Genomic DNA, 56,148 nt, shown 5'->3' with positions numbered 1-56,148 from the left:
GCGACCTCCACCCCGTCCGCTTCGAGCGTGCCGACATGGCCGGACCCGGCGTTGTTGATCACCGCGTGCAGGGCGCCGTGGTCGGCGACGACGGCGGACACGCACTCCTGCGCGGAGGCGGGCTCCGTCACGTCCAGGCGCCGGACCTCGATCCGTTCCGCCACTCCCGCCGCGGCCGCCGCCTCGTTCAGCGCGCCGGCCTTGCCGACGTCACGCATGGTGGCGACGACGCGCCACCCGGCGCGCGCGGCCCCGAGCGCCGTCTCCAGGCCGATGCCGCTGGACGTTCCCGTGATCAGGACGGTCTTGTCGGTCATGAGGACTCGCATTCGTAGAAGGAGACATTGAGGAGGGTCTTCAGGAGGATGCCGCAATCGGAGCTTCCGGGCGCCGGCAGACCGGCGGACCCTGCCGTGGCGATCATGTCCCCTAGAGAAGACTCCCACGCAAACGACTCACGGCAGCCCCCGCGGCCTCCTCACCGAGGCGGCAGCCGACATCGTCGTCCACGTGCCCACCACTACGGGAGTCGGGCACGAGAGGCGACTCACCGTCGGCTCCCCTCCGTCGGCGGCTCGGTCAGCGTGGGCGGCGCCCTGTTCTGCCCTTGCCGCACCGGACCACGCTCAGGGGCTGGCGGATGCCGTACGGGGGGAGTTGGGCGCGAAGGAACCGCGCAGGTCTGCCGTCGTGGCGGCCACCACAGCCACGGCCCCGAGGCAGAGCAAGCCACCGCTGACGAGAGCCGCCGCCCCCGAGGAGGCGTCCGCCACGAGGCCGCCGCGCATGTTGCCCAGGTCGGGCCCGGCTTGCCCGACGATCTGTTCAGCGGCGCTGACCCGGCCGAGCAGCTCGTGCGGCGTCCGCATCTGGACGACGGTGCTCCGGGAGACGACGGAGACGGTGTCGGCGGCGCCGGCGATGACGAGGAAGGCCAGGCCGGCCCATCGGCCGGGTGCCATGCCGAACAGCGTCAGCGCCGTGCCCCAGACAGCGGAACCGCCGAGCATCGCCAGACCGGGGCGGGGGAACCGCGTGAAGGCTCCGGAGAAGAGCGACGCTGTGACGCCGCCGACGGCGAGGGCCGTGAGGAACAGTCCGAGGGTGCGGGGGTCGCCGCTGAACCGTTCGGCGTTGATCAGGGGAAACAGGCTGACGGGCATCGACAACACGGTGGCGGCGAGGTCGGTGAGCAGGGCCCCGCGAATGACGGGAGTGCGGCCCAGAAAGGCCAGGCCGTCCAGCACTCCTCGCAGGCCCGGCCGTACAGGCTCGTCTCCGGGGTTCATCCGCGGCAGGCCGAAGGCGCCGTAGAACGCGGCGACGAACGTCAAAGCGTCGATCAGGTAGCAGGCGCCCACTCCCAGGCCGCCCACGAGCAGTCCGCCGAGCGCGGGACCGAGCAGCATGGCGCCCTGGAAGGCGATGCGTCCCAGCGCCAGTCCCGCGGCCAGTTGACGCTGGGGGAGAAGGGACGGAAGGAAGGTGCGCGAGGCCGGGCCGCCGCCCGCGACGAAGCATGCCTGAAGGGCGACGAGCCCCAGCACGCCGGCGGCGCAGACGTGCCCGAGGAAGCCCTGGAGCGCGAGGAGGAGCGCACATACGGCTTGTCCGCTGGTCATGAGCAGGTAGAACGCCCGGCGGTCCACCCGGTCGACGAGGGATCCGGCGAAGAGTCCGAGCGCGATGAGCGGGACAGCCTGGGCCAGCCCGACGCCGCCTGCCCACGTGGGGCTCCTCGTCGTCTGCCAGACCTGGAACATGACGGCGACGAGCGTCATCTGGCTGCCGAACGCAGACAGCGTCTGCCCGATCCACAACCGCCGGAACGGTGGCGCCGACCGCAACGGAGTCACGTCGATCAGCGTGCGCCTCAGCCCCATGCGGGATCCTCCGCCAGCTTCTCGGCGATCCGGTCATGGAAGCTCTTGCGCTCCAGAGCCCGCTCGATGTCCGTGACGACCCGGGAGAGCGGGTACGGGATCTCGTCTTCGAGTTCGGCGGCGGCGGCCTCGGTGGCCCGCCATTCCGCCGCCAGGCGATCCATGACGCGGCGGGCCTTGTCGGTGAGCGTCACCTTCCTGGTGCGCGCGTCGTCGCCCACGACGGTCTGGACCCAGCCGGCCGTGCGCATCGCGGCGACCTTCTGACTGAGCGCCGAATGCGTGCGCTGGACCGACTCGGCCAGCTCCGCGATGGTCATGGGTCCGCGGGCGTGCAGCCGGAGCAACTCCATGACGAAGCTGGGCTTGAGCCCGTCGATCTGCCGCTCGGAGTAGATCCGGGCGATGTCGGCGTCCATGGACGCCTGAAGCAGACGCAGCGGCCGCCAGAGGCCCTGCTGGGTGGGGTCGAGCGCGTGGGGTTCTGCCATACGGTACATCGTAACAGTGCTTATATAAGCACTGTTACTCTCGGGGGCGCTGCGGCTGGCGGGGAGGGCCCGAAGGCTCACCGTGTCGTCGTCGCCCGTGCTGGCGAGCGGGTCGGCGCACTCCGAGGTGCAGGCAGGCTCGCAAGAGGCGCCGCGCGGTCACACGTGACTGAGGATCACCAGGAGTGCCATGCACTCGGCAAGCCCCTGGGCGACGAGCGCCGCCTGTCGCGCCCGCACAGCAGGCGCGGCCAACGCGACGACGAATGCCAGTGATCCGATGCCGAGACTCCACTCGAAAAGCCACGCCGGGAGACCGTGGACGCACTGCTCCCCGTACATCAGGCACTCCGAGCCTCGCTCAGTGGCCAGGATGAGCACACCAGAGGCCAGTGCCGCGGGCACGAACAGGAGAGCCGCGAGGGTGGACCGCAACCGGGTTCGGTCCCGGTTCCGCGTCGCTGGCGTCGGGACCGTGGCCGGGGAAGTCGATGCGTTCATGCGTCCATCCAACCGGGCCCCCTCCGCGCCGCGTAGCCGCGCGGGTACTCAGCTTCATAGGCGCGCGTACTCAGGGACGACCAGGTGACGGCGTCTGCATTCGTCGTCGGTGAGCGGCCGCGCCCAGTCGTACGCCTCCTCGAACAGCTTCTCCCCCGGGCCGCGCACGTGGAAGCGCGGCAACTCCTTGAGCAGCGGGTGCCCGTCGGGGGCCTCGCACGGCGCGCAGTCCACCGGGTCCTTGCCGAGGGAGCCGGGGTTGTGCTCGGAGTGCCGCTTGCCGTGGGCGTCGGGCTCCGAGACGCGGGTCGCCGGGTGCAGCGCGGTCATCAGCTCCAGGCCGGTCACGGCGGTGGAGCCGCGCGGTGTCATCACCCGGGACGCGTACACCCCGAGGACGCGGGCGAGGGCCGCCGGGGGGAGCTGACCGGTCTCGCCCCAGTGCCGGGCGTCCAGCGCGTGCCACGAGGGGACGCACAGTTGCACACAGGCTCGCTCCGAGCCGGTGGCCGGGCGGTAGATCCGCGCCCACGGCCCGAAGCCGCGCTTGGTCAGCTTCCACTCCGCGCGGACCAGTTGCTTGATGACTTTGTGGCCCTCCGGCAGGCGTCCGGCGAGCTTCTCCTCCTCCGAGAGCGTCGCCGGGAGGCCGTAGCGCTCCAAGGCGGCCTCGGTCAGCACGAGCAGCGGATCGGCGTCCTTGCCCGGCCCGGACAGCTTCGGCTGACCGAGCTTCGCCTCCTTGCCGTACGCAGCCGCTTGCGCTCCTCCGCGGACGGCAGCGCGGCCCGAGACGCGACCAGCGCGTCGACCGCGTCGAACAACTCGGACATGGGCACCTCCTGGCCCGCACCCTATCTCCCGAGCCGTACAGACAGCGTACGTTCACCGTACGGATGACGTACGACGGCTCATCCCGACGGCCCGTCGACTGACTCTTCTCACGGCGTCACGCATCACGCTCACCCATTCGGTTCCTGGGCAGTGCCCTCCTCGCCGCCTAATCTGTGAGCGGATCCGCGAAAGACGGATACGACGGATACACGGATACGCAGCGGTCGCCACCATCGGAGAGCACGCATGAATGACCACAGGAATGCGCACGAGGTCCCTCGGCGTCAATTCGTCGCGCTCTCCGGGGTGGTGGGGGCGTCCGCGCTCCTGGCCGGGACGGCGGCGGCGGGGACGGCGGTCGCGGCGGTCCGCCCGGAGTCCGGGGAGCGCCTGCCCGAGCTGTGTCCCCTCCCTCCCAGACCAGGTCACAGCCCCTGTCCCCCGGCTCATCTCCAGTCCCTCTGCGGCAGCCCCGCCGACAACGATCCGCTGTGGAACGACGTGCGGTACTGCACCACGGGCGTGGTCCCGCCGCCGCCCCAGGGCAAGCCCGAGTGCCTGAAGACGACCGCGAATTACGTCGTGCTGCACGGCAAGCCCGAGAACACGCACAATTACCTCTTGTCCCCCAGTTGCCGGATCACGGGCATCGAATGCCCGTTTCTCGAGACCCCCGGTGTGGAGAACTACTGGGACGACGCGTGGGACAACGCGAGGAGCGGGGGAAGCGTCCCCGTGCACTACGACAACATCGGACTGGGGATCAACTCGCAGGGCGCCCGGCGCCTCGACCAGTTGCACATTCACATGGCCGGTGTCCGGCCGAGCACGCAACGGCGGCTCCAGGAACTCGACTCCATGGGCCGTATGGCCACCCAGCCAGCCGACTGGGCCAAACCGGCCAACCAGGCGGCCATCACGGGCCGCTCGGGTTCGGCGGAGCGCACGCGCACGTACCGGATCCTCAAGCTGCGGGATCTCAGGCAGAACCTCTTCACGCTGCTGTATCAGAACGTGGTGAGACCGGCCGGGCTCGCCATGGCCGACCAGACGCTGATCGTGGTCCCGAAGATGACCAGCGCCGGATTCGCCGGGCGGTTCTACGTCCTCAACAGCGACCCCTCGCTCCACAACGGCACGAGCACATGCGACTTCCTGCTGGTGTACGCCTGACGCCGGTGGAGGGCCGGGAGCGTCCGGACCGCGCCCCGGCGTCTGCCGGAGCGCGGTCCTGCGGCCGGACGACTTCTCAGGAAGGCAACGCCCACTGCTGCGCGGCGGTGCCGTTGCAGTCGAAGAGCTGGAGCCGCGTGCCCCAGTCGGCGGACGAGTTCGGGACGTCCAGGCACTTGCCTGACTGCGGATTCCGCAGCGCCCCGTTGCTCTGCGGCTGCCAGACCTGCGCTCCGGTGCCGTTGCAGGTCCACAACTGGATCGCGGTGCCGTCGGCGGTGCCGCCCGACGCCGCGTCCAGGCACTTCCCCAGCGCCCGCACGGTCTGGCCCGTGGCGTCGACTTTCCACTGCTGCGCCGGAGTGCCGTTGCACTTCCATAGCTGGACGGCGGCGCCGTCGGCGCTGGAGGCGTCGCGCACGTCCATGCACTGCCACCCGGAGCCGAGGACCGGGCCGGAACCGCTGTTCGACAGGGTGATGTCCACGGTGTGGCTGCCCGTCAGTCGCGGCGAGACGCCGTAGTCGACCGAAGCCGTTCCGTCAACGGCGAAGGAGCTGATCGTGTTCCCCGCGCCGTGCAGTCTGACGGTGAGGGTGGCGCCTCGGTAGGCGACGTTCGACAAGGTGGCGTCTCCCCACCCGGAGGGCAGCGTCGGCCTGAACTCCAGGCCGTCGGAGGTGAAGGTCATGCCGAAGACGTCATGGTCGATCATGTGGAGGTAGGCGCTGGCGGACCAGGTCTGGTCCGGTGCCGCACTCCAGTGTCCGCCGGTCTGCCACCCGCCGTCGACCGCGCCCGTGAGCGCGTTGTAGATCTCGGCGAACTGTCCCCAGGACGTGGCCAGGGCGGCGAGATTCTCGATCTCGGACGTGAGGCGGCCGGTGTCGCCGATGCTGCCGGCGGCGTCGGTCCAGAAGCCCTGCACCATGGGCCAGACGATGACGTTGTGCCGGCCCGGCCGCGCATCGCTGTAGCGGCTGAAGTTCGGGTAGACGTCGGTGATTCCATGGGGCTGCACATGCGCGGTGCGCAGGACGGACTGAGCCTGCAAGGGCGACGCGATCCCGAAGAGCACGGCGAAGGAGAGTCCGGCGCCTTCCTCGGACTGGTCGAGCGACCCCGCCGCCTGGCCGTCGCCGTTGTGCAGGAAGTAGCCGTACGTGCCCTTCGCCGCAATCCAGAAACGCTGGTTGATCTGCTGCTTGAGCGCGTCGGCCTTGGAGTTCAGCCCGGCGGCCTCCGCGGCGGGACGGCCCAACGCCTGGGCCATCAGCGCACTGCTGCGATACGCCTCGTAGTAGAGGCTGTTGGTGCTGAGGGTCATCATGGTGTCGGTGGCGCTGTAGCTGCCGACGAAGGAGCCCTTGCTCTCCGTGCTGTCGGCCGGCGGGGCGGGGTATCCGGCGATGCCGTCGTTGAAGAAGGCCGGCCCTTGGAACAGGCCGTAGGCCGAGTTGAAGTTCTTGCTCTGCCTGAGATCCAGGGTGTTCGCGGCGGTCTGGTAGGCGTTGGCGAGAAAGGTCTTGTCGCCCGTGACGAGGTAGTGGTTCCACGCGGAGGTCATCCAGACGACCTGGTCCCACCACTGGTTGTCCTGCACCAGCACGAGTTGTCCGTCGGCCTGTCGCGTCACCACCGACCACAGGGTGTTGGCGGCGACTTGGGGATCCAGCGCACTCGCGGCGTTCCAGGTGTTGACGGAGGCGTCCCGCGTCCACGGCTGGTCGTACCCGCCGCCCGCCTTGACGAAGGTCTGAGGGTCGGTCGTCATCAGGCCCGACTTGTTGTACACCGAAGGGTCGAATCGGACGGAATTGACGTCCAGCAGATTCTTCAGCGCCATCGCGTACGGATCACCGATCCGCGATTGCGTCGAGGCGTTGGAAAAGCTCACGGTCGGTCTTCCCGAGGCCGCGGACGCCGTATTGGCCGGTAAACCGACGAGAAGAGCCGCAGTCACCGCCGCGATGCCCGCCATGGACAGTGAGCGAGACCGCCGCGACAGGAAGTCCCGTCTCCGCAGGGCCCTTTGGACTTTCGCACGACGGAACGGGGGCACGCGCAGAAGACCGTTCACTGCACCCTCCTGATCAGCGATTTCCTTGACATCGTTGTCACATCACCAGCGAGCACACCGAACAGTGCTCTGCGTAAAAGGGTGCGGCCTGAACTCTTGAGGCGTGAGCGCGGTCAGTTCGTGACGCGACGAATCACCCGCGTAAGTTAGCCATTCCGCATAGGGCCGTCAAGCGGCCGGGCGCTGCTTCTCAGCCGCTCGGAGACCGACGGAGTCTGCGCGGCGGCGGCCCCGAACCCGGGGTGAGCGAGCACGTCACCGGTGCCTTGACGCCCTTGGTTTAGACCTTTAGATTGCGCTGAAGGCTCACCTGACGGCTCATCAGTCCCTTCTGGCCGTCCCCGTCACTTTGGGGCATGCGGCAGGACCCGCCCAGCCAGCACCACACCGCGCCCCGCCCGCAGGCGCCCCGCAGCCCCGCACCCCGCCCCGAGCCGCCACCCCCACGACGAGGAGCACCCATGGACAGAACGAGCATCGGACGGCTGCTGCCGTCCAGACGACTGCCGCTCAGAGCGCCGCACAGGCGGATCCGCATCGGGCGAGTGACGGTCGGGGCCCTGGTGGCCGCCCTCCTCGCCGCGTTCTTCACCGTCGCTCCGGCGCACGCGGCCGACGGCCAGATCAGCGGCCTGGCCGGCAAATGCGTCGACGTGGCAGGCGCGAACAGCGCCAGCGGCACCCCCGTACAGCTCTACGACTGCAACGGCACGAACGCCCAGCGCTGGTCCAACCCCGGCGACGGCACGCTGCGCGCCCTCGGAAAGTGCCTCGACGTGGTGGACCGGAGCACCGCCGACGGCGCCGCCGTCCAGCTCTGGGACTGCACGGGCGGCCCCAACCAGCAGTGGGTGGTGACCGGAGCGCACGACATCGTGAACCCCGCCGCTAACAAGTGCCTCGACGTCCGGGACAACAACTCGGCCAACGCCACCCGGCTCCAGATCTGGACGTGCACCGGCGGCGGCAACCAGAAGTGGAACGCGCCCGCGGCAGGAGGCGGGGGCGGCGGCAACCCCTCCGGATTCGTCGTCTCCGAGGCGCAGTTCAACCAGATGTTCCCCAACCGCAACGGTTTCTACACGTACAGCGGGCTGGTGCAGGCGCTGAGTTCGTACCCCGGCTTCGCCAACACCGGCAGTGACACCGTCAAGCGGCAGGAGGCGGCGGCCTTCCTCGCCAACGTCAGCCACGAGACGGGCGGGCTGGTCTACGTCGTCGAGCAGAACACGGCCAACTACTCCCACTACTGTGACTGGGGGCAGCCCTACGGCTGCCCGGCGGGTCAGTCCGCCTACTACGGTCGTGGGCCCCTCCAGTTGAGCTGGAACTTCAACTACAAGGCGGCCGGTGACGCCCTCGGCATCGACCTGCTCGACAACCCCTGGCTGGTGCAGAACGACGCGGCCGTTGCCTGGCGGACCGGCCTGTGGTTCTGGAACACCTCGACCGGGGCCGGCAGCATGACCTCGCACGACGCGATGGTGAACCAGGCCGGCTTCGGGCAGACGATCCGCACCATCAACGGTTCCCTGGAGTGCGACGGCCGCAACCCCGGCCAGGTGCAGAGCCGGGTGGACGCCTACCAGCGCTTCACGTCCATCCTGGGCGTGAGCGCCGGCGGCAACCTGTACTGCTGACCCGACGGAACACGAGCCCCGGGCGAGCCGGGCCGGGCGGACCACCGCCCGGCCCGCACCGTTCTCCTGACGGCGGCGCGGTGGGCGCATCACCGCCACGCCCCCGTCCGCCGGTTCAGATTGCGCCCCGGCTGCGTGTCGGCTCTGCGGGCGCCCGGCGGCCCACCCTGTGCGACGCGCGGCGCAGGACCGCCGCCTCTTCGGCGAGTTCGCGTCGGGAGACTCCGGCGGCCGCGACGCCGACCGACCCGTGGAAGGCGCCGGGGAAGAGGTGCGGCTCCACGCTGACACCGGCCCGGCGGCCTGGAGGGCGAGCGCGTAGGCGATCCCTCGTCCCGCAAGAGTCGAACTGCACGGCGGTGACGTACGCCGGTGGCAGGCCCCGTAGGTCCGTGGCGCGGGCGGGGGCGGGGGCGGCGACCCACGCCAGACCGGCGTAGCAGTCCTCCAGGGGGACGGGGAACGGATGCTCGGATGCGAGCCGGTAGTCGACGGCGTCGTGAGGGACGACCGACCGCTATAGGGCACCGACTGCCTGAGCGCAATCCCGTTTGCGCCAAGGGAACTTGGCTTGTTCTTGACTGAACCAAGAGGCGTGTGAGACGTCTTCCTACGCGAAGTCCGAACCGGACCGCTCGAACACCGCAGATCTTCTTCACCTTCCGCAACGCGCCCGGACAGACGCTTACTGCGTCCGGGAGACGCGCTGACTGACGACACCAACCGGATGAGACCGAGAAGAGGAAGCATGAGACGAAGACATGTGAGCCGCGGAGCGGCAAGCGCGGCCGCCGTCCTGGCCCTGGCAGCCGGAGCACTGGTCGCGGGTACGCCGACCGCCTCCGCATCGACCTGCGGAGGTCCCAGCGACTACCTGTGCGGTGCGGCGAAGAACCGCAGCGGCCGCACGATGAGCCTCACGCTGAACCTGGGTGCCGGCGGCGGCTACTGCGACGTCTGGAACTGGGGCGGCGGCACCTCGGAGAGCTTCAAGCACGCGCGGTGCGATCAGCAGACCTTCGGCAACGGGACGAAGGGCGGCAACGGCACGGGCGTGGACGTCGACGCCTTCACCTTCGCCGGCTACGGCTACCACGAGCGCTTCTCGCGCGTCGGCACCTGGCACTGGCGCCAGAAGGGCGTGTGGACGAAGGTCCGCGACGAGGAGATCGCCGACTGCGGGATCGGCGACGGCAACGAGATCTGGTGCACCGTTCTCTTGCAGTAAGGACAACGGCCAGAGGGGGCGGCGTCCCGCATGCACCGCCTCCTCTGAGCCGCCCTGGGCGTCACGAGGGCCCCAGCCCACGTGGAAGATCTCGGTGCCGTCGGGCTTGGTCACCGTGCTCATGGCTGATGGAGGCCGGTCTCGTCCACGCCAAGCGGGGCGCGGGCGCCGGGTGGACCCTGGCCCGGGGACCCGAGTCCACCACGCTGCGGGACGTCTACGCCGCGGTAGTGGGCGGCGGCAGCCTGTTCGCGCCGCACCGCCCCGCGCCCCACGACGCGTGCCCCGACTGACCGTCTCGCCGACTGGCCTGCCGTCCGTCTCGCCGACCGGCGGCCTGACCGACCGTCGTCACACCTGTCGCTGACCGCCGTCGACGAACAGTTCGACGCCGGTGACGAATGTGCTCTGATCGCTGGCGAGGAACAGCGCGGCGTCCGCGACCTCCTCCGGACGCCCCATGCGGCCCAGCGGGACCCCGCTCGCGAAACCCTCCTGCATCTCGGCGGCCGCCTCCGCGGTGGGCGCGAGGCCCGCGTTGCCGGGTGTGTCGATGGGGCCCGGCGCCAGCGTGTTGACGCGGATCGCGCGACCGCTCAGCTCGTTCGCCCACGTGCGCGAGAACGAGCGAATGGCGGCCTTGGAGGCGGCGTAGACGCCGAACGCCTCCTCACCTCGTGCCGTGGTCCCGGAGAGGATCACCGAGGCGCCGTCGTTCAGCAGCGGGAGCGCCTTCTGGACCGTGAAGACCGTGCCCCTGACGTTGGTGCCGAAGGTAGCGTCGAAGTGCTCCTCGGTCAGTCCTTCCAGGGTGGCGAACTCGCCGCCGCCGGCGTTGGCGAAGAGCACGTCGATGCGACGGCCGCTCGCCGTCACCGCCTCATACAGGCGGTCGATGTCGCCCGGAACCGCGATGTCCCCCTGGACCGCGGTGACGTTGCGGCCGATCTCCGCCACCGCCGCGTCGAGCGCCTCCTGGCGGCGGCCCGTGACGAAGACGTGCGCGCCTTCCTCGACGAACCGCTTGGCCGTGGCCAGGCCGATCCCACTGTTGCCGCCGGTGACGACGGCGGTCTTTCCTTCGAGCTTTCCCACCGGAGATCCTCCATGTTCACCGCAAGCGCGCCCGCGCCGCGGCCTGCCTTCCTTGTGCGCGCGTGCCAGGTCGCCGTGCCCTCGGGGCGGGCGGCGTCGCACCAGCGCGCTTGATGTAACAACTTACATTACATTAAGCCGCGACGCCTCGACGCGGGCGTGAGGCACCCGTGACGTCCGCCACCGCAGGAGGCGCCCCCGGGCACCGGGCGGGTCAGGCCGCGGTCGGCCCACTCGCCGGCCAGGTGGCCGGTCTCACGGAGCGCACGAGAGAATTGGGCCGAACGGATGTACGTTGAGTCGTACCGGCCGTGAAGCCGGCGCCGGCAGGCGTCTACGCCGCTGGACCGGGTCAGGCGCCGCACGGGCGACCGAAGGGGCTTTTCATGACATCGCAGCAGGCGCGCTCCCATGCCGCTAGAACGAAGCGGGCCCATTGGTCCGCGCCAGTGCTGGCGCTCGCGCTGGCGGCCGCGAGTCTGCAAGGTGCGAGCGCCGCGCACGCCGTGCACGCCGTGCACGGCGCTCCCGCGGCGGGCGCGTCGGCGCCGGGAACGCCGCACACAGCGACGACCTGTGCGGAAAGGGTCTACCGGGCGATGTCGGATCCGCAGCGCGTCGGCCAACTGTTCATGGGCGCCGTCAACGCCTCCACGCCGGACCAGAGGCGCATCCAGATCCTGCGCGATTACCACGTCGGGTCGGTCTTCCTGGCGGGGCGCAGCACGGCGGGTGTGAACCGCACCAAGAGCCTGGTCGACGGGCTTCAGGCGAAGGCCGACAGTGTGTCAGGGCGCCGTGTGGGTCTGCTGGTCTCCACCGATCAGGAGGGCGGCCAGGTGCAGGTGCTCTCCGGTCCCGGATTCTCCGCCATGCCGAGCGCCGTGCAGCAGGGGGCCTGGTCGCCCGCCGAGCTGCGCGGCCAGGCCGCCAAGTGGGCCGGGCAGCTCAAGTCGGCGGGACTGAACCTCAATCTCGCGCCTGTCGCCGACGTCGTCCCCGCGAGTCTGGGCCGTGCCAACGGGCCGATCGGTCGCTACGACCGCGAGTACGGGCATACGGCCGCCGCGGTGGCGCCTCACAGCGACGCCTTCGCAGCGGGATTCGCCCAGGCCAGGGTTCTCGCCACGCTCAAGCACTTCCCCGGGCTGGGCGCTGTGCGCGGCAACACCGACACCACGGCCGGCGTCGTGGACTCGGTGACGACGACGAGGAGTTCGAGCCTCGGTCCGTTCAGTTCGGGGATCAAGGCGGGGGCGCCGTTCGTCATGATCTCGCTGGCCACCTACACCAAGATCGACGCCAGGCGCCAGGCCGTCTTCTCCCCCACCGTGATCCAGCAACTGCTGCGCAAGAGCATGGGCTTCAAGGGAGTGGTGATCTCCGACGACCTCGGCAAGGCCGTGGCCGTCAAGGCCGTGCCGCCGGGAGACCGCGCCGTGAACTTCCTCGCCGCCGGCGGCGACCTCGCTCTGACCGTCGAGCCCGACCTCATCCCGGCCATGACCAAAGCCGTGGAGACCCGGATGGCGCAGAGCCCCGCCTTCCGCTCGCAGGTCGAGCAGAGCGTTCGCCGCGTCCTCGCCGCGAAGCGGCAAGCCGGTTTGATCACCTGCGGCTGATCGACTGAAGACGCCCACGTAAGCACTCTCCAGCGAGCCGGCGGTGATCTCCTGGAGTTCCAGGTACCAGTCGGTTCAGCCGACCGAGGACCCGCGACTGCGCTGTCGTATCCTCCCCGAGTGAGATACTTGAATGAGCAACCAAGTGAGACCCGGACGTCGCCACGAGACGGGCAGGCTCGGTTGCCGCTGACGCAACTACGGCCTCTCCAGGAGCAGATGCGCGCATGCCGCGCTGCGGGCGTCTGGCGGGACGAAGGGCCGCTGGCGGACCTGCGGAGGTGGACGGAGGAAACGCCGGATGCCGCCGCGGTCATCGCCTACCGGGCCGACACGGGCATGCGTCGGCTCACCTTCCGGGAACTCAGCGCCTACGTCGAGCGCTTCGCCGGTGCGCTGAGGGAGCTGGGAGTCGGGCCGGGGCAGGTCGTCGTGATGCAACTGCCCAACTGGTGGCAGGTGAGCGCGCTGCTCCTGGCCTGCGCACGCGTCGGAGCAGTCGTCGCACCTGTGATGATGAGCATCGGTCCCCGCGAACTGGAACGCGTCCTGGCCCGACTGGACGCCAGCGTGTGCGTCACGGTCGACCGACTGGCCGACGTGCGGTACGCCGATGAGGTGGCCGCGATGACGCCCCGGCTGCCGAGTCTGCGCCATCTTGTGGTGATGACCGAGAGCGAGGTCCCCGACGATGCGGTGGACTTCGGCCGCCACTTCGAGGAGACGCCTTGGGAACGACGGCCTGAGACCTTCGCGAAGGCGCCGCCCGAGGACCCCGACCGGGTGGCCGTGGTCCTTTTCACCTCCGGTACCTCCGGCGAGCCCAAAGGCGTGCTGCACACCTTCAACACGCTGTACGCCGGAGCCTCGGCGGTCGCCCACGAGGAGGAACTCGGCCCCGACGACCGGTTCTTCACCACCCAGGCGCTGACTCACATCTTCGGGTTGATGTACAACATCATGATCCCCCTGTTGATCGGCGGCGCCTCGGTGCTCTTCGACGCCTGGGATCCCGAGTACACGCTCGGCATCCTCGCCGAGAGCGAGACCACGGTCTTGGCAGGTGCGCCCCCGTTCGTCGCCGCGCTGACCGCCGCGGCACAGGCAGGGACCCGGCCGGCGCCCCCGCTGCGCATGGTGCTCAGCGGCGCCACCACGGTGCCAGGTCAACTGGTGGCCGGTGTCCCGCAGACGTGGGGCGTGCCCCTGCGCACTCTCTGGGGCATGACCGAGGTGCCCGGCCACACGTGGACTCGTCGTGACGACCCGCCGCTGTGGGGTTCCCACAGCGACGGCAGACCGGGAGCCGGACTGGAGATCGCCTTCCGCTCCGACACCGACGCACCGCCCACGGCCGAGCAGCCAGCCCGGCTCCTCGTCCGCGGCGGCGGCGTGTGTCTGGCGACCTTCGGCCGGGACAGCGGCCGCCTGAGAACGACGGCGGAGGCCGACGACGGCTGGTACGACACCGGTGACCTGGCCGTCCCGGACGGCCGCGGGGGCCTGCGCATTCTCGGCCGCGTCGCCGATCGCATCGGCGGTTCGTTCATGATCCCGATCAATGACGTCGAGACGGAGCTGCTCGCCCACCCCGATGTACGCGATGTCGCCCTCGTGGGCTACCTGGACGACCTTGGCGACGAACTCGCCTGCGCGGTCGTCGTGCCCGGCGCAGCCGCACCCACGCTCGCCGGCTTGCGGGAGTCCCTCACGGCCCGGGGCATGACCGAGTGGTACCAACCCCGTCGGCTCGAACTGGTGACGGAACTGCCCCGCAACGCCATCGGCAAGATCCGCAAAGACCTCCTCCGCTCCCAGCTCAGAGACGGCCGTCTGGAGAATCGCCTGACCAGGTGACGGACCGCGTCGGTGGTCCATGACAGCGTTCTCCGCCCCGCCGTCAGGCAGGCCCGACGACGTAGCTCACGGTCGCCGGACGCGGACGGGCAGTCGGAGGACGCTGTTGCCGACGAACCCGGAGTTTGGCGCGAGGTCCTCCTCGGGGACCGCGAGGTCCGTCTCGGGGAAGCGCTCGAACAGCCCGGCGAGTGCGAGAGCGGCCTCCATGCGAGCCAGCGGGGCGCCGATGCAGAAGTGGGCGCCGTGTCCGAACGACAGGTGGCGCCTGTCCTTGCGGAGCACGTCGAAACGGTCCGCGTCCGGTCCGTGGGCGGCGCGGTCGCGCCCGGCGGCGGAGTACCCGGCGAGCACCGGGACGCCGGCGGGGATGACGGCGCCTCCGAGGGCGACGTCGCGGGTGGTGTAACGGAAGGGGAAGTAGCTGACCGGGCTGTCCCAGCGCAGCGTCTCCTCGACGACGTCGGACCAGGTGGCTTTTCGCGCCTGCACGAGGGCGAGTTGGTCGCGATGGGCGCACAGCGCCCGTACGGCGTTGGTGATCAGGTTCAGCGTCGTCTCGTGCCCGGCGACGATGAGCAGCAGCATGGTTCCGATGAGTTCTTCGGGGCTGAGGCGATGGCCGTCCTCGTCCCGCACGGCGAGCAGCGCGGAAGTGAGGTCGTCCCCCGGCTGGGCGGCGCGGGCCGCGACGAGGTCGGCCAGCAGCGCGGCCATCTCGACGTTCGCGGAGTGGACCTGCGCGGGAGTCAGGTCGGTGGCCACCACCTCGTTCGACAGACGGTGGAGCCGCGTGGTGTGGGCGTCGTCGATGCCGAGCAGGCGGCACACCACGCTCATGGGCAGCGGCATCGCGAAGTGCCGGCGCAGGTCCGCGACTCCGTCAGCGGCCAGGGCGGCCTGCTCCAAGTCGCCGAGCAGACGGTCGACGGTCGTGGAGACGAAGGGGTGCAGGGCTGCGATGCGACGGCGGCTGAACGCCTCACCGACGAGCGTGCGCAGACGGCGGTGGTCGGCGCCGTCGGCGGTGGTCATGCCGGGCACGGTGGCGAACGTGGTCAGCGGCCAGCCGTCGGGGACGCGTCCTTCGCGCAGGGCGGTGAAGTGGCGGGGGTCCTTGGCGACGTCGGGGTGGCTGAGGAAGGTCTTCAGGGCGTGGTGGCCGAGGACGGCCGCGCCTTGCACGCCGCCCGGCAACTCGACGGGCGCCACGGCCCCTTGAGAGAGGAGGGCGGCGTTGCGGGCATGGGGACAGCCGCCCGCGGCGTCGAGACGGTGGAGGTGAGAGCTCGCAGTCAAGAAGGTCTCCTCATGGGTCAGGGCGACCGGCCGTCCGGAGAAAAGGGCCTCCCCCGGCGCTGGCTGCGCCGGGGCGGGCCCTCAACGGACTCGATGGGTCCGCGACGTCGTGGTCACGCGCGCGGAGCGAGGCTAGCGGAGCGCGATGGCCGACGGACAGCTTGAGAGGACTGACGGGATCGGCTGTGCCGGGCGGCGAAGCGGCAGTCCGGTCCTCCTCTCGCACCGGCTGCCGCTGTCGGTTCTGGCCGCCCGGCCAGCTCCTCCCCTCTGGACGAGGTCAGGGACAGAGGTCAGGGATAGTCGACGAGATCGGCGACGTTGTGGGCGGAGTCGGAGGGGCCGCCTCGGTCGTTGACGATGTGCCGGATGGTGCCCGTGCCGCCCAGGGAGACCGTCACCATGTCCTTGAAGCGGACGCCGGCGGCCTGGGGCGCCTCGATGGCGTGTTCGGCGGTGACGCCCGGGTCAGCGCTGAAGTAGCAGTAGCTGCCGAAGCCGTACACCTGATGACTCGTCACCGAGTCCGCGACCTTGTACGCCGCGTAGCCCTGGGTGGAACCGTTCATCCACGCCGCCTGGTTGGGCGGATCGTAGGGCATCTCGTTCTGGTAGAAGTACGTGCGGCCCCCGTTGCCGTTCCACACCGTCTGGTGCTTCTGGTAGTGCTCGACGAACAGGCCGTACATCGTGACGTCGTCGCCGTTGACGACGAGACCGGTGTCCGCGGTGTTGCTGGTCCAGCCCACACCGCTGCCGTGGTCGGCGCGCCACAGCCACAGGTGGTCGCCGATGACGTCGTCGCTGTTGATCGTCAGGCTGGTGGTCGCCCGGCCGACGCCCGCGCCGCCGACGCGGAAGAACACGTCGTGGAGGGAGCTGGGGTCGGCGCTGTGGTCGGCCGACGAGCCCGCCGGTCCCATCTGGAGGAGTTGCGCGGAGTTGGTCGTCCCCGCGTCGATCAGCAGTCCGGCGAGCTGGACGCCGCTGACGTCGGCGACGGTCATGGCGGTGATGCCGCCGTCCGGGACGAGCGTGGCCAGCCCGAGGCCCAGCACGACCGTGTCCGCCCGGGTGACCTTCAGCGTCTGGTCCAGGTGGTAGACGCCCGGTGTCACCAGCAGGTTCTTGCCCTGCCCGAGCGCGTCGTTCATCTGCGCCGCCGTCGCGCCCGGCTTGACGACGAAGAAGTCGGAGAGCGGCAGGGAGGCGCCCGCGGGCGTGCCCCCGCTCCAGGTGGTCCCCGTGGAGTCGGTCCGCACCGCCGGGACGAAGACCTTCCAGGCGCCCGCCCCGTCGACGTAGAGGAAGGGCTTCTCCCGGGAGAGGGGCGTCTTGGCGACCGTGGTGTAGGGCGGGTTGGGGAAGCTGTTCGCGGGGGCGTTGCGCGCCCCGACGAAGACCATGTTCCAGTTGGACCCCTTCCAGCTCGACCACTCCGTGTTCCGTGACAGCCACTGCTGCTGGGAGCCCGAGTCGACCTGTCCGTCGATCTTCGAGTCCGCCAGGTAGCCGCCGCTGGACCATCCGCCGTCGTCGAGGGCGAGGTTGCCGCGCAGGTGCATCCGCCGGTAGGGGGCGGCCTGGGACACCGCCCAGCGATCGGTCCCGTTGGTCGGGGTGACCGACAGGTTCTCCGCCGAACGCCAGAAGTTCTGTGTGGCGTTGCCCTGGAACCAGTCGGCTTCCGCGTGCACCGCGCCGCGGATGGTCACGTCGTCCGGGGACAGGCCGAGTCCGGCGACCTGCGTGTAGAAACCGACGTTGGCGTCGGCGTCGTAACTGCCCGGCTTGAAGAGGAAAGCCCTGCGCGCGGCGCCGAACTGGTTGGTCTCCTGCTGTGCGAAGGCCGCGTCGAGGGTGCCCTGCACGGTGGCGGGCGGCGTCGAGGGGTCGAAGACGGTGACGTTGGGCCCGAAGTCGGGGGTCCCGGGCGGGGGCGTCGTGTCGACCGGGTCGACGCGGAAGGACTGGGCCGGCGTGCCGTTGCAAGCGTACTGCTGCAACTGCACGCTGTCCGCCGTCGAGGCCGCCGGCACGTCGAGGCACTTGCCGCTGTTGCGGTTCACGAAGTGGTAGGCCCCGGACGCCTCGGCCACGGCCTGCCACTGCTGGTTGGCGCCGGCGCCGTAGGTCCAGAGCTGGATGGGGGCGCTGTCCGCCGCCGAGACGTCGGTGACGTCCCACACCTTGCCGCCGGCGGCGGGGTCGGCGACCTGGACGTAGCCGTCGGACGTGGACGCGAACCGCCACTGCTGCGCCGCGGTGCCGTTGCAGGCGTACTGCTGGACCGCGGTGCCGTCAGCCGTTCCGGCGGCCCGCGCGTCGACGCACTTGCCGCTGCCCGCGTTGACGACGGTGGCCGCGGTGGTGGGCAGCCCGTCGGCCCGCGCGGCCGCCCGGCCGGGTGCGACGGCGGCCGCGCCGGACGCGCCGGTCGCGAGCAGGGCCACGACGGCGCTCAGCGCTCCCAGCGACCGGATGAGTGAGGACGTGCGATGTGATCTGGGCACAGATGTGCTCCTGCACTGATGGGGGGAAGGAGGTCAGCCGGTGTACTGCGTGAACACGCGCGTGCAGTCCCCGTTCTGCTGCGCGTAGCGCAGGATGGTGCGGAAGTCCGCGACGGTCACCGTCTCGTTCTGGTCGGTGACAGAGGATCTGGACATGACAATCACAGCCTTTCGGAAGAGCTGCGGAGTAGGGGACTTGCCCATGCCAGGTGGAGCGACTCGTGCGACGGTGATGGTCGGTGAACTTAAAGGTCTACACCACTCACGTCAAGGCGGCGGAACGCGTGATGCCGCCTGGACGCGGCAAGAAGTGACGTGACGGCGATCCGCCGGCGGCGCCGCCCGTGAGCCGCCGGGCACGGCCGTGCCCGGCGGCGTCCGGCGCCGGCGCGGCCGGTGCGGAGTGCGCCGCAGCGCGCCGAGAGGCGTCAGTGCTTGGAGGGCTTCAGGAAGACCGGGTTGGTCAGCGCGGCCATCGGGCCGAACAGCAGGGCGTCGCCCATGGTGTTGCCCTGGCCGGAGGCGCCGTCCGCCATCGGGTGGCGCACCTCGGCGCGGACGTACGCCGCGAGCGAGGCGGTGCTGCGCCACACCACGGTGCCGGAGCCGTCCGCGCTCAGCGACTCCTGGTGCATCTGGCCTTCGTCGGTGAGGAACCGGACGGTGCCGTGCGGCACGCCCTGGACGTCGATGCGGACGTCCACCGGTGCGTCGGCGGGAACCTTCAGCGTCTCGCCGATTCCGGCCTGGCGGCCGTGACCGGTGACGGTGAAGTCCAGCTTCACGGCGGCCGACTCCGCGATCCAGTTGCGGCCCGCGCGAACGGCCTCAATCAGGGAATCGGTGGCCAGGTCGTCCGCGTAGACCACGTTGTGCGGCAGGCCGATGACCTGCGGGTCGCTGTGGGCGTCGCTGTTGCCCATGGCCGGCAGCCACGCGCCTCCGGTGCGCACCGCCTCGCCGAGCTTCTGGTCCCAGGTGCTGACGGCGTGCTCGTCGTCGTAGGTCCACGGACCCGTCCACACCTCGGTGGCGTCCGCGTCCTCGAAGCCGAACTTCCACTGGCAGGCGACATAAGCGCAGTACATGTGCGCGGGGACCACGAGGCCGCCGGCCCGGCGCACCTGGCGGGAGAAACGGCTGAACGCGTCGTCGCGTGAGCGGTAGCGCCAGTCGATCCAGTCACCGGCCGGCAGACCGAGCGCCAGCCAGTGGCCGTTGCGGGTGGTGACCTCCTCGCCCAGGATGATCAACAGGTCAGGACCGGCGTACTCGCCCCATACGCCGTGCGAGGACGGTGTGTTGTGGTCGGTGGAGACCATGAAGTCCAGCCCGGCGGCGCGCGCGCCGGCCGCGACCTCCGAGGGCTGGCGCTTGCCGTCGGAGTAGACGGTGTGCAGGTGGCAGTCGCCGCGGTACCAGCCGCGGCCGCGGCCCTTGGCGCGCTGCGGCGGGTAGTTCCTCACCTGGGCGGGGCCGGGCTCGCCATACGTGAGCGTCACCTGCACCTTGTAGTTCATGCCCTGCGGCGCGACCTGGTAGGGGCCGAGCACGACGTTCCAGACGCCCGCGTTCACGGGGCCGGCGAGGTAGCCCGGGGTGGCGTCGTCGTTGCTGATGTCGAACGACGTACGGGAGCCGCCGGACCAGCCACGGAAACCGCGGCCGCCCAGTTCGATGCCGTGTTCGTCGAACACGCCGATGTCGCAGGAGTTGCCCGGGACGCCCGCGGGCACGGACGGTTTGTCGTAGGAGTACGACACGGCGATCTTCCGCACGCCGCGCGGGACGTCGACCGGGAGATAGACGAAGTCCGCGACACCGGTTTCCAGGAACCCGGTGACGGTTCGGGTCGCCTCGCCGCTCGTCGGGGGCTTGACGCCGCCGGAGGCGGCGTCGGCCGCCTGGGCGAACGAGACCGAGGGAAGGGTGAGGGCGGCGGCGCCCGCCGCCCCGGCGGTGAGGAGCCGTCGGCGTCCGAGGCCGACGGTCTGGTCCTGGGCAGGCGCCGTTTCGGGCTCAAGGATGTTCACCGCGTGCTCGCAGTGTCCGTTCTCGCACATTCGGGTGTCCTCGGCGAATCAGTGATGTGCACACGTGCGTGCACCGGACACCCTCAGACCTTCGGCTGTCTCCGTGGACGGCGGATGAGTGGGGAATGAAGGGCTCACGGCTCGCAGACGTCGCTCGTGGCCCCGCCGCCTGACCATCGCGAGCGCCGGGACGCCTGCCCCGAACCCGGTGACGCCGCGGCCCCCGGTGGCATGCGGCTCCAGCACCGCGTCGGCGGCGAGCAAGGCGTCGACGAAGAGCGGGGTTCGGCGAGTTGGAGTCAGGGCCCCGGACTCCAGCTCGCCGACGGCGTCAGCGGTCGCGGTAGACCGGTCCCACCCGCAGATTCTGCACGTCGGATCCGACGCACTCGGACTTGCCGAAGGGGATGTTGAAGGACTCCTTCTGGCCGGGCGGGTACACGCGCAGAGTCGGCACCTTGGTGAGGTCGCACTGCGACGCGGAGTAGCCTCCCATCCCGTTGATCATCTGAACGTCGGCGTACGCGTGGCCGTTCGGGATCAGGTAGGCCACCTCTGCCGGACTTCCCCCCACCCGCTTGGCCGACTTGCCGAGCTGGACGTTGTGGCTCTTGACGAAGGAGACCCCCGGAAACCCCTTGAGGGTGCACGTGTCCTTGCCCGTGTTCATGAACACGAGGCGCTCTCCCGTGTTCCCGCCGCCGGAGTCACCGGCGGTGGCGGTGACCTTCAGGTCGTCCGAGGAACACGCGTGCTCCGTCTCCGCGCCTGCGGACTCGGTCTTGCCGGCGGTGGTGGCCGAGGCGGCGTCGTCAGTCGCCGCAGCGGTCGTGCCGCCCCCGGTCTCCGGTGTGGCGGCGTGCGACGAGGCGCTCGACGCCTCGGCCTTATCCGGCGACGCCGACGCCGCGGAGGAATGATCCGTCGTACCGCAGGCCAAGAGAACGCATCCCGCGGCGACGATCGTCAGAGCGGCCATTCCCGGCCGGATCTTCTTGGCGTGCACAGGCCCTCCTTCACTGGTACGGACTACTGGGCCTTCAGATGCCCGCGTACCTCGATGGCACCTGCAACTACCTCGATCGTTACCTTTCGGTGATCTTGGAGTCCGTGCAGCGGCATTGCACCCGCGACCGCCCGGCGACCTGTCCGCTTCGCCCTGCGACAAGCCGGTGTTCGGGCGACCCGGTCCCGAGGGAAAGACGGCCCGGAAGGAGGGGACGCATCAGGCGGAGGCGCGAGGGGCAGGGCGCCGCGGCCGGCGCCGACCAGGCCCGTGGGCGCGTCCGCGACCCGGCGTGCATCGGCCCCCGGAGGCGGGAGGTGCAGGGTTCCCACTGCTGGCGCCTCGGGGGCCGGTGACCTTTGTCGGCTACCCGCCGGGGCACCCGATACGCCCCGTATCCCCTCCCGGCGCACTCGACGCACGAACAGCAGCACAGCAAGCGGACTGGGCCCGACCGTCATCGGTCGGGCCCAGTCCGCACGCTGCGTCAGGCGGGTGCGCCTGAGGCTGGTCGAGTGTGACGTCTACCAGCGGTACCAGCGGCCCTTTCCGCCGCCGTTGCCCGCGGGCCGGATGACGAATCCGAGCAGCCACACCACCAGCACGATCACCGCGACCCACCAGAGCGCCTTCAGCGCGAAGCCCGCACCGAAGAGAACCAGAGCCAGAAGAAGAACCAGAAGCAGGGGAACCATTGTTATCAACCTCCTGACCACCGCATGCCCTTACGCTCGCCCCGCACGCACACAAGATCCGATTTTTTTCCACCGTCTCCCGGGCGCGCACGCATCGCGTCCCACTCCCCCCGCTTCCCCTCCGCGAACGCCCGTGGAGGGGAAGAAGCGCGGGGTCGACGCGAGTCGGGCGCGGGGAGTTCGCGGACCTGGCGGGCGGTCACAAATGCGCCGCCATCCCGGTCGGCGCCGTCACATGACCCCGGCCCCCGCACCCCTATTCCGGCGGCCGCGGGATGTCGTGCGTGTGGTACATCGCCTGGATGTCAAGCTCCAGTTGCACGGTCGGGCCGACGACCGCGATCCCGCGGGCCAGCATCGAGCGCCAGTTCAGCGTGAAGTCCTCGCGGTGCAGTTCCGCCTTGGCGAGCGCGGCGCAGCGGAGTTCGCGCTCGTAGCCGCCGTTCACCGAACCGAGGTAGGTCGTCTCCAGCGCGACCGAGCGGCTCATGCCGTGCATGGTGAGCGTGCCCTGCAACGTCCACTTGGAGCCGTGGCGGTGGACGAAGCGGGTGCTCTCGAACTCGATGTACGGGTAGTTCTCGACATCGAGGAAGTCGGCGGAGCGGAGATGACTGTCGCGCGTCTTGTTGCCGGTTGCGATGCTCGACGCGTCGATGCGCACGAAGACATGGGACTCGGCCATGTTCTCCGCGATCTGTATGTCGCCTTCGAACCGGGTGAACCGGCCGTGCACGTGAGCCATGCCGACATGCTTGGCGATGAACCTGATGGCAGTGTGCGGCGGGTCGAACAACCAGGTTCCGGGGCGCGGAAGTTCCAGTTGGCGGGCCGGCTCCAGCGCGACGCGCAAGGGCGGCGTGCCGCGTCCGGCAGTGACCTGCACGGTCTGCTGGACGGGCGACAGCCCTTCGGCGGTCACCATGACGCTGTACTCGCCGGCCGGCAGCGCCGCCGTGAACAGCCCGTACGGATCGACTTCTCCGCGAACCGACATACGGGGGTTCGACACGGAGGTCACCTTGACCTCCGCACCGCCCATCGGCTGACCCACGGGATCGATCACCTCGCAGCCGATACGGCCGGCTCCAGCGGGAAGAGGCGACGCGAGCCGCCCGTCGGTCCCGAGGCCGCTTCTCGAACTCCGGTTGCGGAACACTCCGAAGACCATGGTGCTCACCTTGTCCTGACATGCGCTTCTACGAGCTGGGGTGACTGTGCGCCTCATCGCCCGGCGTCCACGGCGGGCGGCGGCCCTCGAGGTGAAGGCGGCGCGGCGGTGATCATATGCATAGAGATGACAACGTTGCCATCGTCGTCGGCTCATGGGCGGACGGCAGATGCCGCTGGGGCCGCGCCCGGAAGCTCCACCGCCTCCCGAGGTCGAAGACCGCACGGGAATGATTTAAGCTTCAATGAGGTTCCTCCACTAGTTCCCCTCGGCCTTCGCGCCGTGGAACGCCGTGGGCGTCAGCCGCCCGCGCCGCGGAACCCCTGCTCGCAGTGAACGGAGCGCGTGATGGTCGGCATACAACGAGTGAGCTGGTACGAGCGGTGGACATACGCCTGCCGTCTCTTCGAATCCCAGCGTTACCGCGCGGCTTCTCTGATCCTCCAGGATCTGGTTGCCGCGGTGCCTCGCAACCTCGACCTCCGGATGCTCCTCGCTCGTTCGTACTACCACACGGCGCAGCTTTCCCTGGCCGAGGCGGAGCTGCGCCACATCCTCGGCGCCGAGCCCGCCCACCCCTCCGCCCACTTCGCTCTCGCACGAATCCTGGAGCGCCAGCACCGCCGCTCCGAAGCCGCGCCCCACATGAGGGTCGCGGACACGATGACCGCACGGGACCTTCTTGCCCTCTCCGCCACGCCGGCGCCGGCCGGGCGACGAGTCGGTCAGCCGAGGAGAGGGCATCGGGAACTGCTCCGGCGTTTCGCGGGCTGACCTGCGCCCCGCCCGGCCGGCGCCGCGCGACTCCACGCGATCGGCGACAGCTTGTGTCATGGCCTTGGCCGATGACGCTCTTCATCGATGGCCGCCGCGATCAGGGAAGTCGATCGCCGCCGCGATCAGGGAAGCGGAACGGTCCTCGGCTCGCTGCGGGAAGTCCGGCTCGCTGTAGAAAGTAAGGACGCGGCGGACAGGCCGTACGGTGAACGCCCTACCTGAAGGACAGCGCCCTATGACCCCTACCTCGCGGAACTCCGGGGCGGCCGGACGCGCGGCGCCCCCGCCTGTCGGGCGCGGCGGCACGGGAGTGCCGGGATGGCTCGTACTGCTCCTCGCCGTCTCGACGGGCCTCACCGTGGCTAACCTGTACTACGCGCAGCCACTGCTGCCGCAGCTCGGCGCCGTGTTCCACATCAGCGAGGCGACCGCCGGGGCGCTGATCACGGTCACCCAGATCGGCTATGTGATCGGCATGCTCTTCCTGGTGCCGCTGGGCGACCGGATCGAGAAGCGCCGCCTCATCGCGATCCTGCTGTCGGTCACCACCGTGGCGCTTGTGGTCGCCGGCCTCGCCACCGACTTCTCGGTCCTCCTCGCGGCCTCCTTGTTCAGCGGGGCCACCTCGGTCGTCGCGCAGATCATGGTGCCGATGGCGGCGAGCCTGGCGCCGGATGAGTCCCGTGGCCGAGTCGTCGGCCGGGTGATGAGCGGTCTGCTGACCGGCATCCTGCTGTCCCGGACGGTCAGCAGCCTGGTCTCCGACGTCGCCGGATGGCGCGCGGTGTATCTCGGGTCGGCTGTGCTCATGGCCGTGCTGGCGGTCGTCCTGTCCCGGGCCCTGCCCGGACACGCCGCGACCACCGACCTGCCCTACCGCCAAGTGCTGCGCTCGACCGCCGGCTTCGTGCGCACCCATCCGACGCTGCTGCGGCGCGGGGTGTACCAGGCGGCGATGTTCGGTGCGTTCAGCGCCTTCTGGACGACGATCTCGTTCGTTCTCACCGGGCCGGGCTACTACTACTCGGCTGTCGGCATAGCCGTCTTCGCGCTGGTCGGCGCGGTCGGCGCCGCCATTGCGCCCCTGGCGGGCACGTGGGCGGATCAGGGCCGGACCCGTGTCGTGTCCGGCGGCGCCTTCGCCGTGGCCGGACTCTCCTTCGCGGTGGCCGGGTTCGGTCAACACAAGGTGATCTTCTTGGCCTTGGGGGCCATCCTGCTGGACATGGCGGTGCAGACCAGCCTGATCACAGGTCAGCACACCATCTACAAGCTGGACCCCCAGGCGAGGGCACGGATCAACAGCGCCTTCATCGCGATCTTCTTCACCGGAGGAGCGATCGGATCCCAGGTCGGGTCGCTGGCCTACCGAGACGCCGGGTGGAGCGCGCTGTGCCTCTTCGGCGGCCTGCTCTCAGTGGCGGCCCTGCTCTACTGGCTGACCGAGCGCAGGGCGCTCACGGCGCGGGAGCCAGACCTCGGCAACGCGTGACCGAGCACGCACGGCGCCTCATACCACGACCACGGGACCCCCGCGCAGCGCTGGGAGCGCGCCCGGATGTTCTTCGACGCCCGGGACTACGCGGGTGCCGCGCGGGTGCTCGCCGGGCTGGTCGAGGAGGTCCCGGAGCAGACGGGACCGCGGCTGCTGCTGGCCCGCGCCTACTGCCGCTCGGCGCAACTTCAGCGAGCTGAGGCGGAGTTGCGCGTCATCGTGGAAGGAGACCCGGTGGAGCGGTACGCCCGGCTGATGCTGAGCCGCACGCCTCAGCGGCAGAGCCGGCACGAGGAGGCGGCGACGCGCCTGCGCATCGCCTCGGCGCTCGCGGGCGGCTTCGGGCAGGAGTGAGGGGCCCGGGGCCGCGTCGTCGTGGCATGCTTGCCCGATGGCTTCCCCCCACGCGAGCGCGCCGCTGGCCGAGCGGGTCGAGGAACTGCTCGCCGCGGGCGGTCCGTTGCCCATCGTCACCGCCGGTCATCCGGTGCTGCGGCACGGCGCCGAACCGTTCGACGGGCAGTTGGAACCGCCGCTGCTGGCCCGGTTCGTCGAAGCGCTGCGCGACACGATGCGCGCGGCGTCGGGCGTGGGGCTGGCCGCGCCCCAGGTGGGCGTGCCGCTGCGGATCGCGGTGATCGAGGATGCGGCGGCGGCGCCCGAGGAGGTCCGGGCGGCGCGGGGACGGACGCCGCAGCCGTTCCGGTTGCTGGTCAATCCGTCCTACGCGCCCACGGGCGACGCGCGGGCCGCGTTCTACGAGGGCTGCCTGAGCGTGCCGGGCTGGCAGGCGGTGGTGGCCCGGCACGCGCAGGTGCGGCTCACGGCGCGCGACGAGGGCGGACGCGCCGTGGACGAGGTGTTCACCGGCTGGCCGGCCCGGATCGTGCAGCACGAAACCGACCACCTCGACGGCACGCTGTACCTCGACCGCGCCGAGCTGCGGTCGTTCTCGTCGAACGAGACGCTGGCGGCGCGCTGGGCGCAGCCGACCCCGAGCGAGGCGGCCCGGGACCTCGGTTTCGAGCTGCCCTGACGCACAGCCGCCTCCGGGCCCCCGTTCCGCTACGGCGGCGCCGGAGCCCCGATCGCCGCCGTGACGCACGGCCGCCTCCGGGGCCCGGTTCCGCTGCGGCGGCGCCGGTCAGTCGCGGTACGCCTCCAGCAGCCGCAGCCACACCTCGCTGATCGTCGGAAACGACGGGACCGCGTGCCAGAGCCGGTCCACCGGCACCTGCCCGGCGACGGCCACGGTCGCCGAGTGCAGCAGTTCGCCGACGCCCGGACCGACGAACGTGACCCCCCGCAGGATCTGCGCGTCCAAGTCGACCACCATCCGGGCGCGGCCGCGGAAGCCGTCCCCGTACAGCGACGCCCCGGCGACCGAGGACAGGTCCACGTCGACGGCGCGGACGCGGTGGCCGGCCTGTTCGGCCTCCGCCAGCGACAGGCCGACGGCGGCGGCCTCCGGGTCGGTGAAGACGACCTGGGGGACGGCGCCGTGGTCGGCGGTGGCCGCGTGCGGGCCCCAGGGCGCGGGGGCGTCCAGGGGATCGCCCGCGGCGCGCGCGGCGATGGCGTCGCCCGCGATCCGGGCCTGGTACTTGCCTTGGTGGGTGAGCAGGGCGCGGTGGTTGACGTCGCCGACGGCATAGAGCCAGTCGGCGCCCTCCACGCGCAGGGTGTCGTCGGCCGGCAGCCACGAGCCGGGCTCCCGGCCGACCGTCTCCAGGCCGACGTCGTCGGTGCGCGGGGCGCGCCCGATGGCGAAGAGGATCTCGTCGGCCTCGATGCGGTCTCCGCGGTCGGTGACCGCCGCCACCGTGCCGTTCTCCCGGGTCACCGACTCCACCGAGGCGCCGAGGCGCAGGTCGACGCCCGCCTCGGTGAGCGCCTGCGCGACCAGTTCCCCGGCGAAGGGTTCCATCCGGGGCAGCAGCCCCTTGCCGCGCACCAGGACGGTCACCTGGGAGCCGAGGGCCTGGTAGACGGTGGCCATCTCGGCGGCGACCACGCCGCCGCCCACCACGATCAGCCGTCGCGGCGCCTCACGGGCGCTGGTGGCCTCGCGGCTGGTCCAGGGCTTCACGTCGGCCAGGCCGGGCAGGTCGGGGAGCTGGGCCCGGGTGCCGGTGCTGAGGACGACGGCGTGCCGGGCGGTCAGCGTCTTGACGGCGCCGTCCGGGCCGGTGACCGTGACCGTGCGGGGGCCGGCGAGGCGGCCCTGCCCGCGATACAGGTCGGCGCCGATGCCTTCCAGCCACTGCACCTGGCCGTCGTCGTGCCAGTGCGAGGCGAACTCGTCCCGGCGGGCGAAGACCGCCTCGGCGTCCAGCGGCCCGCTCACCGCCTCGCTCAGGCCGGGCAGGCGGCGCGCGTCGGCTTGGGCGATGACCGGGCGCAGCAGCGCCTTGCTGGGCATGCAGGCCCAGTACGAGCACTCGCCGCCGGCCAGTTCGCTCTCCACGACCGCCGTGGACAGTCCGGCCGCGCGGGTGCGCGCGGCGACGTTCTCGCCTACGGGTCCGGCCCCGAGCACCACGACGTCGTACGCGATGGTTTCCGTTTCCGTCATGGGGCCAGTCTGGTGGGTGGTGTGCGCGGCGGCCACACGGGTACGCACGCTGGAATACGCCTGGTGCGAGCCGCGTTGGCCCGGACGGCCGGTCGTGCGGCGGGACGTCGTTCTCCGCGTCGGCGGGCGGCAGTGCATCGGCAGGCGACAGCAAGGACCGGCGAGCGCCGGCAGGCACCGGGAAGAGGGAGTGCGGCATGAGCAGCACCGTGGAGCTGACCAAGGAGAACTTCGACAAGACGGTCACCGAGCACGAGTTCGTCCTCATCGACTTCTGGGCGTCCTGGTGCGGACCGTGCCGCTCCTTCGCACCGGTGTACGAGAAGGCGGCCGAGAACAATCCCGACATGGTGTTCGGCAAGGTGGACACCGAGGCGCAGCCGGAGCTGGCGGCCGCCTTCGGCATCCAGTCCATCCCGACCCTCATGATCGTCCGGGACCAGGTGGCGGTGTTCGCGCAGCCCGGCGCGCTGCCCGAGACAGCCCTCGCCGACGTCATCGGACAGGCCCGCGACCTGGACATGGACGAGGTGCGCAAGGCCGTCGCCGAGCAGCAGGACGACGGGCAGCCGGGGCAGCCGGAACACGGCGCCCAGTAAGCGCGGCGATCGGGGCGACCGGCGGCAGGGCGCAAGAGCGGGGGTCGCGGATCGGGGTGACGGTCGCGGATCGGGGCGACCGTCGCTGCGGTCGCCCACGGACGGCCCGGCGCGTCAGGTGGACGCGCGGTGGACGACCGTCGCGCCCAGGACCGTGTGCCGCTCGGGCGCCGCGTCCGGGCGGCTTACGGCCCGGTCGACCAGGTCGGCGAGGTGACGGCCCGAGGGCAGGTCGAGGCGCACCGTGCTCGACCGCGGACGCGGCAGCCGCCCGAGCATGAGGTCGTCGGCGCCGGGTCCGGCACGCGGCAGGCCGCGACGGCGGGGATCAGACGTCACGGCCGCAGACGGCAGGCATCAGACCGCAGACCGCAGACCGCAGACCGCAGACCGCCCAGGCTGGACCGTCAGTCGGCGTCCGCGGTTCCGGTCAGGCGCTGGACGAGGTCGTGCCATCCGGCCTGGAGGCGGGCCATGGGCATGTGGCACTGCCGGGTCAGATGGTGGATGAGGGCGGGTTCGAGATAGCCCATCAGCGTCTGCCCGAGGAGTTCGGCGTCGGCGCCCGGGACCGCCTGACGCAGCAGCATCAGGACGTGGCCGTACCGGACTTGGCGGGGCGGCACGAGGAAGCGGCGGTCCGGGCACGGTTCGGCCGCCATCTGGAGTTCCAGATCGTCGGCGGCCCGGCGCAGCGCCGCGCAGCCGTACGCCCGCAACCGCTCCACCGGCGGCGCGCCGGGGCCCAGCGGTGCGGGACCGGCGAGGAAGGCGGCCTGGAACTTCTTCTCGGAGTGGTCGAGCAGCGCCGTCAGCAGACCGTTACGGTCGCCGAAGCGGCGGAAGACGGTGCCCTTGCCCACCTGGGCGGCGGCCGCCACGGCCTCCATCGTCACGCCGGCCGCGCCGTGCTCCGCCACCAGTCGCGCCGCCGCGTCGAGCAGCCGGGCGCGATTGCGCGCGGCGTCGGCGCGCAGGCCGGGTTCCTCGACGCCCGCGCCGAAGTCGAGCAGGACTGGAGCCGGCTTCTTCACTGGCTCCTGGGGCTGGGGAAACGGCGGCAGGGCGCTGGACATGATCTCAGCGTAAAGCATCGGGAACAAAACTGGACCGCGGTCCGGTTGCTCTGGTAGAAAATTAAACGGACCTCGGTCCGGATCGTTACGGCAGTGTTTCACCCCTCTTGGAGTCCCCCATGTCTGTTCGCATCCTCGCGCTCGTCGGCAGCCTTCGCGCCGGTTCGCACAACCGCCAGCTCGCAGAAGCGGCCGTCAAGCTCGCTCCGGAAGGTGCGGAGGTGCAGATCTTCGAGGGCCTGGGCGAGCTGCCCTTCTACAACGAGGACGTGGACGTCGAGGGCAGCGTGCCGGCCACCGCCGCCGCGCTGCGCGAGGCCGCCCGCGGCGCCGACGCGTTCCTCCTGTTCTCCCCCGAGTACAACGGCACCATCCCGGCCGTCCTGAAGAACGCCATCGACTGGCTGTCCCGCCCCTACGGCGCCGGCGCCTTCGGCGGCAAGCCCGTCGCGGTCGTGGGCACCGCCTTCGGCCAGTACGGCGGCGTGTGGGCGCAGGACGACACCCGCAAGTCCGTGGGCGTCGCCGGCGGCCGCGTGATCGAGGACATCAAGCTGTCCATCCCCGGCTCCCTGACCCGCTTCGCCGAGACCCACCCGATCGACGACGCCGAGGTCGCCGGCCAGCTCACCGAGGTCGTCGCCCTCCTGCACGGCCACGCCGGCGAGAACGCCGCCTGAGCCACCCGAACCCGCTGAACCGGTCGGGTCAGTCTGATCAGCCGGGTCAGCCGGATCGCGAGAGGGGCCGGAGCCGAGAAGGCTCCGGCCCCTCTTCGCACTGCCCCCGCAGAGCCTTCGCGCCGTCCCCGTACGACGCCGCCTCTCTTCGCCCGCCCGGCGCGTCAGGCCAGTTCGGCGAGGCTGCGGACGGCCCGGGAGGCGAAACGGTCGATCCAGCCCGCCGGGTCGCCGACGCGCGGGCCCAGGATCACCGTGGCGACGCCGAGCCCGGCGTAGCCCTCCAGATCCCGCAGCAGGGCGTCGTGGTCCTCGTCGGTCGCCGCCTCGCCGGTGTAGACGAACGTCTTGCGGATGTCGTCGTAGTCCCGCCCCACGGCCTCGCAGTGCCCGCGCAGCACGTCCAGCTTGTGCCGCAGTTCCTGCGGGGAGGACGGGATGAGTATGCCCGAGTTCTCCTGCGTCGCCGGACTGTGGCCGACGTCTCCCGACGCTAGGGCGTGTTTCGAAAGCAGCGTCGTCCGCACGCCGGGCGGACGGGACTTTCGCCACACGCCCTAGGTCTTCGAGCGCCCCCCACCGTCAAGGCGCGCGGCCGTGTCCCGCGCGTCGCCCCGCCGCCACCGGCCGGTCGGCGGAAATCCGCGCGGCGGGGCGGGGTCGGGCGCGCGGGCGGGTACGCGCTCGGAGGCACGTTCGCCGTATCGCCGTTCCGCCCAGCCCGTCCGCCCCAGCCCGACCCAGTCCGCCCCAGTCCGCCGCGCATCGCGGCCCCGCGTGAGGAGACGCCATGACGCCGGTCCCGCCGCCGTTCGACCCTGAACTCGCCGCCGTTCTGGAGGAGGCCGGGGACATGCTGCGGCCCGGTCTGACCCGGGCGGACCTCGCCGCCGCCCGGCGGAGCCCGGCCATGGAGCTGGCGGCCGCGCTGGACCTGACCCTGGACGGCGCCTTCACGACGGAGGACCGGACCGCGCCCGGACCCGAGGGCGCTCCCGGCGTCCCGTTGCTGATCTGCCGCCCCACGGCGCCGGCCGCCGCCGCCCGGCCGGTGCTCTACCACGTGCACGGCGGGGGCACGGTCATGGGCGACAACAGACTCGGCGTGAACATGGCCCTGGAGTGGGCGCGGGACGTGGGGGCGGCCGTGGTGTCCGTGGAGTACCGGCTGGCGCCGGAGCATCCGCACCCCGCGCCGGTGGAGGACGTCTGCGCGGGCCTGCGGTGGACGGCGGAGCACGCGGCGGAGTTCGGCGGCGACCCCGCGCGGATCGTGCTCGTCGGGGCGAGCGCGGGCGGCGGCCTCGCCGCGGCGGCGGCCCTGCTGCTGCGGGACCGCGGCGGTCCGCGTCCGCTGGGCCAGATGCTGATGTCCCCCATGCTCGACGACCGCAACGACACCCCCTCCGCGCTCCAGATGGAGGGCGTCGGCACCTGGGACCGCACGGCGAACGAGACCGCGTGGACCGCGCTGCTCGGCGAGCGGTGCGGCGGCTCGCGGGTGTCGCCGTACGCCGCTCCGGCCCGCGCCGACGATCTCTCCGGACTGCCCCCGGCGCTGCTCGACGTGGGGTCGGCGGAGACCTTCCGCGACGAGGTCGTCGCCTACGCCTCCGGCATCTGGCAGGTCGGCGGGGTCGCCGAACTGCACGTCTGGCCGGGCGGGTTCCACGGCTCCGACGGCTTCGCACCGCAGGCCGCGCTGTCCCAGGCCGCACAGGCGGCCCGCGGGGCATGGCTGCGCAGGCTGCTGGCGGTCCAGGGGAGTTGAGAGAGTCCGCTGCCAACTGACAGTACGTCGGGCTGACATCAGGAACGGTCACCCGAGGACCGTGGCCGCGACGTCGCGTTCTAGGGTGCACCCGTGACTGCCTTCACCGATGACGACGTGCCCGGCCGGCACGGCCCTTCCGCCACCGCCGAAGCCGACCCCCGCGGGGTCGGTCAGGTGCGCACCGCCTACGCGCCCGCGCACGACGGCGACCCCGACCCCGGCGAGATCGTCTGGACCTGGGTGCCCTTCGAGGAGAACGACGGGCGGGGCAAGGACCGCCCGGTGCTTGTGGTGGCCCGGGAGGCCGCGGGCACCCTGCTCGCCGTCCCGCTCTCCAGCAAGGAACACGACGGCGACCGGGAATGGGTGCCGATCGGCAGCGGTCCCTGGGACCGGTCGGGACGCGACTCATGGGTGGCCGTGGACCGGGTGCTGCGGCTGCACGAGGACGGCATGCGGCGCGAGGCGTGCGCTCTGGACCGGATGCGCTTCAACTCGGTCGTGCACCGGCTGCGGGAGCGGTACGGCTGGAGCTGACGCCCCTGAACCGCCGTCGGCGCACGGCGGCGGCGAAGACGTACGGGAGCGAGGACGTACGGGAGGCCGTGTCGCCGGGGCGCCCCGGTCGTCGCGGAAGACCGGCACGTCAGGTGACGTACATCACCCGTTCGGAACAGCACGGATCGGGATGGGCCGCCGGTTCGGGGCCCCCGCGCGCCGGAACCGCCCGTCGCGCGGGCTCGCCCGTCGCGCTCACGCCCGCGTCGCGCGCGATCGGAGACTTCACGTGCCATGGATCATCCCGTTCGGGGAACACCCTTGGGAGCCCCGCCGGGCGCGGTGACGAGATCATCGAGCGCCGGCAGACATCGCGGAAACGGAGGAGACAGGGCACGATAGATCCGTTCCGCATCCTTGTGCGAATCGGTTCGAGGGTCTTGGGTGGGACGGTGTGTCCGCGTCCCGGCCCATCGATCCCGGGCCGGTGGCATGGTGGAATCTCAGGAGGATCCCGACATGTCAGATTCGGCAGGCGGCTGTACGGACCCCCGTACCGCCCTCACCGAAGCCGAGGTCGAGGCCCTGGTCAGCGGCATCTGCTTCAAGACCGGCCCGCCGCGCGCCCTCGGCGTCGAAGTGGAATGGCTCGTCCACGAGCTGGACGGGCCGGCGCTCCCCGTGGCGCCCGAACGCCTGCGAGCGGCCTATGCCGCCCTGCGGTCGGCGCCCCTGGACTCGGCGCTCACCGTCGAACCCGGCGGTCAGCTTGAGCTGAGTTCGTCGCCCGCCGCCTCCTTGACGGAGTGCGTCGGCGCCGTCTCCGCCGATCTCGGCGCCGTGCGCGCGGTTCTGGCGGAGAAGGGCCTGCGTCTCGTGGGCCTCGGCACGGAACCGTGGCACACGCCCGACCGGTTCCTGCGCGAGCGGCGCTACGACGCGCTGGAAGCCTCCCTGGACCGCGGCGGCCCGGCCGGGCGGCACATGATGCGCGCCTCGGCCTCGGTGCAGGTGTGCCTGGACGCCGGTCACGAGGAACCCGGGCCGCTGGGCCACGTACGGCGGTGGTGGATGGCGCACCGGGTGGGCCCGGTGCTCGTCGCCGCGTTCGCCAACTCCCCCCTGCTCGACGGCAGGCCGACCGGCTGGCTCTCCACCCGGCAGCGGCTGTGGACGGACATCGGCCCCGACCGCGCCGGCGCGCCCCCGCTGTCCGGGAACCCGTCCGTCGCCTGGGCCCGGCACGTGCTGGACGCGCCCGTGATGTGCGTACGGTCCGAGGACGGCCCCTGGGAGGTTCCCGAGCGTCTTTCCTTCCGGGACTGGGTCCGCTCCGGCCTGCCCAGGCCGCCGACCAAGGAGGACCTCGACTACCACCTCACCACGCTGTTCCCGCCGGTCAGACCGCGGGGCCACCTGGAGCTGCGCATGATCGACGCGCAGCCCGGCGACGACGGATGGATCGTGCCGCTCGCGGTGACGGCGGCCCTGTTCGACGACCCGCAGGCCGCGGAGACCGCCTACCGGGCGGTGAAGCCGCTGGCCGAGCGGACGCACGGCAGGTCCGCGCCGCACAACCCGCTGTGGGTGGACGCGGCCCGCTCCGGGCTCGCCGACCCGGAGCTGCACGAGGCGGCGGTCGTCTGCTTCACCGCGGCCCTGGACGCCCTGCCCCGGCTCGGCGCCGACGAGGAGGTCACGGGCGCCGTCCGGGCGTACCTGGACCGCTACGTCAGCAGGGGCCGCTGTCCCGCGGACGACGTGCTCGACCGGCTGCGCGACCCGGACCGCCGCATCCCCGGGAAGGAGATCCGCTCATGACCGACCCCGCCGCACCCCACGACGCGCCCGGCGCCGAGGCGCTGCGCGAGCGCGCGCTCGGCTCGCTCGTCGCGGCGCGGGAGCGCACCACGCTCCTGACCACCTGCGTGGAGGGGCCCGACCTCACCGCCCAGCACTCCCCGTTGATGTCCCCGCTGGTGTGGGACCTCGCCCACATCGGCAACCAGGAGGAGCTGTGGCTGCTGCGCGCGGTGGCCGGGCGCGAGGCGATGCGCCCCGAGATAGACAGCCTCTACGACGCCTTCGAGCACCCTCGCTCGGCGCGTCCCTCGCTGCCGCTGCTGGCCCCCGAGGAGGCCCGCCGCTACGCGGCCGAGGTGCGCGGCCGGGTGATGGACGTACTGGAGTCCACCGCGTTCCACGGGACGGCGCTGACCGAGGCCGGTTTCGTCTTCGGGATGATCGCCCAGCACGAACAGCAGCACGACGAGACGATGCTGATCACCCATCAGCTTCGACAGGGCCCCCAGGCCCTGACCGCGCCGGACCCCGACCCGGCTCCGCCGTTCACCGGACCCCCCGAAGTCCTGGTGCCCGGCGGCCCGTTCACGATGGGCACGTCGACCGAGCCGTGGGCGCTGGACAACGAACGCCCCGCGCACGTGCGCGAGACGCCGGCGTTCTGGATCGACACCGCCCCGGTGACCAACGGCGCCTACACGGCGTTCGTCGAGGACGGCGGGTACGACGACCCGCGCTGGTGGACGCCGGAGGGCTGGGACCACCTGCGGCGGCAGGGCCTCTACGCGCCGCTGTACTGGCGGCGGGAGGGCCGGCAGTGGCTGCGGCGGCGCTTCGGCGTCACCGAGCCGGTGCCGGCCGACGAGCCGGTGCTGCACGTGTCCTGGTACGAGGCGGACGCCTACGCCCGCTGGGCCGGGCGCCGGCTGCCCACCGAGGCGGAGTGGGAGAAGGCCGCGCGCCACGACCCCGCGACCGGCCGCTCGACGCGCTACCCGTGGGGCGACGCCGACCCGACCCACGAGCACGCCAACCTCGGCCAGCGGCACCTGCGCCCGGCCCCGGCGGGCAGCTACCCGGCGGGCGAGTCGCCGCTCGGGGTACGGCAGTTGATCGGGGACGTGTGGGAGTGGACGTCGAGCGACTTCCTGCCCTACCCGGGGTTCGCCGTCTTCCCGTACAAGGAGTACTCGCAGGTGTTCTTCGGCCCCGAGTGCAAGGTGCTGCGCGGCGGGTCGTTCGCGGTCGACCAGGTGGTCTGCCGGGGCACGTTCCGCAACTGGGACTATCCCGTGCGGCGGCAGATCTTCTCCGGCTTCCGCACGGCCCGCTCAGCCGATCCGGGTGAGGGCTGATGTGCCGTCACTTCGCCTATCTGGGCGACGAGGAGTCGATCGGCCGGCTCCTGGTCGAGCCGCCGCACGGCCTGTACCGGCAGTCCTGGGCGCCGCGCCGTCAGCGGTACGGGACGGTCAACGCGGACGGCTTCGGGGTCGGCTGGTACGCCCCGGGCGATCCGGCCCCGGCCCGCTACCGGCGGGCCGGGCCGATCTGGGCGGACCTGTCCTTCGCCGACCTCGCCCGGGTGGTGCGCACCCGGGCGCTGCTCGCCGCGGTGCGCGACGCGACGCTGGCCGGCGCGGACGCGGAGGCCGCCGCGGCGCCCTTCGCCTCCGGCCGCTGGCTGTTCAGCCACAACGGCGCCGTGGCCGGCTGGCCGGACGCCCTCGCCGAGGTGTCCCGCGCCCTGCCGCCGCGGGACCTGCTGGCCCTGGAGGCCCGCAACGACTCCGCGCTGGTGTGGGCGCTGGCGCTGGCCCGGCTGCGGGCCGGCGACGACCCCGGCCAGGCGCTCGGCGACACGGTGCTGGACGTCGCCTCGGCCGCTCCCGGCTCCCGGCTCAACCTGCTGCTCACCGACGGCGAGACGATCACCGCCACCGCCTGGGGCGACACCCTGTGGTATCTCGCCGAACCCGGGCGCCGCGCGGTCGTGGCCTCCGAGCCGTACGACGACGACCCGCGCTGGCTGACGGTCCCCGACCGCACCCTGGTCTCGGCGAGCCGCGAGGACGTTCTGCTGACCCCGCTCAAGGACCTCGCCGAGGACCTGGCGCCCGCCCCGAACGAGGAGCCCCGTACGTGAGTGCCTTCCACGTCACCCGCACGCTGCCCGAGGACGCCATGGCCGCCGCGCTGCGCGCCGACGTCCAGCAGGGCCTGACCTCCACTCCCAAGACGCTGCCGCCGAAGTGGTTCTACGACGCCCGCGGCAGCGACCTGTTCGAGCGGATCACCGAACTGCCCGAGTACTACCCGTTCCGCGCCGAACGCGAGATCCTCGCCCGCCGCGCGGAGGAGATCGCCGCCGCGCTGCCCGCCCGGACGCTCGTCGAACTGGGCTCCGGCTCCTCGCAGAAGACGCGGCACCTGCTCGACGCGCTGATCGGGCTGCACACCTACGTCCCCGTCGACGTCAGCGAGAGCGCGCTGGAGCAGGCCGGTCAGGCGCTGGCCGCCGAGCGGCCCGAGCTGAACGTGCACGGCCTCATCGCCGACTTCACCGCCCCGCTCACACTCCCCGACACGCCCGGCCCCCGGCTGCTGGTGTTCCTCGGCGGCACGATCGGCAATCTGCTGCCCGAGGAGCGGGCGCGGTTCCTCGCGGGGGCGCGGGCGCTGCTCTCCCCCGGCGACGGGCTGCTGCTCGGCACCGACCTGGTCAAGGACGAGGCCGTGCTGGTGCGGGCGTACGACGACGCGGCCGGGGTGACGGCCGCCTTCGACAAGAACGTGCTGTCCGTGGTCAACCGTGAGCTGGAGGCCGATTTCGACCTGGACGCGTTCGACCACGTGGCCGTCTGGGACCCGGAGCACGAGTGGATCGAGATGCGGCTGCGCTCGCGCACCGCGCAGACGGTGAAGGTGCCCGCCCTGGGCCTCGCCGTCGACTTCGCCGCGGGCGAGGAGCTGCGGACCGAGGTGTCGTCGAAGTTCCGCAAGGAGAAGGTGGCAGCGGAACTGGACTCCGTGGGACTGGAGTTGACCGACTGGTGGACGGACGGCGAGAGCCGGTTCGCGCTGTCGCTGAGCAGGGTGCGGTGACGCCCCGGCCCTCCCGGCCGGTCCGGGAGGGCCCTGACCCGGCGCCTAGGACGACTGGAGCGCCTTGGGCGCCTTGGGCGCCTAGTCAGTGTCGGGCGACAGTTCGCGGGTGATCCGCTGGGAGGCGCGGCGGGCCTCGGTCAGCGGGTCGGCGCCGCCGAGCACCCTGGTCATGTACTGCTTGATCGGGTTGTCGGCCTCCACGGCCGCCCACTGGGGTGTGCTGGGGGTCGCCCGGCCGTGCGCGGCGCCCGCCGCCATGGCGGCGACCCCCTGTTCCGCGGCGACAGCCGGGGCGAGCGTCGTCTTGTTGGGGACGTAGTTCATGGTGCGGGCCAGTTCGGTGTCCCATTTGGCGCCGGTCAGGGCCGCCACCACGGCGACGGCGCCGTCCCGGTCGCCGGTGTTCCTGGGGACGACCAGGTCGGAGCCGCCGGTGAAGACGGTCCCGGGCCGTGCGGCCGTCCGGCCGGGCACGGGGAAGAAGCCCAGGCGCCCCTTGAGAGCGGGATTCTTCCGCACGATCGCCTGGGCGAGCCCGGGAACGGCCACGATCTGCGCCACCTGTGACTGGGCGAACACGCCTGCCTGCGGCGGGTGTTCCTCGTCGGCGCCGACGGGGCCGTCGCCGAGGGCCTGCAACCGCCGGTAGAAGTCCATGCCGCGCAGGGCGGCCGGGGAGTCCAGGGCGCCCGTCCAGACGTTGGCGCTCTGCGTGGCCAGTTCGCCGCCCTCGTCCCAGACGAAGCCGGCGAGCGTGTACCAGTCCTGTCCGGCGAGGTAGATCCCTTGGACCGCGCCCGAGTTGAGTCTCTTCGTGTCGGCCAGCCACTGGTCGCGGGTCCGGGGCGGCGCCGTGACGCCCGCCTTCTGGAACAGGTCCTTGCGGTAGATCACGACGCGGTTGGCGGCGTACCAGGGAACGCCGAACTGCGCGGAGTCGTCCTCCCCCGGCTCGGCGAGGCCCGGGAGCCAGTCCTGCATGCCCCAGTCGCGCATCGACTCCAGCGTCAGGTTGGTCAGCCGGCCGTCGTCCACGTACTGGGCGACCTGGGTGTTGCCGACCTCGATGACGTCGGGGCCGCCGCCGGAGGCGCCGGAGAGGGCCGCGCGCACCCTGGGCCCGATGCCGGTCCACTGCTGGATGCGGATGTTCAGGCGCAGGTCGGTGTGGGCGTGTTCGAAGTCGGCGGTGAAGCGGCGCAGGAAGTCCGGCGACGCGCTGTCCTGCATCAGCCACACGGTGACGGTGTGCTGTCCGCCGCCGCTGCCCGGCAGGACGCCGCAGCCGCCGGCCAGACAGACGGAGGCACAGGTGAGGGCGAGGAGGCGACGTCTCACGAACGGGTCCTGTTCTGTGAGAGGGACGGGGAGAGGTCCGGACTGGGTGGCGCGTACGGGGCTTGTTCAAGCGTGCTGGGATTTTGGTATGGACCAATGCTGCGGTCAAGGCGTAATTCGGTCACCTCGCGCACCTCTCGCGCCTCCAGGCGCCGGGCGCACCTCTCGCGCTCCGTCGCCGCATACGGCACGGTGGAGTGACGCGCGACGCACGGACGGCCGTGCGTCGCCGGCGTCCGCGAGAGGAGCACCCGCATGACCGACCACACCTACCGGGTCACGGAGATCGTCGGCAGCTCGCACGAGGGGGTCGACGCGGCCATCCGCAACGCCCTCAGCCGCGCCTCGCAGACCCTGCGCAACATGGACTGGTTCGAGGTGACCCAGGTCAGGGGCCAGATCGAGAACGGCCAGATCGAGCACTACCAGGTAGGCCTGAAGGTCGGCTTCCGGATCGAGGACGCGGGCTGACCGCACGGAGAGAGCCGAGCGCGGTCGCTGCTGGGGCGGGAGACCGGCGCCCCGGCAGCGGCGTCCCGGAGAGGCAGGTCCGGATGCGGGCCGGGGCGCCGCGGCCGATGCTGGGAACATGTCCGGAGCACTGCCCGTGACCGTGCACCCGCCCTCCCCCACCGGCGGCCGGCGCGTCCGCGTGAACGGCGAGATCCTGGGGCTGGCGTACAGCGTCGCGGACGTCGCCGAGTTCCTGCGCCGCGCCGGTCTCGACGTCGACCCCGTCGAGGTGTCGGTGTCTCCGCTGATCGACTGGCGCGGGGGCGGGCCGGAGTACTGGGGCCCGGAGCCGGACGGCCCGTGGCCCGGAGCGGGCTGACCCGGCGGGACTCCGTGCGGGCGCTCGCGGGAAGTCCGGGGCGGGTGCGCGTGTTGGAGCCGGTGTGAGTTCCCTTGTCTGCTCCGCCCGTTTCTCCGTGCTCGACCGCTCCCGCGTCCGCGAGGGCCGACCCGCCGCCGAGGCCCTGCGCGACACCGTGCGGCTGGCCCAGGAGGCCGAGCGGCTGGGATACCACCGGTTCTGGGTGTCCGAGCACCACGGCGTGCCCGGCGTCGCCGGATCGGCGCCGACGGTGCTGGCCGCCGCCGTCGCCGCGGCCACCCGTGCGATCCGGGTGGGCACGGGCGGGGTGATGCTCCCCAACCACCGGCCGCTCGTGGTGGCCGAGCAGTTCGGCGTGCTGGAGGCGCTGTTTCCCGGCCGCGTCGACATGGGCCTGGGGCGCTCGGTCGGCTTCACCGACGGCGTGCGCAGGGCGCTGGGGCGCGACCGGGACGCCGCGGAGGACTTCGCGGAGCAGGTGGCGGAGCTGCTGGGCTGGTTCGAGGGGACGTCGCCGACCGGTGCGCACGCGCGGCCCGCCGAGGGGCTGCGCCCGTCGCCCTTCGTCCTGGCCATGGGCGAGGGCGCGGCGACCGCAGCCCGCGCGGGCCTGCCCCTGGTCATCGGAGACCTGCGCCGCCGCGAGCGGCTGCTGCGCGGCGTCGACCGCTACCGCGCGTCGTTCAGGCCCTCGGCCTGGGCGCGCGAACCGTACGTCGTCGTCTCGGGCACGGTCGCCGTGGCCGCCACCGAGCGGGAGGCCGAGCGGCTGCTGCTCCCCGAGGCCTGGTCGGCGGCCCACGCCCGCACCCACGGCACGTTCCCGCCGCTGCCGCCCGCCGAGCGCGTCGCGTCGCTGCCGATGACGCGCAAGGAGCGCGACCTCTACGAGTCCGGCCTGACCGGTCACATCGCCGGCACGGCGGAGGAGGTCGCGGCGGAACTGGAGACGGTCCTGAAGGAGACGGGCGCGCAGGAGGTCCTGGTGACCACGAGCACCTACGACCGCGCGGCCCTGCTGGACTCCTACCGGCGGCTCGCGGACGTCTTCACGGCGCCCGCGGCCGGCGCCCGGAGGACGGACGAGCGCTGAACTCCGTTGATTCGGCGGCCGGTTCACGGAGCACCGGCCCCGCCCGCCGCGACGTCCGGTCCGGACAGGAACAGCCCGGCGGACGGGCGGCCTCCCACCGTGTTGGATCATGACCCCATGACTGACGCTCACTTCACCTCCCGACGCGGCCTGCTGGCCGCCATCGCCGTGTCCGCCGCCGCCGTTCCGCTCAGCGCCCTGGCCACCGCCCCGGCCCGTGCCGACGCCGCACCGACGGTCGTGGACCCGCTGCCCGCGCCCACGGGCCTCACCGCGGCCCGGTCCTCGGTGACGCTTCCGGCGCTGGACGCCTCCTACTTCTCGGCGCTGACGCTGGCCTCTCCGCTCACCGCCACGGTGCTCTCCGGCACGCCCTCCCGCACCGAGGTGACCTCCGGCGGCAGACGGGTGGCGCTGCTGACACAGGGCGCCCGGACCGTCCTGCTGCCAGGCCCGCGAAGAACGTTCGCCGAGAACAAGCGGCCCTTCGTGGACGACTTCGGGCGCACGCTGCCGGACACCGCGCTGCCCGTGGACCAGCGCGCGTACTGGGGCACTTCCCCGGGCGGCGGAAGCTGGTCCACGCTCGGTCCCGCGGACACGGACTACTCCGTGACGCCCGGCGCCGGCCTCATCAAGCTGACCACCGACTACGCCAGCCGTCACGCGAGCCTGCGCGACGACGAGATCACCGACGTGGACGCGCGGTCCATAGCCCGGTTCGACAAGACGCCTGCCGGCCAGGCGTGTTCGTACGCGCTGTCCTTCGGCTACCAGGACTCGCACAACAACTACCGGGCCCGGCTGTCCTTCCTGACCACCGGCGCCGTGGAGCTGCGCGTCGAGAAGGAGGTGGCCGACGCCGTCACCCAGCTCGGCTCGACGGTCACCCTGACCTCCAACAGCCCGGCGGGCACGGACTGGACGATCCGGGTGCGCCGCGAGGGCGCCCGGATCCGCGCCAAGGCGTGGCGCGCGGACGCGGCCGAACCGGCCGCGTGGGCCGTGGACACCGCCGACACGACCTTCGGCAAGGGGCGGGTGGGCCTGCGCGCCCTGGCCAACGACGGGTGCACCAACCTGCCGGTCACGCTGCGGGTGAGCCGCTTCGAGGTGGACGCCGCGAACTGGGACACCCCGCCGAGCGTCACCCACGGCGACTGGGTGCGGGTGCTGCCCAAGCCGTTCGACGGCACGTGGACGGCGGACCTGGAGCAGACCGTCCGCGCCTGGGCCGGATCCACCGCGCCGGACGTGCTCGCGTACGCGGCGATGTTCCTCGGCGGGGCTCCCGCGGTCACCGCGGGGGACGGCCCCGCGAAGGGCAGGCAGGTGCTGGGCGAGTCCGGTTACGGCTACCTTGACCCGCAGGGCTACCGCTACGAGGGCGCCGACTTCCACGAGTACATGAACGTCGGCTGGACCTTCCCCGACGGCACGTACACCCCGCCGTCCAGCAAGCAGGTCGGCAACATGGACTGCTCCGGCTACACCCGCATGGTGTACGGCTACCACATGGGCGTGCCGCTGGCGGCGGGGGCGGACACCTCCGGGACCCGGATCCCGCGCAAGTCGCGCGACATCGTCGACTACGCGCCCGGCGTCGTCGTCGACCGCACCGACGGCACGTCGCCGCCGGCCGCGGCGCTGCTCCAGGCCGGGGACCTGGTGCTGTTCAACGCCGACTCAGGCGACGACCACCCCACCGTCACGGTCGACCACGTCGGGATGTACCTGGGCCTCGACGCGGCCGGCAAGCGCCGCTTCCTGTCCAGCCGCAAGACCGTCGACGGCCCCACGATGGGGGACCTCGGCGGCGCCTCGCTGCTCGACGGGACGGGCACCTACGCCAAGGCGCTGCACACCGTGCGCCGCGTCTGAGCCGCGCGGCCGGACGCGGCCGCCGCCCGCCGCGGGCGGCGCCGCGTCCGCCGCGCACGCGTGCGTCCGGTGCGGCCCCGCCGCCGCCGCGGACCGGGCCGCCCGCGCCAGGGCGCGGCGGTCCGGGTGCGCGCCGGGCGGGATGACGGGCCGCACCTCGACCTCGGCGAGCAGCGCGCGGGCCGAGGCCACCCGCCACAGCGACGCGAGCAGGGAGTCGTCGCCGACGAACGCCGGGACGGTGCTGGCCCCTCCCCCGGGCGTGCGGTAGCGGATCCGGACCGGCTGGACCGGCGCCCCGGCGTCTAGTGCGGCCTGGAAGACGGCCCGGTGGAAGCGGCCCTCGGCCCGGCCGCACCAGGTGCTGCCCTCGGGGAAGGCCGCGACGGCGTCGCCCGACCGCAGCGCTCGGGCGATCCGGTCGACCGTCTGGGGCAGCGCCCGCAGCCGGTCCCGTTCGATGAACAGGGCGCCGCCGCGGGCGGCCAGCGGTCCGGCGACCGGCCAGCGGCGTATCTCGGCCTTGGCGAGCATCCGGGCCGGGCGCACGGCGGCGAGCAGCGGCACGTCCAGCCAGGAGACGTGGTTGGCCACCAGCAGCAGACCGCCGGACGGGGCGGCCGCGCCGGTGACGCGGACCCGGACGCCCGCGGCCCGGACGACCGCCCGGCACCAGCGCCGGGTCCAGGCGGCGGGGATCCGCCGGGCGAGCGGTGTGAGCGCCACCGCGGCGAGGATCAGGAGCGCGAGCGCGGTGAGCCGCAGCACGGCCCGCGGCGCGGCCGCCGCCGACCCGGTCGCCTCCACGCACGTCCCGCGCATGCAGGGCGCGCGGGGCAGCCAGACGCTCACCGGGCCGGGGCCAGCGAGAGGAAGTGGCGCAGGTAGCGCTGGTCGACGCGGCGCATCGACAGCAGCACATAGAGGTCGGCGACGCCGAAGTCGGGGTCGTGGGCGGGTTCGCCGCACACCCAGGCGCCCAGGCGGAGGTAGCCGCGCAGCAGGGCGGGCAGCTCGGTGCGGGCGCGGGACGGCGCGGCGGCCGGGGGGATCCAGGGCAGCAGCGGCCGTACCCGGTGCTCCGGCGGCGACAGGTGCCGGGCGCTGACCCGGTTCCACGTGGCGGCGGCGAGCGCGCCGCCGTCGGCGAGCGGGACCGAGCAGCAGCCGGCCAGCCATTCGTGGCCGCGGTCGACCATGTAGCGGGCTATGCCCGCCCAGATCAGGCCGATCACCGTGCCGTCGCGGTGGTCGGGGTGCACGCAGGAGCGGCCCACCTCGACCAGGCCGGGCCGGATCGGGGCCAGGGCCGTCAGGTCGAACTCGCCCTCGGAGTAGAGGCGTCCGGCCCTCGCGGCGCGTTCCGGGGGCAGCAGCCGGTAGGTCCCGACGACCGTCCCGGTGGCGGTGTCGCGCACGAGGAGGTGGTCGCAGTGCGCGTCGAAGGGGTCGGCGTCGAGGCCGGGCCGCTCGGTGGCCAGCAGCGCGCCCATCTCCCCGGCGAAGACGTCGTGCCGCAGCCGCTGTGCGGCGCGTACGTCCGCCTCGTCGCGGGCCAGGGCCACGGTGTAGCGGGCGGGCGCCCCGGGCTGTGCGGGGCGTGCGAGTGCGGTGGCGCCGGTCATGGCTGTCTCCTGGTCACGGGCCCTGTGAGGACGGAGGAGGCGGCCGGTTCGCCGGCTCCTCCGTTCGTTCTTCCGGCGCCGGCTGACCGGCGCGTGACCGGCGCCAGGAGGCGGGGTGTGCGGTTGCTGAATGGCCGGGGTGCGAAGCGGGGCCGGGGATGAGCACCACTCCCGGCCCCGCCCGTCCGCCCCCTTGGCGAACGTCTTTCGGTGTGCCGCGCGCTACCGCTTGCCGGCCTTGCGGGCGGCGCGCAGCCACTCGCGGTTCATGCTGGTGATCGAGAACAGCGGGATGCCCTTGGGGCACGCGGTGGCGCACTCGCCCGCGAGGGTGCAGCCGCCGAAGCCCTCCTCGTCCATCTGGGCCACCATGTCCAGCACGCGGGTCTCGCGTTCGGGCGCGCCCTGCGGGAGGACGCCCAGGTGGTTGACCTTGGCGGAGGTGAAGAGCATCGCCGCGCCGTTGGGGCAGGCGGCGACGCAGGCGCCGCAGCCGATGCACTCGGCGTGCTCGAAGGCGAAGTCGGCGTCCGGCTTGGGCACGGGCGCGGCGTGCGCCTCGGGGGCGGCGCCGGTGGGCGCGGTGATGTAGCCGCCGGCCTGGATGATGCGGTCGAAGGCGGAGCGGTCCACCACGAGGTCCTTGACCACCGGGAAGGCGGCGGCCCGCCACGGCTCGACGTCGATGACGTCGCCGTCCTGGAAGGACCGCATGTGCAACTGGCAGGCGGTGGTGCGCTCGGGGCCGTGCGCGTCGCCGTTGATGACCAGGCTGCACGCGCCGCAGATGCCTTCGCGGCAGTCGTGGTCGAAGGCGACGGGGTCCTCGCCTTCGAGGATGAGCCGCTCGTTGAGGACGTCCAGCATCTCCAGGAAGGACATGTCGGGCGAGATGCCGTCGACCTCGTAGGAAGACATGGCGCCGTCGGCGTCGGCGTTCTTCTGCCGCCAGACGCGCAGGGTGAGCTTCATGCGTAGCTCCGCTGGGTGGGGTGGACGTACTCGAAGACCAGGTCTTCCTTGTGCAGGGCGGGGGCCTCGCCGGCGCCGGTGAACTCCCAGGCGGCCGCGTAGGAGAACGCGTCGTCGTCGCGGGCGGCCTCGCCGTCGGGGGTCTGGGACTCCTCGCGGAAGTGGCCGCCGCAGGACTCGGCGCGGTGCAGGGCGTCGAGGCACATCAGCTCGGCGAGTTCGAGGTAGTCGACGACGCGGTTGGCCTTCTCCAGCGACTGGTTGAACTCCTCGCCGACGCCGGGGACCTTGACGCGCCGCCAGAACTCCTCCCGGATGCGCGGGATGCGCTCCAGGGCCTCGCGCAGTCCGGCCTCGTTGCGCGCCATGCCGCAGAACTCCCACATGAGTTCGCCCAGTTCGCGGTGGAAGGAGTCCGGGGTGCGGTCTCCGTCGACGGCGAGGAGCGCGCTCAGCCGGTCCTCGGTCTCGGCCACCGCCTCCCGGACGGCCGGGTGGTCGCCGGTGACCTGCTCCTGGTGCGGGTGGCGGGCCAGGTAGTCGTTGACGGTGGCGGGCAGCACGAAGTAGCCGTCGGCCAGGCCCTGCATCAGCGCGGAGGCGCCCAGGCGGTTGGCGCCGTGGTCGGAGAAGTTGGCCTCGCCGACGGCGAACAGGCCGGGGACGGTGGTCTGGAGGTCGTAGTCGACCCACAGGCCGCCCATCGTGTAGTGCACGGCGGGGTAGATCCGCATCGGCGTCTCGTAGGGGTTCTCCGCGGTGATCCGCTCGTACATGTCGAAGAGGTTGCCGTACCTCTCCTCGACCTTCTTGCGGCCCATGCGCTGGATCGCGTCGGCGAAGTCCAGGTAGACGCCCTGACCGCCGGGGCCCACTCCCCTGCCCTCGTCGCAGACGTTCTTGGCGGCGCGGGAGGCGATGTCGCGGGGCACCAGGTTGCCGAACGAGGGGTAGACGCGCTCCAGGTAGTAGTCGCGCTCGTCCTCGGGGATCTGGTGCGGCGGACGGTCGTCGCCCTTGGCCTTGGGCACCCAGATGCGGCCGTCGTTGCGCAGCGACTCGCTCATCAGGGTCAGCTTGGACTGGTGATCGCCGGTGCGCGGGATGCAGGTGGGATGGATCTGGGTGAAGCAGGGGTTGGCGAAGTAGGCGCCGCGCCGGTGCGCCCGCCAGACGGCGGTCGCGTTGGAGTTCATGGCGTTGGTCGACAGGTAGAAGACGTTGCCGTAGCCGCCGGAGGCGAGCACGACGGCGTCGGCCATGTACGTGTCGATCTCTCCGGTGACCAGGTCGCGGGCCACGATGCCGCGGGCCCGGCCGTCGACGACGATCAGGTCGAGCATCTCGGTGCGCGAGTGCATCTCGACGTTCCCGGCGGCGATCTGCCGCGACAGCGCCTGGTAGGCGCCGAGCAGGAGCTGCTGGCCCGTCTGGCCGCGGGCGTAGAAGGTGCGGGAGACCTGGACGCCGCCGAAGGAGCGGGTGTCGAGCAGGCCGCCGTACTCGCGGGCGAAGGGGACGCCCTGGGCCACGCACTGGTCGATGATCTGCACGGAGATCTGGGCGAGGCGGTGCACGTTGGACTCGCGGGAGCGGAAGTCGCCGCCCTTGACGGTGTCGTAGAACAGCCGGTGGATGGAGTCGCCGTCGTTGCGGTAGTTCTTGGCGGCGTTGATGCCGCCCTGCGCGGCGATGGAGTGGGCGCGGCGCGGGGAGTCCTGGTAGCAGAACTGGACGACGCGGTAGCCCTGTTCGGCCAGGGTGGCGCCCGCGGAGCCGCCGGCCAGTCCGGTGCCGACGACGATGACCGTCTGCTTGCGCCGGTTGGCGGGGTTGACGAGCTTGGCCTCGAAACGGCGCGTGTCCCAGCGCTCGTTGATCGGGCCGGCGGGGGCCTTGGCGTCGGCGACCGGCGCGCCGGTCGTGTAGGCGGCGTAGGAGGTCATGTCAGCTCACCACTCCGGTCATCACGCCCACGGGCACGGCGATGAAGCCGGCCGTGAGCAGCACTGCGAGGACGTTGGCGACGGTCTTCAGGACGCGGTCGCGGGTGCGGCCGCCAACGCCGAGGGTCTGGGCGGCGCTCCAGAAGCCGTGCCGCACGTGCAGGCCGAGCGCGAGCATCGCCACGATGTAGATCACGTCGCCGTACCAGGTGGAGAAGGTGTCCACGACGTTCTGGTACGGGTGGCCCGCCTGGAACCCGCCGGAGTGCACGGTGCCGGTGGTCAGGTCGAGGAGGTGCCAGACGATGAAGAGGCCGAGGATGATCCCGCCCCAGCGCATGGTGCGGGTGGCGTAGCTGGCCCGGGGCCGCTTGTGCACGTACTTGTCGGGCCGGGCGCGCAGGTCGCGGCGGCTGAGCTGGTAGGCGGAGACGGCGTGCGCGACGACCGCGACGACGAGGACGATCCGGACGAGCCAGAGGGTCCACGCGTAGTGCATGAACGGCTCGCCGACGGTGCGCAGCCAGTGGGCGTAGGCGTTGAACTCGCCCGCTCCGAAGAAGATCTTCAGGTTGCCGATCACGTGGGCGACCAGGTACAGCAGCATGATCAGGCCGCTGACCGCCATGACGGCCTTCTTGCCGACGGTCGAGTCCCACACGGTGCGCGCCATGGACGGCCGTCGGTCCGTCCGCGTTGCCAGAGCCATGGGACAGACGGTAGAGCGGCACACGCCCATCGGTCCAAGACATGGTACGGCTCGTTTCGATAGGGCGGAGCTATGATGGCGGGGTGCACTTCCAGCAGCTCCAGTACTTCGTGGCGGTCGCCGAGACCCGGCACTTCACCCGGGCGGCCGAGCGGGTGCACGTCGCCCAGCCCTCGCTGTCGCAGCAGATCAAGGCGCTGGAGCGGGAGCTGGGCGCGGACCTGTTCCGGCGGGCGCGCGGCAACATCACGCTGACCGACGCCGGGGAGGCGCTGCTGCCGCTGGCCCGGCGCATCCTGGCCGACGCCGACACCGCCCGGCACGAGGTGCAGGAGCTGGCGCAGTTGCGCCGCGGACGGGTGCGGCTGGGGGCGACGCCGAGTCTGTGCACGGGTCTGCTTCCCGACGTGCTGCGCGCCTTCCACGACCGCTATCCCGGCATCCGGCTGCTGGTCCAGGAGAGCGGCTCCCACGACCTGGTGCGCGAGTTGGCGCGCGGCGCCCTGGATCTTGCGCTGGTGGTGCTCCCGCTGCCCAGCCCCTCGCCCGCGCTGACCACGGTGGAGCTGCTGCGCGAGGACCTGGTGGTGGTGTCCTCGCCGGAGGCGCCCGCGCCCGGCGGCGGGGGGCGCACGGTCCGCATCGCCGATCTGGAGGGCGAGCGGCTGGTGATGTTCCGGCACGGCTACGACCTGCGGGACCTGACGGTCGCCGCGTGCCGCGCGGAGGGCTTCGAGCCGGACCTCGCGGTGGAGGGCGGCGAGATGGACGCGGTGCTCGGCTTCGTGCGGGCCGGGCTCGGGGTGGCGGTGGTCCCGCGCATGGTCGCCACCCGTTCCGGGCGGCGGCTGCGCGTCACCCCGCTGGCCCGGCCGGGTCTGCACCGTACGATCGCGCTGGCGCACCGCAGCGACGTGGCGCCGCCGCGGGCGGCCAGGGAGCTTCAGCGGATGCTGCTGGAGCGGTGACCGCCCGGCGGTCCCTAGCGAGTTCCGGTGCGGCGGCCGCGCCTCGGTGTGCGGGTTGCAGGAGCCGCACCCTGACGTGCGGGTTCGAGGCGCCGCCGCCTTGCGTGCGGGGTCCAGGGGCCGCGCCCCGACGTGCGGGTTCGAGGCGGCCGCCGCCCAGCGTGCGGGGTCCAGGAGCCGCGCTCCGACGTGCGGGTTCGAGGCGCCGTCCCTTGCGTGCGGGTTCCAGGGGCCGCGCCCCGACGTGCAGGTTCGAGGCGGCCGCCGCCCAGCGTGCGAGGTCCGGGAGCCGCACCCCGACGTGCGGGTTGCGGGGGCCGCCGCCCTGCGGCGGGGTGACCGGGGCCGGTCCGGTCAGCTCGTGGCGTCCGCCAGGGCCAGCTCGTGCACCCGGTCCGGGGGGCCGGGGCGGGCGTAGTACCAGCCCTGGGCCGTGTCGCAGCCCAGCAGGCGGAGCTGCTCGGCCTGGGCGCCGGTCTCCACGCCCTCCACGGTGACCGCGAGGTCCAGGCTGTGGGCCAGCGCGACGATCCCCTCGACGATCTTCAGGTCGACGGGGTCGGCGGGGAACCGCTGCATGCCCTGGGTGAAGGAGCGGTCCAGTTTGAGCACGCTCACCGGGAGCCGCCGCAGGTTGGCCAGGTTGGAGTAGCCGGTGCCGAAGTCGTCCAGGGCGATGTCCACGCCCATCTCGGCCAGCCGGCGCAGCGGTTTGAGCAGGTCGTCGTCCGCGCCGATCAGCGCCGACTCGGTCACTTCCAGGCACAGCGCGTCGGGCGCCACCCCGGCCCGCTCCAGGATCTCCACGGTGTCCTGCACGAGTCCGGGATGGGTGAGCTGGCAGGGCGAGAGGTTCACGTTGATGCGCGGCGGCCTGGCCAGGCCGTCGCCGTGCCGCTCGCGCCACGCGCGGGCCTGACGCACCGACTGCTCCATCACCCAGCGGCCGAGCGGCACGATCAGCCCGGTGTGCTCGGCGAGCGGGATGAACCGGTCGGGGCCGAGGACGCCGTGCTGCGGGTGCAGCCAGCGCACCAGCGCCTCGGCGCCGCGCACGCTGCCGTCGCCGAGGTGCACCAGCGGCTGGTACTCGATGAAGAACTCGTCCCGGTCCAGGGCGGTGGGCAGCGCCGTGGTGAGCCCGTGCCGGGTGATGGCGCGGGCGTCGGCCTCCGGGTCGGCCAGCTCGAAGCGGTTGCCGCCGGCCGACTTGGCGCGGTACATGGTGATGTCGGCGCTGCGCAGCACCTCGGCCGCGCTGCGCTCCCCCACCGGGCCCTCCACGACGCCGACGCTGCCGCGCACCGTCAGCTCCCGTCCGTCGATGCGGATGGGGGCGACCAGGGCGTTCATGATGCGGGAGGCGAGTTCGTCGACCTCGCGCTCCGTGTCCGGCCCGGTGGTCAGGGCCACGAACTCGTCGCCGCCGAGCCGGGCGACCATCTCGCCGGGCGCGGTCGCGCACGCCTGGAGCCGGTCGGCGACCTCCACCAGGAGCCGGTCCCCGGCCGCGTGGCCGAGGCTGTCGTTGACCGTCTTGAAGCCGTCCAGGTCCAGGTAGCACAGGCCGAAGCGGCGGCCCTCGCCCGCGTTCAGCGTCTTCTCCAGACGCTCGAAGAACAGGGTGCGGTTGGGCAGGCCGGTGAGCGCGTCGTGGGTGGCCTCGTAGCGCAGCCGGAGGTTGAGCAGCCGCCGCTCGGTGGTGTCCTCCATCAGGGCGAGCTGGTACTGCGGATCGCCGTCGGGGTCGCGGAGCAGGGAGACGGTGAGGTTGGTCCACAGAACCGTTCCGTCAGGCCGGTAGAACGCCTTCTCCGTGTGGTAGTGCTCGCGTTCGCCGCGCACCAGTTCCTCGTACAGCCGGCAGACCTGCGGGGCGTCCTCGGGGTGCGTCCACTCCCGGACGTTGCGGCCTCGCATGGTCTGCTCGGAGCCGCCGAACATGCGCAGCAACGCGCCGTTGACCTGGAGGACGTTGCCCTCCAGGTCGGCGATGCCGATGCCGATGGCGGCGCCCTCGAACACCGCCCGGAACCGGGCCTCGCTGGCGTGCAGCGCCTGTGCGACGACGCCCTGGGCGCGCAGCGCGGCCTGGCCGATCGCCTCCTGCTCGGCGAGGGTGCGCTCGCGCAGCGCCCGTGCGAACCCCGCGGCCATCGCGTGCTGGAGCCGCGAGGAGCGGGCCCGCATGTCCTCCGGGTCGCCGTCCTCGCCGCAGTAGAGCACCAGGTAGGCGTCGACGCAGTCCAGGGAACGGCTCAGCGCCTCGGGCGCGGTGCAGTGCGCGCCGACCAGGGCGGCGCCGACCGCCTCGCCCTCCGCGGCGTCGAACGCCCTGGCGCGCAGCGCCCGGCTCAACCGGCTCGCGAGGGGCAGCAGTCGCTGCTCGAACTCCGGGCGGGTCAGCGACGTGGACGTGACCGGGAAGACGGCGCGGCTCCAGATCGTCGTCAGCCGGCGCAGTCTGTCCTCCGGCCCGTCCGGTTCGGCGGTCACGCCGTGCGCCCGACGCCGGCGAATCCGGAGAAGGCGTACGGATCCTCGTCCTCCGGCGCGGTCTCCGGCCGCCAGTGCGGCATCGGCACCAGTCCGGGTTCCACCATGTCGTACCCCTCGAAGAACCGCGCGATCTCCTCGCGCGAGCGCATGATCAGTGGGTTGCGGATGTCGTTGTACACCTCGACCGCGCCCTCGCTCCGCTCCGCCGGCAGCGGAATCCCCTCGGGGGAGGCGTGCGTGAGGACGAGCAGGCTGCCAGGCGCGAGCGCGTCGCGCAGTGCGGCGACCGCACCGTACGGGTCGTCCGTGTCTTCCACGAAGTGCAGTATGGCAACGAGCAGCAGGGCTACTGGCCGATTCAGGTCGATCAGCCGCCCGACGGGCGGGCTCGCGAGGATCTCGTGAGGCTTGCGCAGATCGGCGGCCACGGCCCCGGCGTCGTCGTTGTCCGCCAGGACCGCCTCGCTGTGGGCGACGGCCACCGGGTCGTGGTCGACGTACACCACGCGGGCGCCGGGGCGGGCCGCCTGGGCGACCTCGTGCACGTTGCCGAAGGTGGGGATGCCCGATCCGATGTCCAGGAACTGGGTGATGCCCTGGTCCACGGCGAAGCGCACCGCGCGCCGCGTGAACGCCCGGTTCGCCTGCATGATCTTGGGCAGCCCCGGCAGGAAGTCCATGGCCCTGCGGGCCGCTTCCCGGTCTGCCTCGAAGTTGTGCGAACCGCCCAGGTAGTAGTCGTAGATGCGCGCGACGCTCGGCACCGAGACGTCGATGCTCCGCGGCGCCCAGGCGGGACGCTCCATCTTCTCTCCACAGCGTAGGCGATCCGGTGTTCGAGCCGAGGCTACTGATCGCCCGCCAAAGGAGCGAGCGGAAACGGAAATTGACCATCCGTTCCCGGTCACCGCCTGGGCTCTCGCGCACCGGACCGGCGCCCGCCTCACGGTGGATTGCACCGAACTGCGGACATGACGAACCGCCCCCTCCGTGCGGTAGGGAGGGAGCGGTCCGGCCCGAGCGGGCCCACCGGGGCCTGGGAGCGAGCACACGACGCCGAGGAGCTGAGGAGCTGAGCAGTCGGAGAAGCGAAGAAGCAAGAAGCTGTTGCACGGAGGAGCCGAGGCCGGGGAGCCGGGAGGCTCGCGGGGCCGCGGGGCCCCGCCTCCTCCCGGCGCCCGCCTACTTGGGCGCGCCGACCGGCTTTCCTTCGGGGGACACGGCGTACCACGTGCCGCCGATGCCCTGGCCGTTGGTGTCCCCGGGGACGCGGTCTCCGGAGAAGGTGTAGATCGGCCAGCAGTTGACGGTCATCTGCTTGGTCCCGTCGGGGCGGGTGAAGCCCATCAGACCCTTCTTCTTGACGCCCTTGGTGTCGTTCGGGGGCACGGGCGCCACGGCCGGCCACTTCTCCAGGCAGGCCCCGGTGCACGCCGACACCGACTTGGGCCACGCCTTGTCCTTGAGGAAGCGGTAGACCGTCATGCCGTTGCTGTCGACGACGATGTCGCCCAGCTCGGTCTTCTTCACCCACAGGCCCGGCATCCCGGCCAGGGTCGCCTTCTTGCCGTTGGGCGCCAGGGCGTACCACTTGCCGTCCTTGCCCTGGCCGTTGACGTCGCCGGCCTTGGTGTCCTTGGCGAAGCGGTAGGCGGGCCAGCCGGCGATCGTGAGCTGCTTGGAGCCGTCGGTGCGGGTGACCTCACCCAGCAGCGCCTTGTCGACGCCCGCGCCGGCCGAGGCGTCGTCGGCGGGGACCGGCGGCCAGGCGGTGGCGCATGGGCCGTCGCAGTTGGACTCGGAGGGTTCGGCGGTGTCCTGGTCGAAGCGGTACAGCGTCATTCCGGCGCTGTCGGTGAGCGTCTTGCCCAGCTTGGCGTTCTGGACGACGGCCAGGCGGCCCGCGGGCTTCGGCGTTCCGGCGGCGCCCTGCTGCCCGTCGGCGCCGTAGCCGTTGCCCGTACCGGCCGGGGCGGCCGTGCCGGACCCGGACGCGGAGTCGCCCAGTCCGGCGGCCGGGGCGGTCGCACCCACGTTCTGGCTGCTCGCCGCGGGGGCGCCGTCCTGACCGCACGCTGTCGTCAGCGCCAGCACGGCTACGGCCGTCGCCGTGAGCGAAGCGCTCCGCCAGGAGGTCTTCATCGTCAACTCCCCATGTTTCGAACAGTGTTGCCGCGCCCTGCTGCGCCGCCGCACGACACTGGGTACGCATGCGGGCGGCCCTCGTGTTCAACGGCGCCGGGAATTTCTTCTTCAACGGCACCGGGAATTTCTTCGCCCGGCCCGAGAGCGCGCCGCCCGCCGGACCGGGCGCGGTCCCGTCGGTCCGCACCCGCAGCACGCGCCGCACGCGCGTGCGCATGCCTGGCCGTCGGGCTGCCGAGTGCTCAAACCCCCACGTCACCAGGGTCCCTCCTTCGGGGCAATCCCCGCCCTCCGTGGCGTGCCCCGGTCTCCGGCGGCTCATGATCTCCGTCGTGCATCGACCGAATCCGACCCGAACCGCCCTGACCTTGCGGGTGTTGGCGCCGGCGGCCCTGGCGTGGACGTGCCTGGGGGCCCCGGCCTCTCCGGCGGCGGCCGACGCCTGCGCGTACGCCTCCACGGGCCCCGGCGGACTGGTGGCCGTGTCGGTGGCCGGCGACGGCGCCTGGTCCGCGGTCTCCGCGTTCCCCTCGTCCCCCGCGTTTCCCTCGTCCCCCGCGTTCCCCTCATTCCCTTCGTGCCCCGCACCCCCGCCGCCGCCCAGCCCGACTCCCGCCCCCACGCCCACCCCCAGCCCCGCGCCCACGCCGACACCGGCGCCCGCACCTCCCCCACCGCCGCCGCCCCCACCGCCCAGGCCCGCCCCCCGGCCGGCGCCGCCGAAACCGCGGCCCGTTCCGGCGCGGCCGAAGCCGCCCGCCCCCGCCGCCCGGCCCGTGCCCCGGCTGCCGCCGCCCCGGCCGGTCGAACCTCCGCCGCGCCCGCCGAAGCCCGCGCCCCGGCCGCGTCCGACGCCGCCGCCCGCACCTCGGCCGCGCCCGTCCGCGAAGCCGGTGGCCTACCCCCGCTACCGCCCCCACCTCCGCCGGCACGCCCCCCGGAACGGCCCGTCGCCGATCACCTACGTCCTGCTGATCGCGGTGCCCGCCCTGGTCGCGGTCGCCGCGCTCCGCCCCCGCTGACCTCTGGAGGAATCCGTTGTCGGAATGGCTTGTTCTCGCCCTCGCGATGCTGGCCGCCTGCGCCGTGGTCATCGTCGTCACCCTGGTGCGGCACCGCACGGCGGCCGAGGACGACGATCCTGACGAGACTCCGGACGTCATCGAGTACATGACGATGTGGATCGGAGTGGTCTACGCCATCGTCCTGGGTCTGGCCATCGCCGGGGTCTGGGAGGCGCGGGTCTCCGCGCAGGACCACGTCCAGGCGGAGGCCCAGGCGCTGCACGAGATCTCCGAGCGGGTGCGGGTCTACCCGCCCGACGTCCGCGAACGCATCCGCGCCGATGTCAACGCCTATGTCGGACAGGTCGTGACCACCGAGTGGAAGGCGATGTCCCGGCACGGCCAGGTCACCGCGCAGGGCGGCCGGCTGCTGGCGAAGATCCGCGCGGACGTCACCGACTACCAGCCGAAGTCGGACTTCGAGGCGCAGGCGTACCAGCCGCTCGTCGACCAGGTGACCGCCGCCGACCAGGCCCGCACCGCGCGCGCCGACGCGACCGGGGCGACCATGCCGGGCGTGGTGTGGTTCGGGCTGCTCACCGGGGCGGCCGTGACCATCGGCATGGTGTTCGCGCTCCAGATCCGGCGCACGACGCGGGAACTGGTGCTGGCGGGCCTGTTCTCCGCGCTGATCGCCTTCCTGCTCTTCCTGATCTGGGACTTCGACGCGCCCTACAGCAGGGGCGTGGGGGCGTCGGCGGGTCCCTTCCTCGCGCTGTTCCCGCACCTCACGGGCTGACGGGGCCTCACCTGTGCGGCGCACGCGGTTGCCCCGTTCGCCCGGGTGAGATCGCGCCGGGGTGCACATCTTCCTAGCGTTTCGATCATCGAGGCGCATTTCCGGCACAAGCGGAGAAGGTCCGCGGCTGCTCCTCGGGGACCCGGAGGATTCATCATGCGCGTGATAGGCGTTCTCTCGGCGGCACTGCTGGGCATCGGCGCCCTGACCGCCTGCGCGCCCGCGGCCCTCGCCAACGGCGGCGGTAACGGCGGCTCCTACGGGGGCGGCGACAGCCAGTCGTGGGGCCGCGGTGGCGGCAGCGCCCAGGGCGGCGGCCAAGGGGGCGGTCAGGGCGGCTCTCAGGGCGGCGGCCGAGGCGGCGGCCAGGGAGGCGGCCAAGGCGGCGGCCACAGCGGCGGGCAAGGCGGCGGTCAGGGCGGTGGCCAAGGCGGCGGCCGCTCCGGATACCAGGACGACGAGGACGGCCGCGGAGGCGGCGGCCGTGACGAGGACGGCCGCGGAGGCGGCGAGGGCGGCGGCAGGTCCGAGCACTACCGGCACGGCGTCCGCGCCGGCAGCGGCGGCACGGCTGGCGGCTTCGACCTGAAGGAGGTCGGCATGGGCGCCGCGCTCGTGGCGGGCTCGGTCGGCTCGGCGCTCTACCTCTCGCGCCGCCGCACCGGCGAGGAAGGGGCGGCCTGACGGCTCCCCGCGAGGTGAGACACGGCGCGGCCCCGGACCGTTCGGTCCGGGCAACGACGGCGCTGTGCCCATGGAGATGGTGATGGCGGTGTCGGTGCCGCCCGTGCACTGACGGGGCTGGCTGGCCCGGTGGGGAGGCGCCTT

General features: G+C 72.3%; 49 protein-coding genes and 5 pseudogenes (1 of these 54 only partly in view). 26 read left to right on the top strand and 28 right to left on the bottom strand.

What is annotated here, in order from left to right:
• From ABZ861_RS20195 to ABZ861_RS20175, 5 genes and pseudogenes are all read right to left on the bottom strand, one after another.
• Positions 1-317 carry the 5' portion of an SDR family NAD(P)-dependent oxidoreductase gene (locus tag ABZ861_RS20195; protein ID WP_361631920.1) on the bottom strand. The gene continues 532 nt to the left of window position 1, outside the view, so the window shows 317 of its 849 coding nt (coding positions 1-317); it begins with the start codon at positions 315-317; its stop codon lies off the left edge, out of view.
• Between the two features lie 309 nt (positions 318-626).
• Positions 627-1,883 carry an MFS transporter gene (locus ABZ861_RS20190; RefSeq protein WP_361631918.1) on the bottom strand — a complete coding sequence of 419 codons (1,257 nt, stop codon included), beginning with the start codon at positions 1,881-1,883 and terminating at the stop codon, positions 627-629.
• Positions 1,874-2,374, bottom strand: coding sequence for a winged helix DNA-binding protein (locus ABZ861_RS20185; protein ID WP_361631917.1), 501 nt, complete (start codon positions 2,372-2,374; stop codon positions 1,874-1,876). The genes ABZ861_RS20190 and ABZ861_RS20185 overlap by 10 nt, the downstream gene beginning before the upstream one ends.
• A 159-nt stretch (positions 2,375-2,533) precedes the next feature.
• Positions 2,534-2,875 (bottom strand): hypothetical protein, encoded by a 342-nt coding sequence (locus ABZ861_RS20180; protein ID WP_361631915.1) that lies wholly within the window; start codon positions 2,873-2,875, stop codon positions 2,534-2,536.
• 78 nt (positions 2,876-2,953) lie between these two features.
• Positions 2,954-3,619: pseudogene (locus ABZ861_RS20175) on the bottom strand (transcriptional regulator); the annotation flags it as partial.
• 336 nt (positions 3,620-3,955) lie between these two features.
• Here ABZ861_RS20175 and ABZ861_RS20170 point away from each other — a divergent pair.
• Entirely contained in the window at positions 3,956-4,882 is a 927-nt protein-coding gene (locus ABZ861_RS20170; RefSeq protein WP_361631913.1) for a CDP-diacylglycerol diphosphatase, read from the top strand.
• A 76-nt stretch (positions 4,883-4,958) separates the two neighbouring features.
• Here ABZ861_RS20170 and ABZ861_RS20165 read toward each other — a convergent pair whose 3' ends face one another.
• Positions 4,959-6,779, bottom strand: coding sequence for a ricin-type beta-trefoil lectin domain protein (locus ABZ861_RS20165; RefSeq protein ID WP_361631911.1), 1,821 nt, complete (start codon positions 6,777-6,779; stop codon positions 4,959-4,961).
• Positions 6,780-7,492: 713 nt separating this feature from the next.
• Here ABZ861_RS20165 and ABZ861_RS20160 point away from each other — a divergent pair.
• Positions 7,493-8,602 (top strand): lectin, encoded by a 1,110-nt coding sequence (locus tag ABZ861_RS20160; protein ID WP_361632183.1) that lies wholly within the window; start codon positions 7,493-7,495, stop codon positions 8,600-8,602.
• A 115-nt stretch (positions 8,603-8,717) separates the two neighbouring features.
• Here ABZ861_RS20160 and ABZ861_RS20155 read toward each other — a convergent pair.
• Positions 8,718-9,086 (bottom strand): annotated as a pseudogene (locus ABZ861_RS20155) (hypothetical protein); the annotation flags it as partial.
• Between the two features lie 264 nt (positions 9,087-9,350).
• On the opposite strand from ABZ861_RS20155, the gene ABZ861_RS20150 reads away from it, so the two are divergent.
• Together ABZ861_RS20150 and ABZ861_RS20145 are read left to right on the top strand one after the other, a co-directional pair.
• Positions 9,351-9,830: a hypothetical protein gene (locus tag ABZ861_RS20150; protein ID WP_361631909.1), complete on the top strand. Its 480-nt coding sequence runs from the start codon at positions 9,351-9,353 to the stop codon at positions 9,828-9,830.
• A 134-nt stretch (positions 9,831-9,964) separates the two neighbouring features.
• A pseudogene (locus ABZ861_RS20145) lies at positions 9,965-10,123 on the top strand (Rrf2 family transcriptional regulator); the annotation flags it as partial.
• A gap of 58 nt (positions 10,124-10,181) precedes the next feature.
• Here ABZ861_RS20145 and ABZ861_RS20140 read toward each other — a convergent pair.
• On the bottom strand, positions 10,182-10,925 hold the full coding sequence (locus ABZ861_RS20140; RefSeq protein WP_361631907.1) for an SDR family oxidoreductase: 744 nt from the start codon (positions 10,923-10,925) through the stop codon (positions 10,182-10,184).
• A gap of 386 nt (positions 10,926-11,311) precedes the next feature.
• Here ABZ861_RS20140 and ABZ861_RS20135 point away from each other — a divergent pair, with 386 nt between their 5' ends.
• Positions 11,312-12,547, top strand: a complete 1,236-nt coding sequence (locus ABZ861_RS20135; RefSeq protein ID WP_361631905.1) for a glycoside hydrolase family 3 N-terminal domain-containing protein — start codon at positions 11,312-11,314, stop codon at positions 12,545-12,547.
• A 219-nt stretch (positions 12,548-12,766) separates the two neighbouring features.
• Positions 12,767-14,404, top strand: a complete 1,638-nt coding sequence (locus tag ABZ861_RS20130) for an AMP-binding protein (RefSeq protein ID WP_361631903.1) — start codon at positions 12,767-12,769, stop codon at positions 14,402-14,404.
• 66 nt (positions 14,405-14,470) lie between these two features.
• Here ABZ861_RS20130 and ABZ861_RS20125 read toward each other — a convergent pair whose 3' ends face one another.
• The 7 genes from ABZ861_RS20125 to ABZ861_RS20095 all read right to left on the bottom strand — a co-directional run bounded on the left by ABZ861_RS20125 (position 14,471) and on the right by ABZ861_RS20095 (position 23,121).
• A complete protein-coding gene (locus tag ABZ861_RS20125) occupies positions 14,471-15,703 on the bottom strand; it encodes a cytochrome P450 (protein WP_361631901.1) in 1,233 nt (410 codons plus the stop codon).
• A 293-nt stretch (positions 15,704-15,996) separates the two neighbouring features.
• Positions 15,997-18,156, bottom strand: a complete 2,160-nt coding sequence (locus ABZ861_RS20120) for an RICIN domain-containing protein (RefSeq protein WP_361632181.1) — start codon at positions 18,154-18,156, stop codon at positions 15,997-15,999.
• A 93-nt stretch (positions 18,157-18,249) separates the two neighbouring features.
• Positions 18,250-18,372, bottom strand: coding sequence for a hypothetical protein (locus ABZ861_RS20115; protein ID WP_361632217.1), 123 nt, complete (start codon positions 18,370-18,372; stop codon positions 18,250-18,252).
• A gap of 272 nt (positions 18,373-18,644) precedes the next feature.
• Positions 18,645-20,279, bottom strand: coding sequence for a CehA/McbA family metallohydrolase (locus ABZ861_RS20110; RefSeq protein WP_361631899.1), 1,635 nt, complete (start codon positions 20,277-20,279; stop codon positions 18,645-18,647).
• Positions 20,280-20,580: 301 nt separating this feature from the next.
• Positions 20,581-21,255: a DUF4232 domain-containing protein gene (locus ABZ861_RS20105; RefSeq protein ID WP_361631897.1), complete on the bottom strand. Its 675-nt coding sequence runs from the start codon at positions 21,253-21,255 to the stop codon at positions 20,581-20,583.
• A gap of 524 nt (positions 21,256-21,779) precedes the next feature.
• Positions 21,780-21,950, bottom strand: coding sequence for a hydrophobic protein (locus ABZ861_RS20100; protein ID WP_361631895.1), 171 nt, complete (start codon positions 21,948-21,950; stop codon positions 21,780-21,782).
• A 256-nt stretch (positions 21,951-22,206) separates the two neighbouring features.
• Entirely contained in the window at positions 22,207-23,121 is a 915-nt protein-coding gene (locus ABZ861_RS20095) for a YceI family protein (protein ID WP_361631893.1), read from the bottom strand.
• 348 nt (positions 23,122-23,469) lie between these two features.
• Here ABZ861_RS20095 and ABZ861_RS20090 point away from each other — a divergent pair, with 348 nt between their 5' ends.
• From ABZ861_RS20090 to ABZ861_RS20075, 4 genes are all read left to right on the top strand, one after another.
• A complete protein-coding gene (locus ABZ861_RS20090; RefSeq protein ID WP_361631891.1) occupies positions 23,470-23,895 on the top strand; it encodes a tetratricopeptide repeat protein in 426 nt (141 codons plus the stop codon).
• A gap of 238 nt (positions 23,896-24,133) precedes the next feature.
• Positions 24,134-25,390: an MFS transporter gene (locus ABZ861_RS20085; RefSeq protein WP_361631889.1), complete on the top strand. Its 1,257-nt coding sequence runs from the start codon at positions 24,134-24,136 to the stop codon at positions 25,388-25,390.
• Between the two features lie 66 nt (positions 25,391-25,456).
• Positions 25,457-25,747: a tetratricopeptide repeat protein gene (locus ABZ861_RS20080; protein WP_361631887.1), complete on the top strand. Its 291-nt coding sequence runs from the start codon at positions 25,457-25,459 to the stop codon at positions 25,745-25,747.
• A 37-nt stretch (positions 25,748-25,784) separates the two neighbouring features.
• Entirely contained in the window at positions 25,785-26,429 is a 645-nt protein-coding gene (locus tag ABZ861_RS20075) for a peptide deformylase (RefSeq protein ID WP_361631885.1), read from the top strand.
• A gap of 108 nt (positions 26,430-26,537) precedes the next feature.
• Here ABZ861_RS20075 and ABZ861_RS20070 read toward each other — a convergent pair whose 3' ends face one another.
• Positions 26,538-27,968 (bottom strand): NAD(P)/FAD-dependent oxidoreductase, encoded by a 1,431-nt coding sequence (locus tag ABZ861_RS20070; protein ID WP_361631883.1) that lies wholly within the window; start codon positions 27,966-27,968, stop codon positions 26,538-26,540.
• A gap of 197 nt (positions 27,969-28,165) precedes the next feature.
• Between ABZ861_RS20070 and trxA the strand changes: the two genes are divergently transcribed.
• Positions 28,166-28,567, top strand: coding sequence for a thioredoxin (gene trxA / locus ABZ861_RS20065; protein WP_361631881.1), 402 nt, complete (start codon positions 28,166-28,168; stop codon positions 28,565-28,567).
• A 114-nt stretch (positions 28,568-28,681) separates the two neighbouring features.
• Here trxA and ABZ861_RS20060 read toward each other — a convergent pair.
• Together ABZ861_RS20060 and ABZ861_RS20055 are read right to left on the bottom strand one after the other, a co-directional pair.
• Positions 28,682-28,861: pseudogene (locus ABZ861_RS20060) on the bottom strand (LacI family transcriptional regulator); the annotation flags it as partial.
• A gap of 113 nt (positions 28,862-28,974) precedes the next feature.
• Positions 28,975-29,643, bottom strand: a complete 669-nt coding sequence (locus ABZ861_RS20055; protein WP_361631879.1) for a helix-turn-helix domain-containing protein — start codon at positions 29,641-29,643, stop codon at positions 28,975-28,977.
• Positions 29,644-29,762: 119 nt separating this feature from the next.
• Between ABZ861_RS20055 and ABZ861_RS20050 the strand changes: the two genes are divergently transcribed.
• Positions 29,763-30,323, top strand: a complete 561-nt coding sequence (locus tag ABZ861_RS20050) for an NAD(P)H-dependent oxidoreductase (RefSeq protein ID WP_361631877.1) — start codon at positions 29,763-29,765, stop codon at positions 30,321-30,323.
• Between the two features lie 164 nt (positions 30,324-30,487).
• On the opposite strand, the gene ABZ861_RS20045 is transcribed toward ABZ861_RS20050, so the two are convergent.
• Positions 30,488-30,877, bottom strand: a complete 390-nt coding sequence (locus tag ABZ861_RS20045; RefSeq protein ID WP_361631875.1) for a hypothetical protein — start codon at positions 30,875-30,877, stop codon at positions 30,488-30,490.
• A 236-nt stretch (positions 30,878-31,113) separates the two neighbouring features.
• Here ABZ861_RS20045 and ABZ861_RS20040 point away from each other — a divergent pair, with 236 nt between their 5' ends.
• The 6 genes from ABZ861_RS20040 (at position 31,114) to egtD (ending at position 37,503) form a co-directional block, all read left to right on the top strand.
• Positions 31,114-32,094, top strand: a complete 981-nt coding sequence (locus ABZ861_RS20040; protein WP_361631873.1) for an alpha/beta hydrolase — start codon at positions 31,114-31,116, stop codon at positions 32,092-32,094.
• A 93-nt stretch (positions 32,095-32,187) separates the two neighbouring features.
• Complete coding sequence (locus ABZ861_RS20035; RefSeq protein ID WP_361631871.1) at positions 32,188-32,634, top strand: type II toxin-antitoxin system PemK/MazF family toxin; 447 nt, start codon at positions 32,188-32,190, stop codon at positions 32,632-32,634.
• A gap of 480 nt (positions 32,635-33,114) precedes the next feature.
• Positions 33,115-34,416 carry an ergothioneine biosynthesis glutamate--cysteine ligase EgtA gene (gene egtA, locus ABZ861_RS20030; protein ID WP_361631869.1) on the top strand — a complete coding sequence of 434 codons (1,302 nt, stop codon included), beginning with the start codon at positions 33,115-33,117 and terminating at the stop codon, positions 34,414-34,416.
• On the top strand, positions 34,413-35,753 hold the full coding sequence (gene egtB, locus ABZ861_RS20025) for an ergothioneine biosynthesis protein EgtB (protein WP_361631867.1): 1,341 nt from the start codon (positions 34,413-34,415) through the stop codon (positions 35,751-35,753). The genes egtA and egtB overlap by 4 nt, the downstream gene beginning before the upstream one ends.
• Positions 35,753-36,544 carry an ergothioneine biosynthesis protein EgtC gene (gene egtC / locus ABZ861_RS20020; RefSeq protein WP_361631865.1) on the top strand — a complete coding sequence of 264 codons (792 nt, stop codon included), beginning with the start codon at positions 35,753-35,755 and terminating at the stop codon, positions 36,542-36,544. Before egtB ends, egtC begins: the two co-directional genes overlap by 1 nt.
• Positions 36,541-37,503, top strand: a complete 963-nt coding sequence (gene egtD, locus ABZ861_RS20015; protein ID WP_361631863.1) for an L-histidine N(alpha)-methyltransferase — start codon at positions 36,541-36,543, stop codon at positions 37,501-37,503. Before egtC ends, egtD begins: the two co-directional genes overlap by 4 nt.
• Before the next feature lie 81 nt (positions 37,504-37,584).
• On the opposite strand, the gene ABZ861_RS20010 is transcribed toward egtD, so the two are convergent.
• The gene (locus ABZ861_RS20010) at positions 37,585-38,844 is read right to left on the bottom strand and encodes an extracellular solute-binding protein (protein WP_361631861.1); all 1,260 of its coding nucleotides are present in this window, start codon (positions 38,842-38,844) and stop codon (positions 37,585-37,587) included.
• 255 nt (positions 38,845-39,099) lie between these two features.
• On the opposite strand from ABZ861_RS20010, the gene ABZ861_RS20005 reads away from it, so the two are divergent.
• The 4 genes and pseudogenes from ABZ861_RS20005 to ABZ861_RS19990 all read left to right on the top strand — a co-directional run.
• Entirely contained in the window at positions 39,100-39,315 is a 216-nt protein-coding gene (locus tag ABZ861_RS20005; protein ID WP_361631859.1) for a dodecin, read from the top strand.
• 118 nt (positions 39,316-39,433) lie between these two features.
• Entirely contained in the window at positions 39,434-39,676 is a 243-nt protein-coding gene (locus ABZ861_RS20000; RefSeq protein WP_361631857.1) for a hypothetical protein, read from the top strand.
• Positions 39,677-39,740: 64 nt separating this feature from the next.
• Positions 39,741-40,772, top strand: a complete 1,032-nt coding sequence (locus ABZ861_RS19995; protein ID WP_361631855.1) for an LLM class flavin-dependent oxidoreductase — start codon at positions 39,741-39,743, stop codon at positions 40,770-40,772.
• A 117-nt stretch (positions 40,773-40,889) separates the two neighbouring features.
• Positions 40,890-42,488, top strand: a pseudogene (locus tag ABZ861_RS19990) (hypothetical protein); the annotation flags it as partial.
• On the opposite strand, the gene ABZ861_RS19985 reads toward ABZ861_RS19990, so the two are convergent.
• The 5 genes from ABZ861_RS19985 to ABZ861_RS19965 form a co-directional block, all read right to left on the bottom strand.
• Positions 42,459-43,505, bottom strand: a complete 1,047-nt coding sequence (locus ABZ861_RS19985; RefSeq protein WP_361631853.1) for a lysophospholipid acyltransferase family protein — start codon at positions 43,503-43,505, stop codon at positions 42,459-42,461. The pseudogene ABZ861_RS19990 and the gene ABZ861_RS19985 sit on opposite strands and share 30 nt — an antisense overlap.
• Positions 43,502-44,278, bottom strand: coding sequence for a GNAT family N-acyltransferase (locus ABZ861_RS19980; protein ID WP_361631851.1), 777 nt, complete (start codon positions 44,276-44,278; stop codon positions 43,502-43,504). The genes ABZ861_RS19985 and ABZ861_RS19980 overlap by 4 nt, the downstream gene beginning before the upstream one ends.
• A 222-nt stretch (positions 44,279-44,500) precedes the next feature.
• A complete protein-coding gene (locus ABZ861_RS19975; RefSeq protein WP_361631849.1) occupies positions 44,501-45,250 on the bottom strand; it encodes a succinate dehydrogenase/fumarate reductase iron-sulfur subunit in 750 nt (249 codons plus the stop codon).
• Positions 45,247-47,196 (bottom strand): fumarate reductase/succinate dehydrogenase flavoprotein subunit, encoded by a 1,950-nt coding sequence (locus ABZ861_RS19970; RefSeq protein WP_361631847.1) that lies wholly within the window; start codon positions 47,194-47,196, stop codon positions 45,247-45,249. The genes ABZ861_RS19975 and ABZ861_RS19970 overlap by 4 nt, the downstream gene beginning before the upstream one ends.
• Before the next feature lies 1 nt (position 47,197).
• Complete coding sequence (locus tag ABZ861_RS19965; protein WP_361632179.1) at positions 47,198-47,869, bottom strand: succinate dehydrogenase; 672 nt, start codon at positions 47,867-47,869, stop codon at positions 47,198-47,200.
• A gap of 119 nt (positions 47,870-47,988) precedes the next feature.
• Here ABZ861_RS19965 and ABZ861_RS19960 point away from each other — a divergent pair, with 119 nt between their 5' ends.
• Complete coding sequence (locus ABZ861_RS19960; protein WP_361631845.1) at positions 47,989-48,873, top strand: LysR substrate-binding domain-containing protein; 885 nt, start codon at positions 47,989-47,991, stop codon at positions 48,871-48,873.
• Between the two features lie 354 nt (positions 48,874-49,227).
• On the opposite strand, the gene ABZ861_RS19955 is transcribed toward ABZ861_RS19960, so the two are convergent.
• The 3 genes from ABZ861_RS19955 to ABZ861_RS19945 all read right to left on the bottom strand — a co-directional run bounded on the left by ABZ861_RS19955 (position 49,228) and on the right by ABZ861_RS19945 (position 53,514).
• Positions 49,228-51,369, bottom strand: a complete 2,142-nt coding sequence (locus ABZ861_RS19955) for an EAL domain-containing protein (protein ID WP_361631843.1) — start codon at positions 51,367-51,369, stop codon at positions 49,228-49,230.
• Positions 51,366-52,178, bottom strand: coding sequence for an SAM-dependent methyltransferase (locus ABZ861_RS19950; RefSeq protein ID WP_361631841.1), 813 nt, complete (start codon positions 52,176-52,178; stop codon positions 51,366-51,368). The genes ABZ861_RS19955 and ABZ861_RS19950 overlap by 4 nt, the downstream gene beginning before the upstream one ends.
• 376 nt (positions 52,179-52,554) lie before the next feature.
• A complete protein-coding gene (locus ABZ861_RS19945) occupies positions 52,555-53,514 on the bottom strand; it encodes an SCO0930 family lipoprotein (protein ID WP_361631839.1) in 960 nt (319 codons plus the stop codon).
• A gap of 896 nt (positions 53,515-54,410) precedes the next feature.
• Here ABZ861_RS19945 and ABZ861_RS19940 point away from each other — a divergent pair.
• From ABZ861_RS19940 to ABZ861_RS19930, 3 genes are all read left to right on the top strand, one after another.
• Positions 54,411-54,539, top strand: coding sequence for a hypothetical protein (locus tag ABZ861_RS19940; RefSeq protein ID WP_361631837.1), 129 nt, complete (start codon positions 54,411-54,413; stop codon positions 54,537-54,539).
• 16 nt (positions 54,540-54,555) lie between these two features.
• Positions 54,556-55,320, top strand: coding sequence for a DUF4239 domain-containing protein (locus ABZ861_RS19935; protein WP_361631835.1), 765 nt, complete (start codon positions 54,556-54,558; stop codon positions 55,318-55,320).
• A 156-nt stretch (positions 55,321-55,476) separates the two neighbouring features.
• Positions 55,477-56,004: a hypothetical protein gene (locus tag ABZ861_RS19930; protein WP_361631833.1), complete on the top strand. Its 528-nt coding sequence runs from the start codon at positions 55,477-55,479 to the stop codon at positions 56,002-56,004.
• The last annotated feature ends 144 nt before the right edge of the window (positions 56,005-56,148 follow it).

Source organism: Streptomyces sp. NPDC046985 (genome assembly GCF_040644415.1).
Lineage (GTDB): Bacteria > Actinomycetota > Actinomycetes > Streptomycetales > Streptomycetaceae > Streptomyces.
Note: the sequence above shows the minus strand (reverse complement) of the source record. Positions and strands in the feature narration are given on the sequence as shown.

Excerpts from the sequence above, each read along its gene's own strand:
- ABZ861_RS20190 (WP_361631918.1), bottom strand. The coding sequence starts at position 1,883 with ATGGGGCTGAGGCGCACGCTGATCGACGTGACTCCGTTGCGGTCGGCG.
- ABZ861_RS20185 (WP_361631917.1), bottom strand. The coding sequence starts at position 2,374 with ATGGCAGAACCCCACGCGCTCGACCCCACCCAGCAGGGCCTCTGGCGG.
- ABZ861_RS20180 (WP_361631915.1), bottom strand. The coding sequence starts at position 2,875 with ATGAACGCATCGACTTCCCCGGCCACGGTCCCGACGCCAGCGACGCGG.
- ABZ861_RS20170 (WP_361631913.1), top strand. The coding sequence starts at position 3,956 with ATGAATGACCACAGGAATGCGCACGAGGTCCCTCGGCGTCAATTCGTC.
- ABZ861_RS20150 (WP_361631909.1), top strand. The coding sequence starts at position 9,351 with ATGAGACGAAGACATGTGAGCCGCGGAGCGGCAAGCGCGGCCGCCGTC.
- ABZ861_RS20135 (WP_361631905.1), top strand. The coding sequence starts at position 11,312 with ATGACATCGCAGCAGGCGCGCTCCCATGCCGCTAGAACGAAGCGGGCC.
- ABZ861_RS20130 (WP_361631903.1), top strand. The coding sequence starts at position 12,767 with ATGCGCGCATGCCGCGCTGCGGGCGTCTGGCGGGACGAAGGGCCGCTG.
- ABZ861_RS20115 (WP_361632217.1), bottom strand. The coding sequence starts at position 18,372 with ATGTCCAGATCCTCTGTCACCGACCAGAACGAGACGGTGACCGTCGCG.
- ABZ861_RS20110 (WP_361631899.1), bottom strand. The coding sequence starts at position 20,279 with ATGTGCGAGAACGGACACTGCGAGCACGCGGTGAACATCCTTGAGCCC.
- ABZ861_RS20100 (WP_361631895.1), bottom strand. The coding sequence starts at position 21,950 with ATGGTTCCCCTGCTTCTGGTTCTTCTTCTGGCTCTGGTTCTCTTCGGT.
- ABZ861_RS20095 (WP_361631893.1), bottom strand. The coding sequence starts at position 23,121 with ATGGTCTTCGGAGTGTTCCGCAACCGGAGTTCGAGAAGCGGCCTCGGG.
- ABZ861_RS20090 (WP_361631891.1), top strand. The coding sequence starts at position 23,470 with ATGGTCGGCATACAACGAGTGAGCTGGTACGAGCGGTGGACATACGCC.
- ABZ861_RS20085 (WP_361631889.1), top strand. The coding sequence starts at position 24,134 with ATGACCCCTACCTCGCGGAACTCCGGGGCGGCCGGACGCGCGGCGCCC.
- ABZ861_RS20080 (WP_361631887.1), top strand. The coding sequence starts at position 25,457 with ATGTTCTTCGACGCCCGGGACTACGCGGGTGCCGCGCGGGTGCTCGCC.
- ABZ861_RS20075 (WP_361631885.1), top strand. The coding sequence starts at position 25,785 with ATGGCTTCCCCCCACGCGAGCGCGCCGCTGGCCGAGCGGGTCGAGGAA.
- ABZ861_RS20070 (WP_361631883.1), bottom strand. The coding sequence starts at position 27,968 with ATGACGGAAACGGAAACCATCGCGTACGACGTCGTGGTGCTCGGGGCC.
- trxA (WP_361631881.1), top strand. The coding sequence starts at position 28,166 with ATGAGCAGCACCGTGGAGCTGACCAAGGAGAACTTCGACAAGACGGTC.
- ABZ861_RS20055 (WP_361631879.1), bottom strand. The coding sequence starts at position 29,643 with ATGTCCAGCGCCCTGCCGCCGTTTCCCCAGCCCCAGGAGCCAGTGAAG.
- ABZ861_RS20050 (WP_361631877.1), top strand. The coding sequence starts at position 29,763 with ATGTCTGTTCGCATCCTCGCGCTCGTCGGCAGCCTTCGCGCCGGTTCG.
- ABZ861_RS20040 (WP_361631873.1), top strand. The coding sequence starts at position 31,114 with ATGACGCCGGTCCCGCCGCCGTTCGACCCTGAACTCGCCGCCGTTCTG.
- egtA (WP_361631869.1), top strand. The coding sequence starts at position 33,115 with ATGTCAGATTCGGCAGGCGGCTGTACGGACCCCCGTACCGCCCTCACC.
- egtB (WP_361631867.1), top strand. The coding sequence starts at position 34,413 with ATGACCGACCCCGCCGCACCCCACGACGCGCCCGGCGCCGAGGCGCTG.
- egtC (WP_361631865.1), top strand. The coding sequence starts at position 35,753 with ATGTGCCGTCACTTCGCCTATCTGGGCGACGAGGAGTCGATCGGCCGG.
- ABZ861_RS20005 (WP_361631859.1), top strand. The coding sequence starts at position 39,100 with ATGACCGACCACACCTACCGGGTCACGGAGATCGTCGGCAGCTCGCAC.
- ABZ861_RS20000 (WP_361631857.1), top strand. The coding sequence starts at position 39,434 with ATGTCCGGAGCACTGCCCGTGACCGTGCACCCGCCCTCCCCCACCGGC.
- ABZ861_RS19980 (WP_361631851.1), bottom strand. The coding sequence starts at position 44,278 with ATGACCGGCGCCACCGCACTCGCACGCCCCGCACAGCCCGGGGCGCCC.
- ABZ861_RS19975 (WP_361631849.1), bottom strand. The coding sequence starts at position 45,250 with ATGAAGCTCACCCTGCGCGTCTGGCGGCAGAAGAACGCCGACGCCGAC.
- ABZ861_RS19970 (WP_361631847.1), bottom strand. The coding sequence starts at position 47,196 with ATGACCTCCTACGCCGCCTACACGACCGGCGCGCCGGTCGCCGACGCC.
- ABZ861_RS19965 (WP_361632179.1), bottom strand. The coding sequence starts at position 47,869 with ATGGCGCGCACCGTGTGGGACTCGACCGTCGGCAAGAAGGCCGTCATG.
- ABZ861_RS19950 (WP_361631841.1), bottom strand. The coding sequence starts at position 52,178 with ATGGAGCGTCCCGCCTGGGCGCCGCGGAGCATCGACGTCTCGGTGCCG.
- ABZ861_RS19945 (WP_361631839.1), bottom strand. The coding sequence starts at position 53,514 with ATGAAGACCTCCTGGCGGAGCGCTTCGCTCACGGCGACGGCCGTAGCC.
- ABZ861_RS19930 (WP_361631833.1), top strand. The coding sequence starts at position 55,477 with ATGCGCGTGATAGGCGTTCTCTCGGCGGCACTGCTGGGCATCGGCGCC.